This window comes from Streptomyces sp. NPDC050988 (assembly GCF_044456225.1).
Taxonomy (GTDB): domain Bacteria; phylum Actinomycetota; class Actinomycetes; order Streptomycetales; family Streptomycetaceae; genus Streptomyces.
Genome location: NZ_JBITFQ010000017.1, coordinates 104520 through 161222 on the forward strand (window position 1 = coordinate 104520; position 56703 = coordinate 161222).

55 protein-coding genes and 1 riboswitch (1 of these 56 cut by a window edge) are annotated in these 56703 nt (G+C 70.2%); of the genes, 42 read left to right on the forward strand and 13 right to left on the reverse strand.

What is annotated here, in order from left to right:
- Both ACIBEI_RS30550 and ACIBEI_RS30555 read left to right on the forward strand, forming a co-directional pair.
- Nucleotides 1–1983: AAA family ATPase (locus ACIBEI_RS30550; protein ID WP_398893436.1), on the forward strand; the 1983-nt coding region annotated here is incomplete at its 5' end.
- Nucleotides 1984–2306: 323 nt separating this feature from the next.
- Nucleotides 2307–3725, forward strand: a complete 1419-nt coding sequence (locus tag ACIBEI_RS30555) for a sugar porter family MFS transporter (protein ID WP_398893437.1) — start codon at nucleotides 2307–2309, stop codon at nucleotides 3723–3725.
- A 138-nt stretch (nucleotides 3726–3863) separates the two neighbouring features.
- Here ACIBEI_RS30555 and ACIBEI_RS30560 read toward each other — a convergent pair whose 3' ends face one another.
- Nucleotides 3864–4838, reverse strand: coding sequence for an LLM class flavin-dependent oxidoreductase (locus ACIBEI_RS30560; protein ID WP_398893438.1), 975 nt, complete (start codon nucleotides 4836–4838; stop codon nucleotides 3864–3866).
- A 339-nt stretch (nucleotides 4839–5177) separates the two neighbouring features.
- Between ACIBEI_RS30560 and ftsY the strand changes: the two genes are divergently transcribed.
- Entirely contained in the window at nucleotides 5178–6389 is a 1212-nt protein-coding gene (ftsY, locus tag ACIBEI_RS30565; protein WP_398893439.1) for a signal recognition particle-docking protein FtsY, read from the forward strand.
- Between the two features lie 226 nt (nucleotides 6390–6615).
- Here the strand turns inward: ftsY and ACIBEI_RS30570 are convergent, their stop codons facing one another.
- Complete coding sequence (locus ACIBEI_RS30570) at nucleotides 6616–7269, reverse strand: bifunctional DNA primase/polymerase (RefSeq protein ID WP_398893440.1); 654 nt, start codon at nucleotides 7267–7269, stop codon at nucleotides 6616–6618.
- A gap of 437 nt (nucleotides 7270–7706) precedes the next feature.
- Here ACIBEI_RS30570 and ACIBEI_RS30575 point away from each other — a divergent pair, with 437 nt between their 5' ends.
- The 6 genes from ACIBEI_RS30575 to ftsH all read left to right on the forward strand — a co-directional run bounded on the left by ACIBEI_RS30575 (nucleotide 7707) and on the right by ftsH (nucleotide 17522).
- Entirely contained in the window at nucleotides 7707–9182 is a 1476-nt protein-coding gene (locus ACIBEI_RS30575) for a hypothetical protein (RefSeq protein ID WP_398893441.1), read from the forward strand.
- 312 nt (nucleotides 9183–9494) lie between these two features.
- Entirely contained in the window at nucleotides 9495–10835 is a 1341-nt protein-coding gene (locus tag ACIBEI_RS30580) for an ammonium transporter (protein ID WP_398893442.1), read from the forward strand.
- On the forward strand, nucleotides 10832–11170 hold the full coding sequence (locus ACIBEI_RS30585) for a P-II family nitrogen regulator (protein WP_055510557.1): 339 nt from the start codon (nucleotides 10832–10834) through the stop codon (nucleotides 11168–11170). The genes ACIBEI_RS30580 and ACIBEI_RS30585 overlap by 4 nt, the downstream gene beginning before the upstream one ends.
- A 25-nt stretch (nucleotides 11171–11195) precedes the next feature.
- Nucleotides 11196–13655 carry a [protein-PII] uridylyltransferase gene (locus ACIBEI_RS30590; RefSeq protein ID WP_398893443.1) on the forward strand — a complete coding sequence of 820 codons (2460 nt, stop codon included), beginning with the start codon at nucleotides 11196–11198 and terminating at the stop codon, nucleotides 13653–13655.
- A 185-nt stretch (nucleotides 13656–13840) separates the two neighbouring features.
- Nucleotides 13841–15394, forward strand: a complete 1554-nt coding sequence (gene ffh / locus ACIBEI_RS30595; RefSeq protein WP_269649593.1) for a signal recognition particle protein — start codon at nucleotides 13841–13843, stop codon at nucleotides 15392–15394.
- 184 nt (nucleotides 15395–15578) lie between these two features.
- A complete protein-coding gene (gene ftsH / locus ACIBEI_RS30600; RefSeq protein WP_398893444.1) occupies nucleotides 15579–17522 on the forward strand; it encodes an ATP-dependent zinc metalloprotease FtsH in 1944 nt (647 codons plus the stop codon).
- 357 nt (nucleotides 17523–17879) lie between these two features.
- On the opposite strand, the gene ACIBEI_RS30605 is transcribed toward ftsH, so the two are convergent.
- Nucleotides 17880–18749, reverse strand: a complete 870-nt coding sequence (locus tag ACIBEI_RS30605; RefSeq protein WP_398893445.1) for an SAM-dependent methyltransferase — start codon at nucleotides 18747–18749, stop codon at nucleotides 17880–17882.
- A 202-nt stretch (nucleotides 18750–18951) separates the two neighbouring features.
- Here ACIBEI_RS30605 and proS point away from each other — a divergent pair, with 202 nt between their 5' ends.
- The 19 genes from proS (at nucleotide 18952) to ACIBEI_RS30700 (ending at nucleotide 34705) form a co-directional block, all read left to right on the forward strand.
- A complete protein-coding gene (gene proS / locus ACIBEI_RS30610; RefSeq protein ID WP_398893446.1) occupies nucleotides 18952–20367 on the forward strand; it encodes a proline--tRNA ligase in 1416 nt (471 codons plus the stop codon).
- 260 nt (nucleotides 20368–20627) lie between these two features.
- Nucleotides 20628–21224, forward strand: coding sequence for a hypothetical protein (locus ACIBEI_RS30615; RefSeq protein WP_269649597.1), 597 nt, complete (start codon nucleotides 20628–20630; stop codon nucleotides 21222–21224).
- Between the two features lie 320 nt (nucleotides 21225–21544).
- Complete coding sequence (rpsP, locus tag ACIBEI_RS30620; protein WP_398893447.1) at nucleotides 21545–21964, forward strand: 30S ribosomal protein S16; 420 nt, start codon at nucleotides 21545–21547, stop codon at nucleotides 21962–21964.
- A gap of 2 nt (nucleotides 21965–21966) precedes the next feature.
- The gene (locus tag ACIBEI_RS30625) at nucleotides 21967–22206 is read left to right on the forward strand and encodes an RNA-binding protein (protein WP_003973401.1); all 240 of its coding nucleotides are present in this window, start codon (nucleotides 21967–21969) and stop codon (nucleotides 22204–22206) included.
- A gap of 106 nt (nucleotides 22207–22312) precedes the next feature.
- Entirely contained in the window at nucleotides 22313–22921 is a 609-nt protein-coding gene (rimM, locus tag ACIBEI_RS30630; RefSeq protein WP_398893448.1) for a ribosome maturation factor RimM, read from the forward strand.
- Entirely contained in the window at nucleotides 22921–23742 is an 822-nt protein-coding gene (gene trmD / locus ACIBEI_RS30635; RefSeq protein ID WP_398893494.1) for a tRNA (guanosine(37)-N1)-methyltransferase TrmD, read from the forward strand. The genes rimM and trmD overlap by 1 nt, the downstream gene beginning before the upstream one ends.
- A gap of 135 nt (nucleotides 23743–23877) precedes the next feature.
- Nucleotides 23878–24228 (forward strand): 50S ribosomal protein L19, encoded by a 351-nt coding sequence (gene rplS, locus ACIBEI_RS30640; RefSeq protein ID WP_200395634.1) that lies wholly within the window; start codon nucleotides 23878–23880, stop codon nucleotides 24226–24228.
- Between the two features lie 47 nt (nucleotides 24229–24275).
- Complete coding sequence (lepB, locus tag ACIBEI_RS30645) at nucleotides 24276–25034, forward strand: signal peptidase I (protein ID WP_398893449.1); 759 nt, start codon at nucleotides 24276–24278, stop codon at nucleotides 25032–25034.
- Complete coding sequence (gene lepB, locus ACIBEI_RS30650; protein ID WP_398893450.1) at nucleotides 25027–26112, forward strand: signal peptidase I; 1086 nt, start codon at nucleotides 25027–25029, stop codon at nucleotides 26110–26112. Before lepB (ACIBEI_RS30645) ends, lepB (ACIBEI_RS30650) begins: the two co-directional genes overlap by 8 nt.
- On the forward strand, nucleotides 25997–26962 hold the full coding sequence (gene lepB / locus ACIBEI_RS30655) for a signal peptidase I (RefSeq protein ID WP_398893451.1): 966 nt from the start codon (nucleotides 25997–25999) through the stop codon (nucleotides 26960–26962). The genes lepB (ACIBEI_RS30650) and lepB (ACIBEI_RS30655) overlap by 116 nt, the downstream gene beginning before the upstream one ends.
- 80 nt (nucleotides 26963–27042) lie before the next feature.
- Nucleotides 27043–27789, forward strand: coding sequence for a signal peptidase I (gene lepB, locus ACIBEI_RS30660; RefSeq protein WP_398893452.1), 747 nt, complete (start codon nucleotides 27043–27045; stop codon nucleotides 27787–27789).
- Between the two features lie 226 nt (nucleotides 27790–28015).
- Nucleotides 28016–28501 (forward strand): NUDIX hydrolase, encoded by a 486-nt coding sequence (locus ACIBEI_RS30665; protein ID WP_398893495.1) that lies wholly within the window; start codon nucleotides 28016–28018, stop codon nucleotides 28499–28501.
- A gap of 55 nt (nucleotides 28502–28556) precedes the next feature.
- A complete protein-coding gene (locus tag ACIBEI_RS30670) occupies nucleotides 28557–28865 on the forward strand; it encodes a DUF2469 domain-containing protein (protein WP_055510545.1) in 309 nt (102 codons plus the stop codon).
- Between the two features lie 141 nt (nucleotides 28866–29006).
- Nucleotides 29007–29378 carry a YraN family protein gene (locus ACIBEI_RS30675; RefSeq protein ID WP_398893453.1) on the forward strand — a complete coding sequence of 124 codons (372 nt, stop codon included), beginning with the start codon at nucleotides 29007–29009 and terminating at the stop codon, nucleotides 29376–29378.
- Nucleotides 29378–31003 carry a YifB family Mg chelatase-like AAA ATPase gene (locus ACIBEI_RS30680; RefSeq protein WP_398893454.1) on the forward strand — a complete coding sequence of 542 codons (1626 nt, stop codon included), beginning with the start codon at nucleotides 29378–29380 and terminating at the stop codon, nucleotides 31001–31003. The genes ACIBEI_RS30675 and ACIBEI_RS30680 overlap by 1 nt, the downstream gene beginning before the upstream one ends.
- A gap of 149 nt (nucleotides 31004–31152) precedes the next feature.
- Nucleotides 31153–32265 carry a DNA-processing protein DprA gene (dprA, locus tag ACIBEI_RS30685; protein ID WP_398893496.1) on the forward strand — a complete coding sequence of 371 codons (1113 nt, stop codon included), beginning with the start codon at nucleotides 31153–31155 and terminating at the stop codon, nucleotides 32263–32265.
- A gap of 272 nt (nucleotides 32266–32537) precedes the next feature.
- Entirely contained in the window at nucleotides 32538–33374 is an 837-nt protein-coding gene (gene whiG, locus ACIBEI_RS30690; protein WP_269649606.1) for an RNA polymerase sigma factor WhiG, read from the forward strand.
- A gap of 140 nt (nucleotides 33375–33514) precedes the next feature.
- Nucleotides 33515–34072: a TetR/AcrR family transcriptional regulator gene (locus ACIBEI_RS30695; RefSeq protein WP_190232323.1), complete on the forward strand. Its 558-nt coding sequence runs from the start codon at nucleotides 33515–33517 to the stop codon at nucleotides 34070–34072.
- Between the two features lie 174 nt (nucleotides 34073–34246).
- On the forward strand, nucleotides 34247–34705 hold the full coding sequence (locus ACIBEI_RS30700) for a PPOX class F420-dependent oxidoreductase (RefSeq protein ID WP_398893455.1): 459 nt from the start codon (nucleotides 34247–34249) through the stop codon (nucleotides 34703–34705).
- Nucleotides 34706–34707: 2 nt separating this feature from the next.
- Here the strand turns inward: ACIBEI_RS30700 and ACIBEI_RS30705 are convergent, their stop codons facing one another.
- On the reverse strand, nucleotides 34708–35400 hold the full coding sequence (locus ACIBEI_RS30705; RefSeq protein ID WP_398893456.1) for a murein hydrolase activator EnvC family protein: 693 nt from the start codon (nucleotides 35398–35400) through the stop codon (nucleotides 34708–34710).
- 281 nt (nucleotides 35401–35681) lie between these two features.
- Between ACIBEI_RS30705 and rpsB the strand changes: the two genes are divergently transcribed.
- The 5 genes from rpsB (at nucleotide 35682) to ACIBEI_RS30730 (ending at nucleotide 40418) form a co-directional block, all read left to right on the forward strand.
- Complete coding sequence (rpsB, locus tag ACIBEI_RS30710) at nucleotides 35682–36635, forward strand: 30S ribosomal protein S2 (protein WP_189843556.1); 954 nt, start codon at nucleotides 35682–35684, stop codon at nucleotides 36633–36635.
- Nucleotides 36636–36786: 151 nt separating this feature from the next.
- Nucleotides 36787–37623 carry a translation elongation factor Ts gene (gene tsf, locus ACIBEI_RS30715; protein WP_398893457.1) on the forward strand — a complete coding sequence of 279 codons (837 nt, stop codon included), beginning with the start codon at nucleotides 36787–36789 and terminating at the stop codon, nucleotides 37621–37623.
- Nucleotides 37624–37821: 198 nt separating this feature from the next.
- Nucleotides 37822–38592 (forward strand): UMP kinase, encoded by a 771-nt coding sequence (pyrH, locus tag ACIBEI_RS30720; RefSeq protein WP_055614582.1) that lies wholly within the window; start codon nucleotides 37822–37824, stop codon nucleotides 38590–38592.
- Nucleotides 38593–38712: 120 nt separating this feature from the next.
- Complete coding sequence (gene frr / locus ACIBEI_RS30725) at nucleotides 38713–39270, forward strand: ribosome recycling factor (RefSeq protein ID WP_055614581.1); 558 nt, start codon at nucleotides 38713–38715, stop codon at nucleotides 39268–39270.
- The gene (locus tag ACIBEI_RS30730) at nucleotides 39270–40418 is read left to right on the forward strand and encodes a phosphatidate cytidylyltransferase (protein ID WP_398893458.1); all 1149 of its coding nucleotides are present in this window, start codon (nucleotides 39270–39272) and stop codon (nucleotides 40416–40418) included. The genes frr and ACIBEI_RS30730 overlap by 1 nt, the downstream gene beginning before the upstream one ends.
- Before the next feature lie 142 nt (nucleotides 40419–40560).
- On the opposite strand, the gene ACIBEI_RS30735 is transcribed toward ACIBEI_RS30730, so the two are convergent.
- Complete coding sequence (locus ACIBEI_RS30735) at nucleotides 40561–40803, reverse strand: hypothetical protein (RefSeq protein ID WP_398893459.1); 243 nt, start codon at nucleotides 40801–40803, stop codon at nucleotides 40561–40563.
- Nucleotides 40800–40961 (reverse strand): hypothetical protein, encoded by a 162-nt coding sequence (locus ACIBEI_RS30740; protein ID WP_398893460.1) that lies wholly within the window; start codon nucleotides 40959–40961, stop codon nucleotides 40800–40802. Before ACIBEI_RS30740 ends, ACIBEI_RS30735 begins: the two co-directional genes overlap by 4 nt.
- A gap of 155 nt (nucleotides 40962–41116) precedes the next feature.
- Between ACIBEI_RS30740 and ACIBEI_RS30745 the strand changes: the two genes are divergently transcribed.
- The 8 genes from ACIBEI_RS30745 to ACIBEI_RS30780 all read left to right on the forward strand — a co-directional run bounded on the left by ACIBEI_RS30745 (nucleotide 41117) and on the right by ACIBEI_RS30780 (nucleotide 48535).
- On the forward strand, nucleotides 41117–41953 hold the full coding sequence (locus tag ACIBEI_RS30745) for a hypothetical protein (protein ID WP_398893461.1): 837 nt from the start codon (nucleotides 41117–41119) through the stop codon (nucleotides 41951–41953).
- Between the two features lie 125 nt (nucleotides 41954–42078).
- Nucleotides 42079–42417: a hypothetical protein gene (locus ACIBEI_RS30750; RefSeq protein ID WP_398893462.1), complete on the forward strand. Its 339-nt coding sequence runs from the start codon at nucleotides 42079–42081 to the stop codon at nucleotides 42415–42417.
- A gap of 14 nt (nucleotides 42418–42431) precedes the next feature.
- Entirely contained in the window at nucleotides 42432–42587 is a 156-nt protein-coding gene (locus ACIBEI_RS30755; protein WP_398893463.1) for a hypothetical protein, read from the forward strand.
- Nucleotides 42580–43686, forward strand: coding sequence for a 23S rRNA (adenine(2503)-C(2))-methyltransferase RlmN (rlmN, locus tag ACIBEI_RS30760; protein WP_398893464.1), 1107 nt, complete (start codon nucleotides 42580–42582; stop codon nucleotides 43684–43686). Before ACIBEI_RS30755 ends, rlmN begins: the two co-directional genes overlap by 8 nt.
- 24 nt (nucleotides 43687–43710) lie before the next feature.
- Nucleotides 43711–43816, forward strand: a riboswitch (TPP riboswitch).
- Between the two features lie 79 nt (nucleotides 43817–43895).
- A complete protein-coding gene (locus tag ACIBEI_RS30765) occupies nucleotides 43896–44984 on the forward strand; it encodes a thiamine ABC transporter substrate binding subunit (RefSeq protein ID WP_398893465.1) in 1089 nt (362 codons plus the stop codon).
- A complete protein-coding gene (locus ACIBEI_RS30770; RefSeq protein ID WP_398893466.1) occupies nucleotides 44960–46687 on the forward strand; it encodes an ABC transporter permease in 1728 nt (575 codons plus the stop codon). The genes ACIBEI_RS30765 and ACIBEI_RS30770 overlap by 25 nt, the downstream gene beginning before the upstream one ends.
- Nucleotides 46688–46689: 2 nt before the next feature.
- The gene (locus tag ACIBEI_RS30775) at nucleotides 46690–47733 is read left to right on the forward strand and encodes an ABC transporter ATP-binding protein (RefSeq protein WP_398893467.1); all 1044 of its coding nucleotides are present in this window, start codon (nucleotides 46690–46692) and stop codon (nucleotides 47731–47733) included.
- Nucleotides 47734–47743: 10 nt separating this feature from the next.
- Entirely contained in the window at nucleotides 47744–48535 is a 792-nt protein-coding gene (locus ACIBEI_RS30780) for a maleylpyruvate isomerase family mycothiol-dependent enzyme (protein WP_398893468.1), read from the forward strand.
- 307 nt (nucleotides 48536–48842) lie between these two features.
- On the opposite strand, the gene ACIBEI_RS30785 is transcribed toward ACIBEI_RS30780, so the two are convergent.
- The 7 genes from ACIBEI_RS30785 to ACIBEI_RS30815 all read right to left on the reverse strand — a co-directional run bounded on the left by ACIBEI_RS30785 (nucleotide 48843) and on the right by ACIBEI_RS30815 (nucleotide 56007).
- Entirely contained in the window at nucleotides 48843–49493 is a 651-nt protein-coding gene (locus ACIBEI_RS30785) for an LAETG motif-containing sortase-dependent surface protein (protein ID WP_398893469.1), read from the reverse strand.
- Between the two features lie 165 nt (nucleotides 49494–49658).
- Entirely contained in the window at nucleotides 49659–50792 is a 1134-nt protein-coding gene (locus ACIBEI_RS30790; protein ID WP_398893470.1) for an LOG family protein, read from the reverse strand.
- A gap of 24 nt (nucleotides 50793–50816) precedes the next feature.
- Entirely contained in the window at nucleotides 50817–51224 is a 408-nt protein-coding gene (locus tag ACIBEI_RS30795) for a VOC family protein (protein WP_190232314.1), read from the reverse strand.
- A 120-nt stretch (nucleotides 51225–51344) separates the two neighbouring features.
- Complete coding sequence (locus ACIBEI_RS30800; protein ID WP_398893471.1) at nucleotides 51345–53123, reverse strand: hypothetical protein; 1779 nt, start codon at nucleotides 53121–53123, stop codon at nucleotides 51345–51347.
- Entirely contained in the window at nucleotides 53105–53845 is a 741-nt protein-coding gene (locus ACIBEI_RS30805) for an ABC transporter ATP-binding protein (RefSeq protein ID WP_398893472.1), read from the reverse strand. The genes ACIBEI_RS30800 and ACIBEI_RS30805 overlap by 19 nt, the downstream gene beginning before the upstream one ends.
- A 258-nt stretch (nucleotides 53846–54103) precedes the next feature.
- Nucleotides 54104–55501 carry an aspartate aminotransferase family protein gene (locus ACIBEI_RS30810; protein ID WP_398893473.1) on the reverse strand — a complete coding sequence of 466 codons (1398 nt, stop codon included), beginning with the start codon at nucleotides 55499–55501 and terminating at the stop codon, nucleotides 54104–54106.
- The gene (locus ACIBEI_RS30815) at nucleotides 55486–56007 is read right to left on the reverse strand and encodes an Lrp/AsnC family transcriptional regulator (protein ID WP_398893474.1); all 522 of its coding nucleotides are present in this window, start codon (nucleotides 56005–56007) and stop codon (nucleotides 55486–55488) included. The genes ACIBEI_RS30810 and ACIBEI_RS30815 overlap by 16 nt, the downstream gene beginning before the upstream one ends.
- 163 nt (nucleotides 56008–56170) lie before the next feature.
- Between ACIBEI_RS30815 and ACIBEI_RS30820 the strand changes: the two genes are divergently transcribed.
- On the forward strand, nucleotides 56171–56703 hold the start of the coding sequence (locus tag ACIBEI_RS30820; RefSeq protein WP_398893475.1) for a gamma-aminobutyraldehyde dehydrogenase. It continues 916 nt past the right edge of the window; only the first 533 of its 1449 coding nucleotides appear in the window; it begins with the start codon at nucleotides 56171–56173; its stop codon lies beyond the right edge, outside the window.

The following is a 56703-nucleotide window of genomic DNA, read 5'->3' on the forward strand; positions in this document are numbered from 1 at the left end:
CGGCAGTCCGGCGCGGACCGGCAGTCCGGCGCGGACCGGCAGTCCGGCGCGGACCGGCAGTCCGGCGCGGACCGGCAGTCCGGCGCGGACCGGCAGCTCGGCGCGGGCGGGCAGTCCGGCGCGGGCGTCGGTGAGACGTCCTCCGGGGGAGATCCGGAGCGAGGCGGTCCGGAGCGCGGTGCTCCGACGTTCGCCGCCGATCTCGTCCGTGGGCCCTCCGATCTCATGCCTGCCGTACGGCTGCTGCTGCGGGGCGTCGTCGTGGTCGGGACGCTGGAGGACGCGGAGGACCTCGTCTACTCCCGGCCCGAGCTGACCGCGGTGACCGCAGAGGGGGACCTGCTCGGGGCGCACTTCGCCCAGGGCGGTTCCGCCGGGGCGCCGAGCCTGCTCGAAGTACAGGCCTCTGTCGACGAGGCGGCGGCCGAGCTGGAAGAACTGGGCGTGCTGTGCGAGGAGTTGACCGAGGAGCAGCACCGGGCCGCTGAGCTGCGCAGGGAACGGACCGCTCTCGTCGAGGAGTTGGGCGAGCGCCGGCGGGCCGGTGAGCGGGAGAAGTCCCAGGTCGCCCAGCAGCTCGGGCGGTTGGCCGGGCAGGCGCGGGGCGCCGCCGGTGAGGCCGAGCGGAGCACCGCTGCGGCCGCACGTGCGCAGGAAGCCCTCGAACGGGCCGTCCAGGAGGCGGAGGAGCTGGCCGAACGGCTCGCCGTCGCCGAGGAGATGCCGTTCGAGGAGGAGCCCGACACCTCCGTACGGGACCGGCTCGCGGCCGACGGGGCCAACGCCCGGCAGACCGAGATGGAGGCCCGGCTCCAGACGCGTACGCATGAGGAGCGGGTCAAGGGGCTTGCCGGGCGGGCCGATTCGCTCGACCGGGCCGCGCGGGCCGAACGCGAGGCACGCGCGCGTGCCGAGCAGCGCAAGGCACGGCTGCGGCACGAGGCCGCTGTCGCCGGGGCCGTCGCCTCCGGCGCGCGGCAGCTGCTCGCGCACGTCGAGGTCTCGCTCGCCCGGGCGGACGAGGAGCGCACGGCCGCGGAGCGGGCCAAGGCGCGGCGCGAGCAGGATCTCGTCGTCGCCCGCAACGAGGGCCGCGACCTCAAGGCCGAGCTGGACAAGCTCACGGACTCGGTGCACCGCGGCGAGGTCCTCGGGGCCGAGAAGCGGATGCGGATCGAGCAGCTGGAGGCCAAGGCGCTGGAGGAGCTGGGGGTCGAACCGGCCGGACTGATCGCGGACTTCGGGCCGGACCAGCTCGTACCGCCCTCCCTGCCCGCCGAGGGCGAGGAGCTGCCGGAGGATCCGGAGCATCCGCGCAACCAGCCCCGCCGCTTCCACCGTGCCGAGCAGGAGAAGCGCCTCAAGTCCGCCGAGCGGGCCTACCAGCAGCTGGGCAAGGTCAACCCGCTGGCCCTGGAGGAGTTCTCCGCGCTGGAGGAGCGCCACAAGTTCCTCAGCGAGCAGCTGGAGGACCTGAAGAAGACGCGCGCCGACCTTCTCCAGGTGGTCAAGGAGGTCGACGAGCGGGTCGAGCAGGTCTTCACCCAGGCGTTCTGGGACACGGCGCGGGAGTTCGAAGGGGTCTTCAGCCGGCTGTTCCCGGGTGGGGAGGGGCGGCTGATCCTCACCGATCCCGACAACATGCTCACGACGGGTGTCGATGTGGAGGCGCGGCCGCCCGGGAAGAAGGTCAAGCGGCTGTCGCTGCTGTCCGGTGGCGAGCGGTCGCTGACCGCCGTGGCCATGCTCGTGTCGATCTTCAAGGCGCGGCCCAGTCCGTTCTATGTGATGGACGAGGTCGAGGCGGCGCTGGACGACACGAATCTCCAGCGGCTGATCCGGATCATGCAGGAGCTGCAGGAGGCTTCGCAGTTGATCGTGATCACGCATCAGAAGCGGACGATGGAAGTTGCTGACGCGCTTTATGGCGTGTCCATGCAGGGGGATGGTGTGTCGAAGGTCATCAGCCAGAGGCTGCGCTGACCTTCGGGCGGGCCGTCGTATCGCTGCGGGTTCGTCGTGGCTGGTCGCGCAGTTCCCCGCGCCCCTGACGGGGCGCGCCCATGACCAGGCGCCTTTAACGACCCGTTGCCATTTCTTCAAGAGTTGAACACATAGGTGTCTCTTGCTGCCTGAAGAAGTCACAGCTACCCCCTCTTGACTTCGGGACTTGAAGGCATAGGGTCGACGGCGTTGCTTTTACCTTCAGGTGGTGGGTGGCGTAAACGTGTGCGCCACTGGAAACACCGTCCTGAAGGGCTCGCCCCCACCCCCGGCAGTGAGGCCGGTGGCCCGAGGAGTTACACGTGACCAGCTCAGCGCAGCCGCTCAAGTCAGGAGCCCGTGAGGCTCATCCCGAACATCTCGGGCACGTCATCTTCATCGCGGCGGCGGCCGCGATGGGCGGTTTCCTCTTCGGTTACGACAGCGCCGTGATCAACGGCGCCGTCGAGGCCATCCGGCACCGGTACGACATCGGTTCCGCGGCCCTGGCCCAGGTCATCGCGATCGCGCTGATCGGCTGTGCGATCGGTGCCGCCACCGCGGGCCGGATCGCCGACCGCATCGGCCGTATCCGCTGCATGCAGATCTCGGCCGTGCTGTTCACCGTCAGCGCCGTCGGCTCCGCGCTGCCCTTCGCCCTGTACGACCTGGCCTTCTGGCGGGTCGTCGGTGGCTTCGCCATCGGTATGGCCTCGGTCATCGGCCCGGCCTATATCGCCGAGGTCGCCCCCGCCGCGTACCGCGGACGGCTCGGCTCCTTCCAGCAGGCCGCGATCGTCATCGGCATCGCCATCTCGCAGCTGGTCAACTGGGGCATCCTGAACGCCGCGGGCGGCGACCAGCGCGGCGAGATCATGGGCCTGGAGGCCTGGCAGGTCATGCTCGGCGTCATGGTCATTCCGGCCGTGCTGTACGGGCTGCTCTCCTTCGCGATCCCCGAGTCGCCGCGCTTCCTGATCTCTGTCGGCAAGGACGAGCGCGCCCGTGACGTGCTGCGCGAGGTCGAGGGAGGCGACGTCGACCTGGACGCCCGGGTCGTCGAGATCGAGCACGCCATGAAGAGCGAGCACAAGTCGGTCTTCAAGGACCTGCTCGGCGGGACCTTCTTCTTCAAGCCGATCGTCTGGATCGGCATCGGCCTCTCGGTCTTCCAGCAGTTCGTCGGCATCAACGTCGCGTTCTACTACTCCTCGACGCTGTGGCAGTCGGTCGGCGTCGACCCGTCCGAGTCGTTCTTCTACTCGTTCACGACGTCGATCATCAACATCGTCGGCACCGTGATCGCCATGATCTTCGTCGACCGGATCGGCCGTAAGCCGCTCGCGCTCATCGGCTCCGTGGGCATGGTCATCGGACTCGGACTGGAGGCCTGGGCCTTCTCCTTCGACCTCGTCGACGGCAAGCTGCCGGCCACCCAGGGCTGGGTCGCCCTGATCGCCGCCCATGTGTTCGTGCTCTTCTTCGCCCTCTCCTGGGGTGTCGTCGTCTGGGTCTTCCTCGGCGAGATGTTCCCGAACAAGATCCGCGCCGCCGCCCTCGGTGTCGCCGCCTCCGCGCAGTGGATCGCCAACTGGGCCATCACCGCGAGCTTCCCGTCGCTGGCCGACTGGAACCTCTCCCTGACCTACGTGATCTACACGGTCTTCGCCGCGCTCTCCATCCCGTTCGTGCTGAAGTTCGTGACGGAGACGAAGGGCAAGACCCTGGAGGAGATGGGCTAGCCCGTCCGGCCGCCGCGGCTCACGCCAGCCGGGCGGCCCCCCGAATTCGGGGGGAAGGGCCAAGTCCCCGCTGCCCCTCTCCCCGTTACCCGTAGGACGTACCGCCTCGGCCCGGCCCTCGAAGATCCCTCCCAGGATCTAGAGGCTCTTGAGCCGGGGCAGTACGTTCTCGCAGAACAGGTGCATGCTGCGCCAGCCCTCGTCGAGCGGCATCCCGCCGGACAGCGGATGCAGTACGTAGCTGTCGAGGCCCTGCGCCAGACACTCGTCCGGCGTAACGATCCGGTAGACGCCCTCGGCGCGCAGCTCGTCGACCGTCGTGGCCGCCGACCGCACCGCCGAGCGGATGTCGGACGACTGCCAGGAGGCGTACGTCCTGGCCTCGTGCAGGAAGTGCTCGCCGTGCTCGGCCCATACACGGTCCGGGTCCTCGGCGAGGTGCAGGAGCGGGGTGACCGCCGAGGGCATCATGGTCCAGCCCTGCGTGCCGTACTCGACCAGCCGCTCCTTGTAGTAGGCCTCCAGCTCCGGCAGATGCGCGCTCGGGAAGAACGGCAGGCCGAGCCGGGCCGCGCGCCGGGCCGCCGCCTTGGAGGAGCCGCCGACCAGCAGCAGAGGGTGCGGATCCGAGAAGGGGCGCGGCGTGACTCGTACCGTACGGCCCTGGTATTCGAACTCCTCGCCGGTCCACGCCTTCAGCAGCGTCTCCAGGAGCTCGTCCTGGAGGCGGCCGCGCCGCTTCCACTCCACGTCGAAGGTCGCGTACTCCTCGGGCCGGTAGCCGATCCCGGCGACCGTGATCAGCCGGCCGCCGCTCAGCAGGTCCAGTACGGCGATGTCCTCGGCCAGCCGCAGTGGGTCGTGCAGCGGGCCGATGATCGCCGAGACGGTGACCGCGATGCGCCGTGTCGCGCCGAAGACCGCGCCCGCGAAGGTGAAGGGCGAGGGCAGCCAGTTGTTGTCGACGCCGTGGTGCTCCTCGGTCTGCACGGTGGTCATCCCGCGGTCGTCCGCGTAGGTCGCCATCTCCAGCGCGGCCTTGTAGCGGGCGCTGAGCGAGGCGGGTGTCGCGCCGGGCTCAACGAGGTTGAAACGTACGACCGTTGCGGGCATGGGAAAGTCCCCCTTCGCCGAGCCGGGTGGGGTGCCGGTGATGTCGGTGCAGGGGGACCGTAGCTGACGGATCGTCAGACGGCCAGAGCGGTGGGCGTCTTGGTCGGCTTCGGCTGGGACCCCGACTCGGGCGCGGTCGCCGCAGGCTTTGGTGGCAGCGCGCGATGTCGGCGGCGACGCCGAGGTGGGAAGAGGTCGCGGGTGCGGGCAGGCTCCGCGCCGTGGAAGGCGAACAGTGATCGAACCTTAGTTCGGATCTCTCCTTTGTGGGGCTTATGTCCTTCGGAGGAAAACACAAGCAGTAGCCGTCAGGGGCCCATGGCCGATACTGGGTGCGTTATGGAAATCGTCATCCTTGCTGTAGTCATCGCCGTGGTCGTGATCGGCGCGCTCGGCGGGCTCGTCATCGGCAGCCGCAAGCGGAAGAAGCTGCCCCCGTCGCCCCCCGCCGCCCCCGACATCACCGCTCCGCCGGCCGAGCCGCATATCGGCGACGAGGCCGAGACGCCGCGCGACGAACCGCGCCGCACCATAGAGGAGGTGGATCTTCCGGACGCCTCGGCGGCCGCACCGGTCGCCGTCGACGAGCCCGTGCCGGTGGTCGAAGCGCCCCCGGTGGAGGTCCCGGAGCCGACCGCGGGTCGCCTGGTGCGCCTGCGCGCCCGCCTCTCCCGCTCGCAGAACGCGCTCGGCAAGGGGTTGCTCACGCTCCTCTCGCGCGAGCATCTCGACGAGGAGACCTGGGAGGAGATCGAGGACACGCTGCTCACCGCCGATGTCGGCGTGCAGCCCACCCAGGAGCTGGTCGAGCGGCTGCGCGAGCGCGTGCGGGTGCTCGGCACGCGAACCCCCGACGAGCTGCGGACCCTGCTGCGGGAGGAGCTGCTCACCCTCCTCGTGCCCGACTTCGACCGCACGGTGAACACCGAGTCCGGTCTGGACACCCCGGGCATCGTGATGGTCGTCGGGGTCAACGGCACCGGCAAGACCACCACCACAGGCAAGCTCGCGCGCGTGCTCGTCGCCGACGGCAAGCACGTGGTGCTCGGCGCGGCCGACACCTTCCGTGCCGCCGCCGCCGACCAGCTGCAGACCTGGGGCGAGCGCGTCGGCGCCCGTACCGTACGCGGCCCCGAGGGCGGCGACCCCGCGTCCATCGCCTTCGACGCCGTGAAGGAGGGCATCCAGGAGGGCGCGGACGTCGTACTCATCGACACCGCGGGCCGGCTGCACACCAAGACCGGTCTCATGGACGAGCTGGGCAAGGTCAAGCGCGTCGTCGAGAAGCACGCCCCGCTGGACGAGGTGCTGCTCGTCCTGGACGCCACCACCGGCCAGAACGGCCTGGTCCAGGCCCGGGTCTTCGCCGAGGTCGTCGACATCACCGGCATCGTCCTGACCAAGCTCGACGGCACGGCCAAGGGCGGCATCGTCATCGCCGTCCAGCGCGAACTGGGCGTCCCCGTCAAGCTCGTCGGCCTCGGCGAGGGCGCGGACGACCTGGCCCCGTTCGAGCCGGAGGCGTTCGTGGATGCCCTTATCGGAGAGTGACGTCCCGTACGAGAGGTACGTACGCGAGGAAGGGCCCCACCGCATGGTGCAGATGCGATGGGGCCCTGCTTTCCTTTGCGCCTAAACCGGCGCCGCTCTCGCGGACGTGGTTGCTCGCCGTCGTGGTTCCTCAATTGATGGCCGCGCTGTCAGGGTGGCGAAAGAAGGGCCTCGCCACATGGTGCAGATGCGGTGAGGCCCTTCGCTTCAGCGCCGCCAGCCGGGGCTACGCGCGCGACCGGTGTGCCACGTACGCCAACGTCCCCAGCAACAGCCGTGCCGCGGGTGGCTTCGTGGCCGAGTCGAGGGCGGGGGAGCGGAGCCAGTGGACCGGGCCGAGGCCGGCGCGGTCGGAGGGCGGGGCCGTGATGTATGTGCCGGGGCCCAGGCCGTGCAGGTCGAGCGCGGCGTCGTCCCAGCCCATGCGGTAGAGCAGCTCGGGCAGTTCGGCCGCGGCGCCGGGGGCGACGAAGAAGTGGGCGCGGCCGTCCGGGGTGGCGGCCACGGGGCCCACCGGGAGCCCCATGCGTTCGAGCCGGACCAGGGCGCGGCGGCCGGCCGGCTCGGCGACCTCGATGATGTCGAAGGCACGGCCCACGGGAAGCATCACCGCGGCGCCGGGGAACTCGCCCCAGGCCTGCGTCACTTCGTCGAGCGTGGCACCGGCCGGGACGACCGGGGCGAAGTCCAGGGGATGCGCGCCGGGCGCCGGGCAGTTGGCCCGGCCGCACGAGCAGGTCCCGGCGGCGGTGCGGGCGCCGGGCGCCACGTCCCAGCCCCACAGCCCGGTGAACTCGGCCACGGCCGTGCACTCCGAGGAGCGGCCGCGGCGACGAGAGCCGGACCGGATGTCGCGGATGCCGCCGATCGTGAAGCCCATGCCCCCTCCAACGGGTCCAGCGCGCAGGTGGTTACGTGACGGAACGGAACCGTAACTCTGCGTTCCCAACGCTGTGCGGTTCATGCGGCGCCCGGTGGTGTCACGGGTGGTGCGTCCGGCTTCGCGCGCCCCGATGTGCATCGCTCCGCCCACTCCCGGCCGTCATGTGTCAAGTGAATCGCGTACAGGCCGCCGGGAGTTCATTCGAAGGGGTGGCGAATGGTGGCGTTTCCGGGATCGCCATGGCTGGAGGGGTGATCGTAGGATTACCGTGAGTGCACGGTCCTGGGGACGCATGCACTCGTGGGTATGCCGGAGGCAACTCGGCTTCTCGTTCGATGGGTGAGAACCACCGGACGGACGACCATATGTACCGGCATTCTGGTAGGGCTTGGCGCACACAGCGCACAAGTGGGTTCAGGGATGGGGGCGTTCCAGTGGGCGGCAACGGCGGAGGCGGGACGAACGCTGAGAAGCGCCCAAATGAGCTGCTGGGCTCGTGGTTCGTGCGCAGCGGTTGGTCCAAGGGTGAGCTGGCACGTCAAGTGAACCGCAGAGCACGCCAGTTGGGAGCCAATCACATCTCGACGGACACCTCGCGCGTCCGCCGCTGGCTGGACGGGGAGAATCCCCGCGAGCCCATCCCGCGCATCCTCTCCGAGCTGTTCTCCGAGCGCTTCGGCTGTGTCGTCGCCGTCGAGGACCTGGGCCTGCGCGCCGCGCACCAGTCACCGTCCGTGTCCGGCGTCGACCTGCCCTGGACCGGTCCGCAGACCGTCGCCCTGATCGGTGAGTTCTCGCGCAGCGACCTGATGCTGGCGCGGCGCGGATTCCTCGGCACGTCACTGGCGCTCTCCGCGGGCCCCTCGCTGATCGAGCCCATGCAGCGCTGGCTGGTGCCCAGCCCCGTCACCCCCCGTGAGCAGCCCGAGTCCGCCGCCGCCTCGCGCCGCCCCGGCCGGCTCTCCCAGCCCGAGCTGGACCTCCTCGAATCCACCACGGTCATGTTCCGCCAGTGGGACGCCCAGTGCGGCGGAGGCCTGCGCCGCAAGGCGGTCGTCGGCCAGCTGCACGAGGTGACCGACCTCCTCCAGGAGCCGCAGCCCGAGGCCACCACCAGGCGCCTGTTCAAGGTCGCCGCCGAGCTGGCCGAGCTGGCGGGCTGGATGAGCTACGACGTCGGGCTCCAGCCGACCGCCCAGAAGTACTTCGTCCTCGCCCTGCACGCCGCCAAGGAAGCCGCCGACAAGCCCCTCGGCTCGTACGTCCTCTCCAGCATGAGCCGCCAGATGATCCACCTCGGCCGGCCCGACGACGCTCTGGAACTGATCCACCTCGCGCAGTACGGAAGCCGCGACTGCGCGAGCCCTCGCACCCAGTCCATGCTGTATGCGATGGAGGCCCGGGCCTACGCCAACATGGGGCAGCCCGGAAAGTGCAAGCGAGCCGTCCGGATGGCCGAGGACACCTTCGGTGACGCGCTCGAGTTCGACGAGCCCGAGCCCGACTGGATCCGCTTCTTCTCCGAGGCCGAGCTGCACGGCGAGAACTCCCACTCCTTCCGTGACCTGGCCTATGTCGCGGGCCGCAGCCCCACGTACGCCTCGCTGGCCGAGCCCGTCATGCAGAAGGCCGTCGACCTCTTCGAGAAGGACGCAGAGCACCAGCGTTCGTACGCACTCAACCTCGTCGGGATGGGCACGGTGCACCTGCTCCGGAGGGAGCCCGAGCAGAGCACGGTGCTGGTGCGCGAAGCCCTCAAGGTCGCCAAGAAGGTGCGCTCCGAGAGGGTCAACACTCGTATCCGAAAAACCGTCGACACGGCTGTACGCGATTTCGGGGATCTCGCCGCCGTGGTGGACCTGACCGAGCAACTCGCCATCGATCTGCCCGAGACCGCCGAGGCGGTCTGACCCCAGTACCCCGGCCGCGGCCGCCGTCCTTAACAGCCCGACTCGGCTCCCCCATGCCAGGTCATCGGACGGCCGACCGCGGCCGGTTCCATACCTTCGATGAAGGTTGCGCCACGATAACGATCGTGCGGACCGACATCAGCCAGTTCATCGAGGCGTAACACACAGGACCTCTTCGTCACTGCGGCGAAACATCGAGGGGTGCCGGTCGAAACCGCGCTGCGCCAATCTCTGGCGCATAACCGGCCCACCCCTCATAACCGCTCATGGCTTCGCCCGCACGGGGCCGTACCAAACGACGAGGAGACGCCGATGGCACCAGCCATCACGCTTGCCGCAGACGCTCCCACGCTGTCTGCCGCCAACACCGGGTTCATGCTCATCTGTTCCGCCCTGGTGCTGATCATGACTCCCGGACTCGCCTTCTTCTACGGAGGCATGGTCCGGGTCAAGAGCACCCTGAACATGTTGATGATGAGCTTCATCAGCATGGGGATCGTCACCATCCTGTGGGTGCTCTACGGCTTCTCGCTCGCCTTCGGCACCGACTCGGGCAGCATCATCGGCTGGTCCTCGGACTACGTGGGCCTCAGTGGGATCGGCATCACGCAGCTCTGGGACGGCTACACCATCCCGATCTACGTCTTCGCCGTCTTCCAGCTGATGTTCGCGATCATCACGCCCGCCCTGATCAGCGGCGCCGTCGCGGACCGTGTGAAGTTCACGGGCTGGGCGCTCTTCGTCGCCCTGTGGGCCACGGTCGTCTACTTCCCGGTCGCGCACTGGGTCTGGGGCGCCGGTGGCTGGGCCTTCGAGCTCGGCGTCATCGACTTCGCCGGTGGTACGGCGGTCCACATCAACGCGGGTGCCGCGGCACTCGGTGTGATCCTCGTGATCGGCAAGCGCGTCGGGTTCAAGAAGGACCCGATGCGCCCGCACAGCCTGCCGCTGGTGATGCTCGGCGCCGGTCTGCTGTGGTTCGGCTGGTTCGGATTCAACGCCGGCTCCTGGCTCGGCAACGACGACGGCGTCGGCGCGCTGATGTTCATCAACACGCAGATCGCCACCGCCGCCGCCATGCTGGCCTGGCTCGCCTACGAGAAGGTCCGCCACGGCGCGTTCACCACGCTCGGTGCCGCCTCCGGCGCGGTCGCCGGTCTGGTCGCCATCACCCCGTCGGGTGGTGCGGTCTCCCCGCTCGGCGCGATCGCCGTCGGCGCCATCGCCGGAATCCTCTGCGCCATGGCCGTCGGCCTCAAGTACAAGTTCGGCTACGACGACTCGCTGGACGTCGTCGGCGTCCACCTCGTCGGCGGTGTCGTCGGCTCCCTGCTGATCGGCTTCTTCGCCACCGGCGGCGGCCAGTCCGACGTCGCGGGCCTCTTCTACGGCGGCGGCCTCGACCAGTTCTGGAAGCAGTGCGCCGGTGTCTTCGCGGTCCTCGCCTACTCCCTCGTGGCCTCCGCGGTGCTCGCCTTCCTGATCGACAAGACGATCGGGATGCGCGTCTCCGAGGACGACGAGATCGCGGGCATCGACCAGGCCGAGCACGCCGAGACCGCATACGACTTCAGCGGTGCCGGCGGCGGCGCCGCCCGGACCGCCGTACCGGCCCCGCCCGCCGGCACCGCGAGCAAGAAGGTGGACGCATGAAGCTCATCACCGCCGTCGTGAAGCCCCACCGGCTCGACGAGATCAAGGAGGCCCTCCAGGCCTTCGGCGTTCACGGTCTGACGGTCACCGAGGCGAGCGGCTACGGTCGTCAGCGGGGTCACACCGAGGTCTACCGCGGTGCCGAGTACACCGTCGACCTCGTCCCCAAGATCCGTATCGAGGTGCTGGTCGAGGACGACGACGCCGAGCAGCTGCTCGACGTCATCGTGAAGGCGGCCCGTACCGGCAAGATCGGCGACGGCAAGGTCTGGTCCGTCCCGGTCGAGACGGCGGTCCGGGTCCGGACCGGCGAGCGCGGACCCGACGCGCTGTAGGCAGAACAAGAACAGGAGCCACTGGGTGACGAGTACGGACGTGCGTACGGAAGCAGAGGACTCGGGACCCAGCGGCTATGCGGCGGCCCGGCTGCGCCTCCTCCAGGAGGGGGCGCGGTCCGGGCCGCCGCGCCGTTCGGCCCTCGCCGAACTGACCGACGACTGGCTGTCCGGTCTGTTCGACGCGGGCGCCGACAAGCTGCGCGGCGTCTCGCTCGTCGCCGTCGGCGGTTACGGCCGCGGCGAACTCTCCCCGCGCAGCGACCTCGACCTGCTGCTCCTGCACGACGGCAGCGCCGACCCCGGCGCGGTGGCCTCCCTCGCCGACCGCATCTGGTATCCGGTCTGGGACCTCGGCCTCGACCTCGACCACTCCGTCCGTACGCCCGCCGAGGCACGCAAGGTCGCGGGCGAGGACCTCAAGGTCCAGCTCGGACTGCTGGACGCCCGGCACCTCGCCGGCGACCTCGGCCTCACCGCCGGGCTGCGCACGGCCGTCCTCGCCGACTGGCGAAACCAGGCGCCGAAACGTCTCCCCGAACTCCAGGAACTGTGCGCCGAGCGCGCCGAGCGCCAGGGCGAGCTGCAGTTCCTCCTCGAACCCGACCTCAAGGAGGCGCGAGGCGGCCTGCGCGACGCCACCGCGCTGCGCGCCGTCGCCGCCTCCTGGCTCGCCGACGCCCCGCGCGAGGGCCTCTCCGACGCCCGCAGGCGCCTCCTCGACGTCCGTGACGCCCTGCACCTCGCCACCGGCCGCGCCACCGACCGCCTCTCCCTCCAGGAGCAGGACCAGGTCGCCGCCGAACTCGGACTGCTCGACGCCGACACGCTCCTGCGCCAGGTGTACGAGGCCGCCCGCGTCGTCTCGTACGCCAGTGATGTCACCTGGCGCGAGGTGGGGCGCGTGCTGCGGTCGCGCGCCGTGCGGCCGCGGCTGCGCGCCATGCTGGGCGGCGGCAAGCCGACCGCCGAGCGCTCCCCGCTGGCCGAGGGTGTCGTCGAGCAGGACGGCGAGGTCGTCCTCGCCCGCGCCGCCCGCCCCGACCGCGACCCCGTACTGCCACTGCGCGCCGCCGCCGCGGCCGCCCAGGCGGGCCTGCCCCTCTCCCTGCACGCCGTGCGCCGCATGGCCGCCGGGGTCCGCCCGCTGTCCACGCCCTGGCCCGCCGAGGCCCGTGAGCAGCTCGTCACGCTGCTCGGCTCGGGTCCCTCGACCATCGAGGTCTGGGAGGCCCTGGAGGCGGAGGGCCTGATCACCCGGCTGCTGCCCGACTGGGAGCGGGTCCGCTGCCGCCCGCAGCGCAACGCCGTCCACATCTGGACCGTCGACCGCCACCTGATCGAGACGGCCGTCCGCGCCGCGGAGTTCACCCGCCGCGTCCACCGCCCCGACCTGCTGCTGGTCTCCGCCCTGCTGCACGACATCGGCAAGGGCTGGCCCGGCGACCACTCCGTGGCCGGCGAGATCATCGCGCGGGACGTGGCCGCCCGGATCGGCTTCGACCGCTCGGACGTGGCCGTGCTCGCCACCCTCGTACGCCATCACCTGCTGCTCGTCGAGACGGCGACCCGGCGCGACCTGGAGGACCCGGCGACCGTTCGCTCGGTCGCCGAGGCGGTCGGCTCGCAGGGCACGCTGGAACTGCTGCACGCGCTGACCGAGGCGGACGCGCTGGCCACCGGGCCCGCCGCCTGGTCCTCGTGGCGCGCCTCCCTCGTCGCCGACCTGGTCAAGCGGGTCTCCGCCGTGCTCGCCGGGGACACCCCCGAGGAGCCGGAGGCCGCCGCGCCCACCGCCGAGCAGGAGCGGCTCGCCATCGAGGCGTTCCGCACCGGCGGACCGGTGCTCGCGCTGCGCGCCCAGACCGAGCCGCCGACCGAACCGTCCGCCGAGGAGCCGTCCGGCGACCCGGAGCCCCTCGGTGTGGAACTGCTCATCGCGGTGCCGGACCAGGAAGGCGTCCTGCCGGCTGTCGCGGGCGTCCTCGCCATGCACCGGCTCACCGTGCGGACGGCGGAGCTGCGGGCGCTGGACCTGCCCGACGGCGTCTCCGGCTCCGTCCTGCTCCTCGACTGGCGGGTCGCCGCCGAGTACGGCTCCCTGCCGCAGGCTGCCCGCCTGCGCGCCGATCTCGTACGTGCCCTCGACGGCTCCCTCGACATCGCGGGGCGCCTCGCCGAGCGCGACGCCGCGTATCCGCGTCGGCGGGGCATCGTGGCGCCGCCGGCCCGGGTGTCCGTGGCCGCAGCGGCGTCCCGGCTCGCCACGGTCATCGAGGTGCGTGCGCATGACGCGCCTGGGCTGCTGCACCGGATCGGGCGGGCGCTGGAGGATGCGCAGGTGCGGGTCCGCAGCGCGCACGTGTCCACGCTGGGGGCGAACGCGGTGGACGCGTTCTATGTGACCGGGGCCGACGGGGCGCCGTTGCCGGGGGAGCAGGCGGCTTCGGTTGCCCGGGCGTTGGAGGACACGTTGCGGGAGTGAGTGTTCCGTTGGCGGGTTGTTCGACGGCTGCGGGCCGGCCGTGGCTGGTCGCGCAGTTCCCCGCGCCCCTATCGGGGCCCCGAGGGCGGAAGCCTGTGACGGGGTGGAGACCCTTCCTGGCGCGGACAGATACCCTGGAGGGCGGACCTGCCCCCCTGCCCCCTACTTGAGGATTCGCGACCGCCGTGTTCGACACTCTCTCCGATCGCCTCGCAGCGACATTCAAGAACCTTCGCGGCAAGGGGCGCCTGTCCGAGGCGGACATCGACGCCACCGCGCGCGAGATCCGTATCGCCCTGCTGGAAGCGGATGTCGCGCTGCCGGTCGTGCGGGCCTTCATCAAGCAGGTCAAGGAGAGGGCCCTCGGGGCCGAGGTGTCGCAGGCACTGAATCCCGCCCAGCAGGTCATCAAGATCGTCAACGAGGAGCTCGTCGGCATCCTCGGCGGCGAGACCCGTCGGCTGCGCTTCGCCAAGCAGCCGCCGACCGTGATCATGCTCGCGGGTCTGCAGGGTGCCGGTAAGACCACGCTCGCCGGAAAGCTCGGCAAGTGGCTGCAGGGCCAGGGGCACGCCCCGCTGCTGGTCGCGTGCGACCTCCAGCGCCCGAACGCGGTGACCCAGCTGAGCGTCGTCGCTGAGCGCGCGGGGGTCGGCGTCTACGCCCCCCAGCCGGGCAACGGCGTCGGTGACCCGGTCCAGGTCGCCAAGGACTCCATCGAGTACGCGAAGCAGAAGCAGCACGACGTCGTCATCGTCGACACCGCCGGCCGCCTCGGTATCGACCAGGAGCTGATGCAGCAGGCGGCCGACATCCGCGACGCGGTCTCGCCGGACGAGATCCTCTTCGTTGTCGACGCGATGGTCGGTCAGGACGCGGTCAACACCGCCGAGGCCTTCCGTGACGGCGTCGGCTTCGACGGCGTGGTCCTCTCGAAGCTCGACGGCGACGCCCGTGGTGGTGCCGCCCTCTCCATCGCGCACGTCACCGGCCGCCAGGTCATGTTCGCCTCGAACGGCGAGAAGCTGGACGACTTCGACGCGTTCCACCCGGACCGCATGGCGTCCCGCATCCTCGGCATGGGCGACATGCTCACGCTGATCGAGAAGGCCGAGCAGACCTTCTCGCAGCAAGAGGCCGAGCAGATGGCCGAGAAGCTGGCCTCCAAGAAGGGCCAGGACTTCACGCTCGACGACTTCCTGGCCCAGATGGAGCAGGTCAGGAAGATGGGCTCCATCTCCAAGCTGCTCGGCATGCTCCCCGGCATGGGCCAGATCAAGGACCAGATCAACAACCTCGACGAGCGCGACGTCGACCGCACGGCAGCCATCATCAAGTCGATGACCCCGGGCGAGCGCCAGGAGCCGACGATCATCAACGGCTCGCGCCGTGCCCGTATCGCCAAGGGTTCCGGTGTCGAGGTCAGCGCGGTCAAGGGCCTGGTCGAGCGGTTCTTCGAGGCCCGCAAGATGATGTCCCGCATGGCCCAGGGCGGCGGCATGCCGGGAATGCCCGGGATGCCGGGCATGGGTGGCGGCCCCGGCCGGGCGAAGAAGCAGCCCAAGAAGGCCAAGGGCAAGCAGCGCTCCGGCAACCCGATGAAGCGCAAGCAGCAGGAGGAGGAGGCCGCCGCGCGCCGCGAGGCCGCGGGCCAGGCCGGCGGCGCCTTCGGTCTCCCGGGCGGCCAGCAGCCGCAGGACTTCGAGCTCCCGGACGAGTTCAAGAAGTTCATGGGCTGACGACTTTTCGGTACGAGGCTGGGGGCGCCCTTCTTTGGGAGGGCGCCCCCAGCCTCGTTGGGTGCCGGGTGCCGGGTGCCGGGTGCCGGGTGCCGGGTGCCGGGCATCAGGCCTCCGGCCTCGGTGGTCGCTGCCGGCCCGCTGCGCGCATGCTGGGGCGGCCTTCGTGTCGTAACGTCCGGATATGAGCAGCAACCCTGTGCCGCCGCGCAAGGCCCCCGACCGGCCGTGGCGCTCCGAGGGCACTCCGGAGGAGGAGTCGCCGAAGCCGTCGCCCGGTGGTGGGAGGCGGATGCGCGGCGGCTGGTGGAGCCTGGCCCTCACCGCCCTGTTCGTTTTCCTCGTCGCCTACGTCGGGCTGTCCTTCTTCAACGAGGGCGACGAACCGACGATCTCGTACACGGAGTTCAGCAAGCAGATCGACGACGGCAACGTCACCAAGATCTACTCCAAGGGCGACGCCATCCAGGGCCAGCTCAAGAAGGCTCAGGACAACCCCGGGGGCGACGGGAAGTACACCAAGTTCAAGACCCAGCGCCCGGTCTTCGCCGACGACCAGCTCTGGGAACAGCTGGACAAGCACGACGTCACCGTGACGGCCGAGCCGGTGGTCCAGCAGCGCAGCCTCCTGTCGAACCTGCTGATCTCGCTGGCACCGATGCTGCTGCTGGTCGTCCTGTGGATCTTCATCGCCCGGCGGATGAGGACGGGCCTCGGCGGCGCCGGCGGCATGCTCGGCCGCAAGGCGCCGCCCAAGCCGGTCGAACTGCAGCCCGGCGCCGAGCGCACGACGTTCGCGGACGTGGCCGGTATCGACGAGGTCGAGGGCGAGCTCAACGACGTGGTCGACTTCCTGAAGAACCCGGACGCCTATCGCAGGATGGGCGCGAAGATGCCGCGCGGGGTGTTGCTCGCGGGCGCGCCCGGGACGGGCAAGACGCTGCTCGCGCGGGCCGTCGCGGGGGAGGCGGGCGTGCCGTTCTTCTCGGCCTCCGCCTCGGAGTTCATCGAGATGATCGTGGGCGTCGGCGCCTCGCGCGTACGGGAGTTGTTCGCGGAGGCCCGCAAGGTGGCTCCTTCGATCATCTTCATCGACGAGATCGACACCATCGGGCGGGCGCGGGGCGCCGGTTCCGGCATGGGCGGCCATGACGAGCGCGAGCAGACCCTGAACCAGATCCTCACCGAGATGGACGGCTTCTCCGGCTCCGAGGGCGTGATCGTCATCGCGGCGACCAACCGGGCCGACGTCCTGGACCCCGCGCTGACCCGGCCCGGCCGCTTCGACCGGGTCGTCAACGTCTCGCCTCCCGACCGGGCCGGCCGCGAGGCGATCCTGGAGATCCACACCCGGGAGATCCCGCTGGCGCCGGACGTCGACCTCGGCCAGATCGCCCGTACGACGCCGGGCATGACCGGTGCGGAGCTGGCCAACCTCGCGAACGAGGGGGCGCTGCTGGCCGTGAAGCGCAAGCAGTCCCAGGTCACCCGGAGCGACCTCTCCGAGGCACTGGAGAAGGTGCAGTTGGGTGCGGAGCGGCCGCTGGTGATGCCCGAGGAGGAGCGGCGGCGCACCGCCTACCACGAGAGCGGGCACGCCCTCCTCGGCATGCTGCAGCCGGGCGCCGATCCGGTCCGCAAGGTCACCATCGTGCCGCGCGGGCGGGCGCTGGGGGTCACGCTCTCCACCCCTGACGCCGATCGGTACGCGTACACGGAGGAGTATCTGCGTGGGCGGATCATCGGGGCGCTGGGTGGCATGGCGGCGGAGCATGTCGTCTTCGACGTGGTCACCACCGGTGCCGAGAACGACCTGGAGCAGGTCACCAATATCGCCCGGGGCATGGTCGCGCGCTGGGGCATGAGCCAACGGGTCGGCCGCCTCTCGGCGTTGCCGGGCGATGCCCAGCAGGCGTACGGGCTCTCCGCCGCGCCCGAGACCCTCGACACGATCGAGCACGAGATGCGGCGGATCGTGGACGAGTGCTACGAGGAGGCGTGCGGCAAGCTTCGCGCCCACCGCCCCCAACTGGACGCCCTCGCGACGGCGCTCCTGGAGAACGAGACGCTGGAGGAGACGGACGCGTACCGGATCGCGGGCATCACCCGCCTGACGAAGGACGACTGAGCCCCACTTCCCTCGCCCCCGCCGCCCTTACCCATTCCCGTCACTTACTCGAGGGCTCCGCCCCCGAACCCCCGGTTGTCGAGTGTCGGGTGCGGGTCGCCTGTGGCTGGTCGCGCAGTTCCCCGCGCCCCTGGAAAGCGGGGCTGCGCCCCTGCTTCCAGCCTGTCCGGCGATTGAGGACGAGGCCGCCAGGCCGATTTCCCCACCCACTCACGGTCAGCCCACCCACCCCGCCAGCTCCACCCCACCCAGCCTGTCCGGCGTTTGAGGACGAGCGCGGAGCGCGATGCGGGGGTCCGGGGGCGGAGCCCCCTGGGATGGGACGGGTAGGGGCGGCGGGGGCGAGGGACGTTCGGGTCAGGGTGTGCGGGCGATCAGGTAGCGGAAGATGTTCGGCATCCACACCGTGCCGTCACGACGCCTGTGCGGATGCAGGGCCTCGCGGAGCTCCTTGTCGACCTGAGCCTGATCCGTGGCGGCGACGGCGGCATCGAACAGCCCCGTGGACAGCAGCCCCCGCACCGCGTTGTCCACATCGGCGTACCCGAAGGGACAGGCAACCCGCCCCGACCCGTCGGGCCGAAGCCCGGCACGCTGAGCGACCTCCTCCAGATCGTCCCGAAGGGCGGGCCGCCAACTCCCGGCCCCCCGAAGCGGATCCGCCAGCTTGGTGGCGACCCGCAGCACCGAGGCGGTCGCGCACCGCTCCGGCGGCCCCCACCCCGCGATCACCACAGGAACCCCCCGCCCCACAAGCGGACGCGCCCCCGCCAGCAACTCACCCAGCCCTTCGGAGTCCCCGCCCACACACCCGATCGGCTCGAAGGCTGTCACCAGGTTGTACGCGGACGGCCCCGGGCCACCCGCGTCGGACGCGAGGTCCGCCGGGTCACCGTCCACCAGCCGAGTCCCGGCACGCGCACGCGTGCCCCACGCCGCGGGCAGTAACCGCTCCCGCGCGAGAGCCAGCCGCTCGGGCGCACCGGCATCGACACCGGTGACCCCGGCACCTCGGGAGGCCGCCATGAGCAGTGCGAGCCCGGATCCGCAGCCGAGCCCCAACAACCGGGTGGCAGAGCCCACTTCGAGCCGCTGGTACACGGCCTCGTAGAGCGGGACGAGCATCCGCTCCTGAATCTCGGCCCAGTCACGCGCGCGTGCCCACGGATCCACCCGGGGCACAGTGCCCGCGTGAGGTAGGTGATGCCGCACGAGCGTAGGTGTCATCGAAAGCGCCCCAATCCGCCGAGAGTTGCTTCTTCGTGCCCCGTTTCTCCGCCCCCGTGCAGTGCGCGCGCACTCCGCCCCCGTATGCCAGGAAACTCCGCGCTCGTCGTGGCGTCCAGGGGTTACGGACCCCGGTTTGTGTGCCACCGGCGCGCGCCGTAAAAATTCACATACCGGCAACATGTGCCCGTACCATCGCGCCATGGCAAAGGCACCTGTTCTCACGCCTCGCGCGGACGATTTCCCGCGCTGGTACCAGGACCTGATCAGCAAGGCCGAGCTGGCCGACAACGGTCCGGTGCGCGGCACGATGGTCATCCGGCCGTACGGCTACGGGCTGTGGGAGCGGATGCAGCAGGAGATGGACGCCCGGATCAAGGAGGCGGGTGCCCAGAACGCGTACTTCCCGCTCTTCATCCCGCAGTCGTACCTGACCAAAGAGGCCGAGCACGTCGAGGGCTTCGCGCCCGAGCTCGCCGTCGTCACCCACGCCGGCGGCAAGGAGCTGGAGGAGCCGGTCGTCGTCCGCCCCACCTCCGAGACGATCGTCAACGACTACTTCTCCAAGTGGGTCCAGAGCTACCGCGACCTCCCGCTGCTGATCAACCAGTGGGCGAACGTGGTCCGTTGGGAGATGCGCCCGCGCGTGTTCCTCCGTACGACGGAATTCCTGTGGCAGGAGGGACACACGGCCCACGCCACGTACGAGGAAGCCCGGGACCACGCCGCGCACATCCACGAGAAGGTGTACGCCGACTTCATGGTGAACGTCCTGGGCATCGACGTGGTGCTGGGGCGGAAGACGCCGAGTGAGCGGTTCGCGGGAGCCGTCAACACCCTCACGCTCGAAGCGATGATGGGCGACGGCAAGGCCCTGCAGATGGGCACCAGCCATGAGTTGGGCCAGAACTTCGCCAAGGCCTTCAACACCCGGTACCTGTCCAGGGACGGCCGGCAGGAGCTGGTCTGGCAGACCTCCTGGGGGTCCTCGACCCGCATGGTGGGTGGCCTGATCATGTCGCACGGCGATGACAGTGGGTTGCGGGTGCCGCCGCGCCTCGCCCCCGTACAGGCCGTGGTCCTCGCCATCAAGGGCGACAATGCGGTTCTGGCCAAGGTCCACGAGATCGGCGACCGGCTGAAGGCGGCGGGCGTGCGCGTCCGGGTCGACGACCGCACGGACACCCCGTTCGGCCGCCGCGCCGTCGACTGGGAACTCAAGGGCGTGCCCGTACGTATCGAGGTCGGCCCCCGTGACCTGGAGAACGGCACCGCGATGCTGGCCCGCCGCATCCACGGCGGAAAGGAGCCGGTGGCGATCGACTCCCTCGTACGGCTGCTGCCCTCCGTTCTCGAGGAGGACCAGGCCCTGTTGCTGGCGCAGTCGCGCGAGCGGCGGGTGTCCCGGACGTCCGAGGTGTCGACGATCGGGGAGGCGATCGAGGCCGCCGTCGCCGGCGGCTGGGCGCGCATCCCCTGGGCCACCCTGGGCGAAGAGGGCGAGGCCGAACTCGCGGCGCACGCGGTGACCGTACGCTGTCTGGTCGCGGAAGACGGGTCGGTGCCCGGGAGTGACGACGCACCCGGTAACGTCGCCGTCGTGGCCCGCGCCTACTGAGCCCCGGCATTCCGCTGCGAGAAGGACCGAAACGCCTCTTGCGCATCTGATGACCGCAGGTGCCCCGGCGCGCGGACGCCGTCTACAGGCCGGGGCGTACGAGTCACTACGTACCGGCTAGGTGTGAACTGTGAGGCTTCTCCGCAGATCAGCGCACCCGCCCTCGTCAGGACGCATCAGCGGCAACTGACGGGTACGTGCAAATTATTTGGGATGCCCCGGAATAGGAACACAGAGGCACCCCGGCTCGTTGTCATTACGTGAGCACGACACCACCTGTTCTCGCCGCAGAGCTGGCAGGGGCGTGGGCCGACATTCAGCGGCACCACACCGAGCTGCCCGATCTTGCCGCGCCAGAGTCCCTGATCGGAGAGTCGTCGTCCGCCTGCGGGCACGAGCTCTCCTTCGAGCGACTGCTTCACGAAGCAGTCCACGGCATCGCCGCCGCCCGAGGTGTCCGAGACACCTCGCGCGCCGGCCGGTACCACAACCGCAGATTCCTCGCGATCGCCGAGGAGCTGGGCCTGGACCACCCCGAGGAGCCGCATCCCAGCAGTGGCTTCTCGCTGGTCACGCTCAACCCCGAGGCGAAGCGGCGCTACCGCCCGACGATCGAGCGGCTGCAGCGCGCCCTCAAGGCGCACACGGTCGCGACCGCCGCGGACACGGCCCGCAGCTTCCGGGGCCCGGCCGCCCGGCACGGCTCCTCCGGAGGAGGCGTGCGCGTGAAGGCCGTGTGCGACTGCGGGCGCAACGTCCGCGTCGTCCCGTCGGTCCTCGCCCAGGCGCCGATCGTGTGCGGAGGGTGCGGGAAGCCGTTCCGTATCCCGGAGGTGGTCGGCGCCGCAGCGGGGTGAGCGGACAGTCGTCGTAGCGGCGGGCCGTCGTGCCGCCGGGGTGTGCGGGAGAGCGCAGTGGCATCTCGTGGGTGCCGGATTGCGCAGCGGCCCACCTCGACGGCGACACCCGCGTGGGGCCCGATCGTGCCGCGGGCCGGTCATGCGCTGCCCGGGTCGAGGCCCCGGTCAGGGTGTGGCAGAATGGCCAGCTGTACTCGACAGCCGCACAGGACCCCTCTCTCCTCCGGCTGACGCGTCCATCGGGCACTCGGGTACCGCAACCCCACGCGGCAATTTCGTCGTGCCCAACCACGTCAAGACCAGGAGACACCACTCCAGTGGCAGTCAAGATCAAGCTGAAGCGTCTGGGCAAGATCCGTTCGCCTCACTACCGCATCGTCGTCGCCGACTCCCGTACCCGCCGTGATGGCCGGGCCATCGAGGAGATCGGTCTGTACCACCCGGTGCAGAACCCCTCGCGCATCGAGGTCGACTCCGAGCGTGCGCAGTACTGGCTGGGTGTCGGCGCGCAGCCGACCGAGCCCGTTCTCGCCATTCTCAAGCTGACCGGCGACTGGCAGAAGTACAAGGGCGAGCCCGCCCCGGCGCCGCTGCTCGTGGCCGAGCCGAAGGCCGCGCGCCCGTCGTTCGACGCCCTGGGCGGCGAAGACGAGGGCAAGGGTGAGGCCATCACCCAGAAGAAGAAGGCTGAGAAGAAGGACGAGGCTTCCGCCGAGTCCGCGTCGACCGAGGCCTGAGCATGCTCGAGGAGGCTCTCGAGCACCTCGTGAAGGGCATCGTCGACAACCCGGACGATGTGCAGGTCGCCTCGCGCAACCTGCGTCGCGGACGCGTTCTCGAGGTCCGGGTGCACCCCGACGACCTCGGTAAGGTGATCGGCCGCAACGGCCGCACCGCACGCGCCCTGCGCACCGTCGTGGGCGCCATCGGCGGCCGCGGCGTCCGTGTCGACCTCGTCGACGTGGACCACGTCCGCTGACGTAATACGCAGCACCGGCTCGGGCCGGGGAGGGCCATTGGGCCGTCCCCGGCCCGTAGTCGTCTCACGCGGCCATGCCGTAGCCACACGACAGGAGATCAGGCAAGTGCAGCTGGTAGTCGCGCGGGTGGGCCGCGCCCATGGCATCAAGGGCGAGGTCACCGTCGAGGTACGTACCGACGAGCCGGAGCTGAGGCTCGCGCCCGGTGCCGTCCTGGCCACGGACCCCGCCTCGGCCGGTCCGCTGACCATCGAGACGGGGCGGGTGCACAGCGGCCGCCTCCTGCTGCGCTTCGAGGGCGTACGCGACCGCAACGGCGCCGAGGCGCTGCGCAACACCCTGCTGATCGCCGAGGTCGACCCGGACCACAAGCCCGAGGACCCGGATGAGTACTACGACCACCAGCTCATGGACCTGGACGTCGTCCTTGAGGACGGTACCGAGGTCGGACGGATCACCGAGATCTCGCACCTCCCCTCGCAGGACCTCTTCGTGGTCGAGCGGGCCGACGGGACCGAGGTGCTGATCCCGTTCGTCGAGGAGATCGTCGTCGAGATCGACCTGGAGAAGCAGCGGGCGGTCATCGACCCGCCGCCGGGACTGATCGACGACCGGGCGGAGATCGCCTCCTCCAGGGATGACGAGAACTCCTCCGGGGATGACGAGAACACCTCCAGGGACGCCGAAAACGCCTCCGCGGGAGACGAGGCGTGATGCGGCTCGACGTCCTCACGATCTTCCCCGAGTACCTGGAACCCCTGAACGTCTCGCTCGTCGGCAAGGCACGCGCGCGTGGACAGCTGAATGTGCACGTGCATGATCTGCGGGAGTGGACGTACGACCGGCACAACACGGTCGACGACACCCCGTACGGCGGCGGCCCCGGCATGGTCATGAAGACCGACCCCTGGGGCGACGCGCTGGACTCCGTCCTCTCGGACGGCTACGAGACGGGCTCCCACGGGCCCGTCCTGGTGGTCCCGACACCCAGCGGGCGTCCGTTCGATCAGGAGCTGGCCGTCGAGCTCTCCGAGCGCCCCTGGCTGGTCTTCACCCCCGCCCGCTACGAGGGCATCGACCGGCGTGTCATCGACGAGTACGCGACCCGTATGCCCGTCTACGAGGTGTCCATCGGCGACTACGTGCTGGCCGGCGGCGAGGCGGCCGTCCTGGTCGTCACGGAGGCCGTGGCCCGGCTGCTGCCCGGTGTCCTCGGCAACGCCGAGTCGCACCGGGACGACTCCTTCGCGCCCGGAGCCATGGCCAACCTCCTGGAGGGGCCCGTCTACACGAAGCCGCCCCAGTGGCGCGGCCGCGGGATCCCGGACGTGCTGCTCAGCGGCCACCACGGGAAGATCGCCCGCTGGCGGCGGGACGAGGCACTGAAGCGCACGACCGCCAACAGGCCGGACCTCATCGAGCGTTGCGACCCCGCGGCCTTCGACAAGAAGGACCGCGAAATGCTCTCGATCCTCGGCTGGCAGCCCGGTCCCGACGGCCGATTTTGGCGCAGGCCAGAGGCCGTGGAAGAATAGGCGGCTGCTGTACGTCGTCCGGCGTGCGCCCCTGCCACAGGGGGACACGACGCCCGCCCCGACCCGCACGGCCTCCCTTATGGAACACCGACTTCCGTTGATGACCTGTGGCATCGGCGAAGAAAGCAGACGATCATGTCTCACCTGCTCGACTCAGTCGACGCAGCGTCGCTGCGCAGCGACGTCCCGGCCTTCCGCCCGGGTGACACCGTCAACGTCCACGTCCGCGTCATCGAGGGCAACCGCTCCCGTGTGCAGCAGTTCAAGGGCGTAGTCATCCGTCGCCAGGGCGCCGGTGTCCGCGAGACCTTCACGGTCCGCAAGGTCTCGTTCTCCGTCGGCGTCGAGCGCACCTTCCCGGTGCACACCCCGATCGTCGAGAAGATCGAGCTCGTCACCCGCGGTGACGTGCGTCGCGCGAAGCTCTACTACCTCCGTGACCTGCGCGGCAAGGCCGCGAAGATCAAGGAGAAGCGCGACAACTGAGCACTCGCGCCGGGCTCCGTATGAGGGCCGGATAGCATCTGGCCCCGATGGACGCCGAAGCACAGCACACGGAGCGCGACCGCTCCTCCCACCCCGCCGGATCCGAGGAGATCTCGGACACAGGGGCGACGGAGGAACGGTCGCGTTTCGCGTTGGTGGACCGGGCCGCGGACCGGCTGCCCGGTGGCCGGATCACCCTGACCGTGCTGTTCTGTCTGTTTTTTCTGCTGCTGCTCAGCCGCTTCGTAATCCAGCCGTTCGAGATTCCCAGTGGCTCGATGGAGCCCGGATTGAGGATCGGGGACCGCGTTCTCGTAAATAAGTTGGCGTACCGTTTCGGTGCTGAGCCGAGGCGCGGTGACGTCGTCGTGTTCGACGGCACCGGTTACTTCGGCGACGCCGACTACATCAAACGTGTCGTCGGCGTGGGGGGAGACCATGTGGTCTGCTGCGACAGGCAGGGGAGGATCGAGGTGAACGGCCGGTCGGTCGACGAGTCGACGTTTCTGTTCCCGGGCGACAAGCCGTCAGAGGTGTCCTTCGACGTCGCGGTGCCCGACGGCACCCTGTTCGTCCTCGGTGACCACCGCGGTGACTCCAGCGACTCCCGCGACCACCTGGGCTCCCCGGGCGGCGGCATGATCCCGGTCGACGACGTGATCGGCAGAGCCGACTGGATCGCCTGGCCCCTCGGCCACTGGACCGGCCTGGAGCGCGTCGACGGCTACGCGCGCGTGCCCGCCGCCACAGGGGCCGGCGCCCCGGCGTCGAGCGGGCCGAGCACCGCGGACGGTGTCCATGGGTAACCGCGGCAAGCCCCGCAGCGCCCACAGCGCCGCCGAGGACCTCCTGCCCACCGGTACCCGGCGTACCGGCGGCCCCGTCATGCCCGGCCGGGCCGAGCGACGCAAGCTCGCCCGCAGGGTGAAGCGGCGCAGACAGCGCTCGGCGATCAAGGAGATACCCCTTCTGATAGGGGTCGCCCTGCTCATAGCGCTCGTACTGAAGACGTTCCTCGTTCAGGCCTTCGTGATCCCGTCGGGCTCCATGGAGCAGACGATCCGGATCGGCGACCGCGTCCTGGTCGACAAGCTCACGCCGTGGTTCGGCTCGAAGCCCGAGCGCGGCGACGTCGTCGTGTTCAAGGACCCCGGCGGCTGGCTGGAGGACGAACAGCCGGTGGCGAAGGCGGACGACCCCATCGTCGTCAAGCAGGTCAAGGAGGTGCTGACCTTCATCGGCCTGCTGCCCTCCGACAACGAACGGGACCTGATCAAGCGGGTCGTCGCGGTCGGCGGCGACACCGTCAAGTGCTGTGACACCCAGGGCCGCGTGACCGTCAACGGCATGCCGCTCAACGAGCCCTACATCAACCCCGGCGACAAACCCTCCTCGCTCAACTTCGAGGTCAAGGTGCCCGAGGGGCGCCTGTGGGTCATGGGCGACCACCGCTCCAACTCCGCCGACTCCCGCTATCACCGCACCGAGAAGTACAACGGCACCATCTCCGAGGACGTCGTGGGCCGCGCCATGGTCATCGCCTGGCCCATCGGTCACTGGACCCAGCTCAACGAGCCGGAAACGTACGCCTCCGTGCCCGACGCGCCCGGTGGGGCGGGCGTTGTGCTCGGCGCGTCGCATAGGGTGGCCACCGCGGATCGATACGGATTGATCCCGCTCCCGACCCCTGCGGAACTCCCGCTCGTTATGGGAGTGGTGGGCCTGCGTCGCATTCGTCGCAGGCGGCGGCACGGAGTGAGGAGTGGATGTGGGGGATTTGGCGGTCGGCGCACGGTCCGGACACGAGGGCCCCGAGGAGCGACCGGAACGACCCGAAGAGTCGGTCCCCCCGGCAACAGAGGACGACGTGACCGCCGGCGGTGACAACGGTGGTGACTCCGGTGGTGATGGAGGCAGAGAGGCGCGGGACGGCGACGGCGCCGCTCCGCAGCCGAAGAAACCGCGGTCCTTCTGGAAGGAACTCCCGCTGCTCATCGGCATCGCGCTGGTTCTCGCGCTGCTGATCAAGACCTTCCTGGTGCAGGCGTTCTCGATCCCCTCGGACTCGATGCAGAACACCCTCCAGCAGGGTGACCGCGTCCTGGTCGACAAGCTGACCCCGTGGTTCGGCTCGAAGCCCGAGCGCGGCGAGGTCGTCGTCTTCCACGACCCCGCCAAGTGGCTGGCCGGCGAGCCGACCCCGAACCCGAACGCGATCCAGAAGGGCCTCAGTTGGATCGGCCTGATGCCGTCCGCCGAGGAGAAGGACCTCATCAAGCGCGTCATCGGGGTCGCCGGCGACACGGTCGAGTGCAAGGGCACCGGCCCGCTGAAGGTCAACGGCAAGGCGCTCAACGAGACTTCCTACGTGTACCCGGGGAACACGCCGTGCACCGTGGACGATCTCGGCGGCCAGTTCAAGGTGAAGGTGCCCGAAGGCAAAATCTGGGTCATGGGTGACCACCGGCAGAACTCGCTGGACTCCCGCTACCACCAGCAGGACAAGTACAAGGGCTTCGTGCCCGTGGACAACGTCGTGGGCCGCGCCATCGTCGTAGCCTGGCCGCCCACCCGCTGGTCGACGCTGCCGGTGCCGGACACTTTCGACCAGAACCTCAGTGCCGCCGCTCCGGGCGCGCTCGGGCTCGCGGGCGCGGTGCCGCTGGTGCTGTGGCGCAGGCGCCGTCTCACCGTCGGGAACACCAGGGTTTCTGGGCCGGGTACCGCCGGGTAGGGTGCCGTCCCAGATCGCCGATCTTCCGCGGCCCGCACCTGGGCCGCGGGGTCGATTCTCCGAGTTGGGGGAGCACTGGGATGAGCGGGACAAGTCGTACGGACGAGGGCCACGGACGGCTCGGCAGCAAGCTGTCGGGATTCGCCATGGCCCTCGGCTGTGTGCTCTTCCTCGGCGGTTTCGCCTGGGGTGCGATCGTCTACCAGCCCTACACCGTGCCGACGGACTCGATGTCGCCGACCATCACGGCCGGCGACCGGGTGCTCGCCGAGCGGATCGACGGCTCCGACGTCGAACGCGGTGACGTCGTCGTCTTCAAGCAGGCCAGCTGGGGCAACATGCCCATGGTCAAGCGTGTCGTCGCGGTGGGCGGGGACACCGTCGCCTGCTGCACGCAGAACAAGCTGACCGTCAACGGCAAGAAGATCGACGAACCGTATCTCCCCAAGGGCAGCGCGGCCGAGGCCACCACGATCCCGGCCATCAAGGTCCCCGAGGGCAGGCTCTTCCTGCTCGGCGACGAACGCAGCGGCTCCCTCGACTCCACCGCCCACCTCACGGAGGCCGGCAGCGGCACGGTGCCGCGCGGCGCGGTGGACGCCCGCGTCGACGCCGTGGCCTGGCCCATGAACGGCATGCTGGCCAGGCCCACCAACTTCGAGACCCTCGGCGCCATCTCCGAGCCGGGGCCGCTGCGCCTGGTCCTCACGGCGATCGTGGTCGGCGCGGTACTCGTCCTCGGCGGCGGGGCGTACGGTCCCATCGCCAAGCGGGCGGAGCGCCGGCGCAACCGCACGGGGACGAGGGAGCAGGCCCTTGCAGGCTGAGACGCCGCAGGGAGCGGGCGAGCGGCCGGCCTCGGCCGCGGATTCCGAAAGCGGGGGCGAGCCGTCGGCCGCCGAGTCCGGAAGCCGGGGCGAACAGCCGGTTCCCGGGACCGGAAGCACAGGCGGGCCGTCCGCTGCCGAGTCCGTAGACAGGGGCGAGCCGTCGGCCGTCGAGTCCGGAAGCGCGGGACAGCGGCCGGTCCCCGGGCCCGATGAACTCGGGGAGCTGCGGAAGGTCGCCCGGGTGGTGCTGCTCGACCCGCAGGACCGCATCCTGCTGCTCCACGGCCACGAACCCGAGGACCCGTCCGACGACTGGTGGTTCACACCGGGCGGCGGCGTGGAGGGCGACGAGACGCGGGAAGAGGCGGCCCGCAGGGAACTCGTGGAGGAGACCGGCATCACCGAGGTCGAGCTGGGCCCGGTGCTGTGGCGGCGGACCTGTTCGTTCCCGTTCGCGGGGCGCCGCTGGGACCAGGAGGAGTGGTACTACCTGGCCCGGACGGCGGATACGCGAGAAGTGGTGCCCGAGGCCACGGGTCTGACCGAGCTGGAACGGCGCAGTGTCGCCGGAGCGCGCTGGTGGACGTGCCAGGAACTTAACCAGGCACATGAGACGGTGTATCCGACCAGACTCGCCGAGCTGCTGCGCAGGCTGCTCGACGAAGGGCCCCCGGCCGGTCCCGAGACCCTCGACACGGAAATCGTCTAGGGGCTCGCGGGGCTGGCGCACAATAGGGGGACGCACGGCTGAAGGGGAACATGCCATGAGCGCCGAGGACCTCGAGAAGTACGAGACCGAGATGGAGCTGAAGCTCTACCGGGAGTACCGCGATGTCGTCGGTCTGTTCAAATACGTGATCGAGACCGAACGGCGCTTCTACCTCACCAACGACTACGAGATGCAGGTGCACTCGGTCCAGGGCGAGGTGTTTTTCGAGGTGTCCATGGCGGACGCCTGGGTGTGGGACATGTACCGGCCCGCTCGGTTCGTGAAGCAGGTACGCGTCCTCACGTTCAAGGACGTGAACATCGAGGAGCTGAACAAGAGCGATCTCGAACTGCCGAGCAGTTGAGGGATCACGGTCGCCGAGCGGCCGGAGGTGGGTACGGCCACTCGTGTGGGTGACTGAGTTGTCCACAACCGAGTGGTCGTCCACCAAGATCCACTAGTTGGTGGCGGCGGGCTCAGTGTGGGTGCCGGAGGTGGTGCCCACATGAAGACGTCCAAGGCACGCAACGCACTGGGAAAGTACGGCGAGGATCTGGCCGCACGGCGGCTGACCGAGTCGGGCATGACGGTCCTGCAGCGCAACTGGCGCTCGGGCAGGACCGGCGAGATCGACATCGTGGCCCGGGACGGCGACGCACTGGTCGTCTGCGAGGTCAAGACCCGTCGTACGGGAACCTTCGAGCACCCGATGGCCGCCGTCACCCCCGTCAAGGCGCAGCGGCTGCGCGGCCTCGCCGAGCGCTGGCTGCAGGAACACGGAGGAGCCCCACCCGGCGGCGTCCGCATCGACGTCGTCGGCGTCCTGCTGCCCGACCGCGGCGCCGCCGTCGTGGAGCACGTGCGGGGGGTGGCCTGATGGGATTCGCGCGTACGTGCTCGGTGGCCCTCGTCGGTGTGGAGGGCGTCGTGGTCGAGGTCCAGGCGGACCTGGAGCCCGGGGTCGCGGCGTTCACCCTGGTCGGCCTGCCCGACAAGAGCCTGACGGAGAGCAAGGACCGGGTGCGGGCGGCCGTGGTCAACTCCGGCGGCGAGTGGCCGCAGAAGAAGCTCACGGTGGGCCTCAGCCCGGCCTCGGTGCCCAAGAGCGGCAGCGGATTCGACCTCGCGATCGCCTGTGCGGCGCTGGGGGCCTCCGAGCGCATCGACCCACGGGTGCTCTCCGACATCGTCATGATCGGCGAGCTGGGCCTGGACGGGCGGGTCCGGCCCGTCCGGGGTGTGCTGCCGGCCGTGCTTGCCGCCGCGGACGCGGGATACGAGCAGGTGGTGGTCCCGGAGTGCGCTGCCGCCGAGGCCTCGCTGGTGCCCGGGGTGTCCGTGCTCGGCGTCCGCAGCCTCCGGCAGCTGATCGCCGTCCTCACGGACGAACCGGTGCCCGACGAGGAGCCCGACGAGCAGGGCCGCCCGGATCCGCTGCTCGCGGGCCTGCGCATGCCGGGGACGGGCGCGGCCACGGGCATGCACAGCATGGGCGCCATGCAGCACGACCACGGACACGACCTCGCCGACGTCGTCGGCCAGCACTCGGCACGGACCGCGGTGGAGGTCGCCGCGGCCGGCGGACACCACCTGTTCCTCGAAGGCCCACCGGGGGCGGGCAAGACGATGCTCGCCGAGCGACTCCCGGCCATCCTGCCGAGGCTCACCCGCGGCGAGTCCCTGGAGGTCACGGCCGTCCACTCGGTCGCGGGCCTGCTGCCACCGGGCAAACCCCTGGTAGACGTCGCGCCCTACTGCGCACCGCACCACTCGGCGACCATGCAGGCGCTCGTCGGAGGCGGTCAGGGAATCGCACGGCCGGGCGCGGTGTCGCTCTCCCACCGGGGAGTGCTCTTCCTCGACGAGACTCCCGAGTTCAGCAGCCACGCTCTCGACGCCCTGCGCCAGCCCTTGGAATCGGGGCATGTCGTGATCGCGCGCAGCGCCGGAGTCGTGCGCTTCCCGGCCCGCTTTCTCATGGTGCTCGCGGCGAACCCATGCCCCTGTGGCCGCTTCTCGCAGCGGGACAGCCTGTGCGAGTGCCCGTCCTCCGCGATCCGCCGCTACCAGGCACGGCTCTCCGGACCGCTGCTCGACCGGGTCGATCTGCGGGTCGAGGTGGACCGCGTCACCCGTTCCGAGCTCACGGAGCGGGGCGCGCGGGGCGAATCCACCGAGACGGTCGCCGACCGGGTGCGGGAAGCCAGGGAGCGGGCCGCGGCGCGGCTGACGGACACTCCCTGGCGGACCAACAGCGAGGTACCGGGGCGTGAGCTGCGCAGCCGTTGGTACGCCTCCCCGGGAGCCATGGACGACGCCGAGCGCAGTCTGGAGCGCGGTGTGCTCACCGCGCGTGGTCTCGACCGTGTCCTGCGCGTCGCCTGGACCGTCGCGGACCTGGTGGGACACGACCGGCCCGACGCGACGGACGTCACCCTCGCCCTGCAACTGCGCACCGGGGTCCCTCGGGGGGTGCCCATGGCGATCGGGGCGTTGACGTGAGCGGGGGCACCAGGGGCATCAGGGGCACTGAGGGCAGCGGGGGCAGCGGGAGTGGAGGGGATGGCAGGGACAGTAGAGATCACAGGGGCGGTGGGGTCGGCGGGGACGGCAGGGATGGTGGGGACGACGAGCGGCTCCACCGGGTCTTCCTGGCGCGCGTCGTCGAACCGGGGGACGAGGTCTGCGGACGGTGGCTGCGCGAGATCGGGGCCGCGGAGGTGGTCCGGCGGCTCACCGGAGGCGGGCAGCAACTGCCGGGTGTCACGGACAAGCGATGGGCGGGGCTGAGGGCCCGGGCCGAGTGGGCGGACCCGCAGCGGGACCTCGCCGTGGCACGGGACACCGGGACGCGGTTCGTATGCCCGGGGGACGCCGAATGGCCCGCACAGCTGGACGACCTCGGGGACGCGCGGCCCACCGGTCTGTGGGTGCGAGGGCGGCCCAGCCTGCGGATATGGGCGCTGCGCTCGGTCGCGGTGGTGGGCGCGCGGGCCTGCACCGAGTACGGCGCGCACATGGCCTCCGTGCTCGGCGCCGGGCTCGCCGAGCGGGGGTGGGTCGTGGTGTCCGGGGGTGCCTACGGGGTGGACGGCGCGACACACCGCGGTGCGCTTGGCGCGGGCGGGGCCACCGTCGCCGTACTCGCCTGCGGGGTCGACCGGCCCTACCCGCGCGGGCACACACAGCTGATCACCCGTATCGCCGAACAGGGACTGGTGGTGGGTGAGTTGCCGCCCGGCGACCATCCGACACCGAGCAGGTTCATCCTGCGCAACAGGGTCATCGCGGCGTTGACCCGCGGCACGGTGGTCGTCGAGGCGGCGTACCGGAGCGGCGCACTTGTCACCGCCCGGTCCGCTCAGCGGTTGGGCCGGTACGCGATAGGGGTACCGGGCCCGGCCACCAGCGCGCTCTCGGCGGGGGTGCACGAACTGCTGCGCGGGGACGCGGCGCTGGTCACGGACGCCGCGGAAGTGGCGGAGCTGGTCGGCGACATGGGCGAGCTGGCGCCGGACCGGCGTGGGCCGGTGCTGCCGCGCGACCTCCTCGACCCCGCCGCCGCCCGTGTGCTGGCCGCCCTGCCGGCCCACGGGACCGCATCGCCGCAGGACACCGCCAGGGGCGCCGGCACGACGGCCGACGACGCGGTCGCGAGACTGTACGAACTCCGCTCACTTGGGTTCGTCGAACGACACGGCGACGGCTGGAAGTTGACACGCCAGGCCACTATCTCCGTCGACACGGATCGGGGGCGATGCTGACCGAGAGTGTTCGGCCGTCCGGGCGACCACCCGAAACCCTTGGCAGTTCCCGTAGTTGGCGCTCCACGGTGATTACGCACGGCGACGGTCGTGCCCCTGAGGGGCGCCCAGCGGAACGTATCTGCGCACGGTGGATCCCTCGGCCTTCGCACACTGCGACGCCCCAGTCACGCTACGCTCACGAGGATTCCGACTCAGACAGGCAACTCGACATCAGACCGACAGCTCACTCAGGCACCCCCAGTTCACGGCAGAACGGCACAAGGCGACGAATGCCCCAGCACACCTCCGGGTCTGACCGGGCGGCTGTTCCCCCCGCTGCCCGCGGCGGCGTGCGGCCGCCCGCCCCCTCGACGCTCGACGAGTTGTGGAGGTCGTACAAGACCACGGGCGACGAGCGACTGCGCGAGCAGCTGATCCTGCACTACTCGCCGCTGGTGAAGTACGTCGCCGGCCGGGTGAGTGTGGGGCTGCCGCCCAACGTGGAGCAGGCGGACTTCGTCTCGTCGGGTGTGTTCGGGCTGATCGACGCCATCGAGAAGTTCGACATCGAGCGGGAGATCAAGTTCGAGACGTACGCGATCACACGGATCCGGGGCGCGATGATCGACGAGCTGAGGGCACTGGACTGGATCCCGCGGTCCGTGCGGCAGAAGGCGCGCAACGTCGAGCGGGCCTACGCGACGCTGGAGGCACGGCTGCGGCGTACGCCGTCGGAGTGCGAGGTGGCCGGCGAGATGGGCATCCCGGTCGACGAACTGCATGCGGTGTTCAGCCAGTTGTCGCTGGCGAACGTGGTGGCCCTGGAGGAGCTGCTGCATGTCGGCGGCGAGGGCGGCGACCGGCTGAGCCTGATGGACACCCTTGAGGACACTGCGGCCGACAACCCCGTGGAGGTCGCCGAGGACCGGGAACTGCGGCGCTTCCTGGCACGTGCCATCAACACGCTGCCCGAGCGCGAGAAGACCGTCGTGACGCTCTACTACTACGAGGGGCTCACGCTCGCCGAGATCGGCAATGTCCTCGGTGTGACGGAGAGCCGGGTCAGTCAGATCCACACCAAATCCGTCCTCCAGCTGCGCGCCAAGCTGGCGAGTTTCGGTCGCTGACCTCGTTTCCTCGGCAACGCCTCTGAAGTGGGACTTCTTTCGGCCGGGGAGCCAAGGATCAGGCCCTGACGGGCGAGAGTCTCCCCTCTTGGGCGGGGCATCCGTAAAGTGGGAGCGTGCCAAGGATTCGAGCGGCCTCCGTGGCCGAGCACCGGTCGATGCAGCGAGCCGCCCTGCTGGACGCGGCACGGTCACTGCTGTCCGAGGGCGGGACGGAGGCGCTGACGTTCCCGGCACTCGCCGAGCGGACGGGTCTGGCGCGGTCCTCCGTGTACGAGTACTTCCGGTCGCGTGCGGCCGTCGTCGAAGAGCTCTGCGAGGTCGACTTCCCGGTATGGGCGGCCGAGGTCGAGGCGGCTATGGCGCTGGCCGGGACACCCGAGGGCAAGGTCGAGGCGTACGTCCGCCAGCAGCTCGGCCTCGTCGGCGACCGGCGTCACCGGGCCGTCGTGGCGATCTCCGCGAGCGAGCTGGACGCGGGCGCGCGCGAGAAGATCCGCGCGGCTCACGGGGGACTCGTCGCGATGATCGTGGAGGCGCTGCGGGACATCGGGCACGAGCAGCCCCGGATGGCCGCGATGCTCCTCCAGGGAATCGTGGACGCGGCCGTGCGCAGGATCGAGATCGGTGCGGCCGAGGATCCCGTTGTGATCACCGATGCCGCGGTGGCGATGGCCCTGCGGGGCGTCCAGGGCTGAGCCCATCCGGCGTCGGACGGACGGTGTCTCTCGGTGTTTGCTGGTCGAGGTACCTCTCGGGTGTGTCGGTCGGTGTCGATTCGGTGGGATGCCGTTCGTATGGGAGCGGAGGAGCCCTTCCCTCTGGTGTGGGAGGGCGGCGCCCTCTTTCGAAACGTAGGCCCGGAGGCTGTCATGTCGTTCACCGATGAAGAGATCGCCTACATGCGGTCACAGCCGCTCGCCCGTGTCGCGACGCTGTCTCCCGACGGCCGGCAGCCCGATGTGGTCCCGCTCGCCTTCGAGTACGACGGCACGCACTTCTGGGTCGGCGGCAGCGGCTCGTCCGTCGCCGGGACGCGTAAGTTCCGCAACATCCGGGCCGGCCGCCACGAGGTGGCTCTCGTCATCGACGATCTCGTGTCCCTCGATCCGTTCATCGCGCGAGGCGTCCGGGTCTACGGCACCGCCGAAGAACCCGTCGAGCGTGTGGGGATGGTCGGCCCGGGGCTCTATACGCGCATCACGCCGACCGTCTCCTGGAGCTGGAACATGGCGGGCCGTCCGGTGGGCGCGGAGTGGTACCCGTCGCGGCGGTCGGTCCATGAGGTGCCGCCGAGTGGCCGGCCGGACCCGAGCCAGGGCCAGGACTAGGGCTAGGGCCAGGACACGGTCCGTACCTCGGACTCGGGCACTCCGATGACCGGCAGCAGCCGTGACGGACCCCGGCCGAGCAGCCACGGCGGGAGCAGGGACAGGGGGTCCAGGTAGGTGTCGGCCCGGCGCAGTCCCCAGTGCAGGCAGGGCGCCGGACAGTGCGACCCCGTCGGTTCCAGTACGCCGATCACCTCGCCCGCCGACACCTCCGCGCCCTTCTTCACCGTCGCCCGCACCGGCTCGTAGGTCGTGCGCAGGGGTGGGTCGCCCGTGCCGTTCAGTTCCACCGAGACGACTCCGCGGCCCGCGACCCGGCCCGCGAAGGAGACACGGCCGGGAGCCACGGCGCGGACCGGGGCGCCGGCGGCCGCGGTGAGGTCGACCCCGCGGTGGCCCCGGCCGTAGGTGGTGGCCGGGGGTTCCCAGCCGCGTATCACCGATGGACGCAGGCCCACCGGCCAGGCGCGGCCGACCGCGGGCACCGGTGTGTCGGCGGGTGGGGACGGGACGGCGGGCGGAGACGGTGGCGAACTGCCGCCGGGACCGCTGACGGGACCGCCGCCAGGGCCACCGCCGGGATCGCCGTCGAGGGCGGTCGCCGAGGGGAGGGCAGCACCCGCGGCGAGCACGGCGGCCACCATCAGGGCCGGCAGCAGCGTCAGCCACGTACGCATCGATCGGTCTTCTCGCATGCGAGAACGGTCCCGTGCGCGACGGAAAAAAGTGGATCATGGCCAGGATCTGTGGAGTACCGGCCGGTTGTGGACAGCGGCGTCACCCGGCACCTCGCGGGTCCCGTACACTTCTTGTGGCGATCCGGGTCACCGGGTCGACTTCGCACGCCCCGACACCAGGCCCTCAAACAGCCGGTGTCAGCGCCTCTCGGTCCCTAGCGGCAAGGCGCATCGCGGGCGTCAGGCGCGAGTGCCGTCCGGCACGCGCGGCACAACCGAGAAACTCAAGGAGAACGGCCATGGCCGTCGTCACGATGCGGGAGCTGCTGGAAAGCGGCGTCCACTTCGGTCACCAGACCCGTCGTTGGAACCCGAAGATGAAGCGATTCATCTTCACGGAGCGCAACGGCATCTACATCATCGACCTGCTCCAGTCGCTGTCGTACATCGACCGCGCCTACGAGTTCGTCAAGGAGACCGTCGCCCACGGCGGCACGGTCATGTTCGTCGGTACGAAGAAGCAGGCGCAGGAGGCCATCGCCGAGCAGGCCACCCGCGTCGGCATGCCCTACGTCAACCAGCGCTGGCTGGGCGGCATGCTCACCAACTTCTCCACCGTCTACAAGCGTCTGCAGCGCCTCAAGGAGCTTGAGCAGATCGACTTCGAGGACGTCGCCGCGTCCGGTCTCACCAAGAAGGAGCTTCTCGTGCTCTCGCGCGAGAAGGCCAAGCTGGAGAAGACCCTCGGTGGTATCCGCGAGATGTCCAAGGTTCCCAGCGCCGTCTGGATCGTGGACACCAAGAAGGAGCACATCGCGGTCGGCGAGGCCCGGAAGCTCAACATCCCGGTCGTCGCCATCCTCGACACGAACTGCGACCCCGACGAGGTCGACTACAAGATCCCGGGCAACGACGACGCGATCCGCTCCGTCACCCTGCTCACCCGCGTGATCGCCGACGCGGTCGCCGAGGGCCTCATCTCCCGTTCCGGTGCCGGCAAGGCCGCCGAGGGTGACAAGGCCGCGGGCGAGCCGCTCGCCGCCTGGGAGCGCGACCTGCTTGAGGGTGGCGAGAAGAAGGCCGACGAGACCACCGCCGAGGCTCCCGCCGAGGCGCCTGCTGCTGAGGCCCCCGCCGCCGAGGAGGCCCCCGCGGCCGCCGAGGCCGAGGCTCCGGCCGCTGCCGAGGCTCCCGTCGCCGAGGTCCCCGCCGCTGCCGAGGCCGAGAAGCCGGCCGAGGCCGAGCAGGCCTGACGAACCAGCGTCACGGTTGAGTGACGGCGGGCGGTGCCGAAGGCGCCGCCCGCCGTTCACCCCCAGCCCGTAGATCTTCGGTGGACGCCCGCCCGATCAGCGGCGGACGCCGACTTCGAGACTTCGAACTCCGAGAAGAGATTCACAGATCATGGCGAACTACACCGCCGCTGACGTCAAGAAGCTCCGCGAGCTCACCGGCGCCGGCATGATGGACTGCAAGAAGGCGCTCGACGAGGCCGACGGCAACGTCGACAAGGCCGTCGAGGCGCTGCGCATCAAGGGCCAGAAGGGCGTCGCCAAGCGCGAGGGCCGCTCCGCCGAGAACGGCGCCGTGGTCTCCATCATCGCCGAGGACAACACCTCCGGCGTCCTGGTCGAGCTGAAGTGCGAGACGGACTTCGTCGCCAAGGGCGAGAGGTTCCAGGCCGTCGCCAACACGATCGCCGAGCACGTCACCAAGACCTCCCCGGCCGACATCGAGGCGCTGCTCGCGTCCGAGATCGAGGCCGGCAAGACGGTCCAGGCGTACGTCGACGAGGCCAACGCCAACCTGGGCGAGAAGATCGTCCTGGACCGCTTCGCGCAGTTCTCCGGCGCGTACGTGGGCGCGTACATGCACCGCACCATGCCCGACCTGCCCCCGCAGATCGGTGTCCTGGTCGAGCTGGACAAGGCCGACGCCGACCTCGCCAAGGGCATCGCGCAGCACATCGCCGCCTTCGCGCCGAAGTACCTCTCCCGTGAGGACGTTCCGGCCGACGTCGTCGAGTCCGAGCGTCGCGTCGCCGAGGAGACCACCCGCGCCGAGGGCAAGCCCGAGGCCGCCCTCCCGAAGATCGTCGAGGGTCGCGTCAACGGCTTCTTCAAGGAAGCCACCCTTCTCGGTCAGCCGTACGCGCTCGACCAGAAGAAGTCCGTCCAGAAGATCCTGGACGAGGCCGGTGTCACCCTGAAGCGTTTCGTACGCATCAAGGTCGGCATCTGAGTCCGTACCGCGATCGACGCGCGACCCCGATAGGGTCGACAGCAGTCGTCCGTCTTGGTTGCGTATGCCGCCACGCGCATGCGTGACGGTCGACAGCAGATCTGACGAGGAGGCCATTGCCGCGCATGGGTTGCTACCGACACCCCACCGGCAATGGCCTCCTTTGTATGTGGGACACGTAGAAGAGGCGAGATCTCCATGACCACCACCAAGGCCGACAAGGACGAAAAGAGCGACACCGGCAAGGGCGCCGGCCGCTTCCTGCTGAAGCTTTCCGGCGAGGCTTTCGCCGGTGGCGGGGCACTCGGCGTCGACCCCGACGTGGTGCACAAAATGGCCCGGGAGATCGCCGCGGTGGTTCGCGGCGGTGCCCAGATCGCCGTCGTCATCGGCGGCGGCAACTTCTTCCGCGGCGCCGAACTCCAGCAGCGCGGCATGGACCGGGCCCGCTCCGACTACATGGGCATGCTCGGCACCGTCATGAACTGCCTGGCCCTCCAGGACTTCCTGGAGAAGGAGGGCATCGACTCGCGCGTGCAGACCGCCATCACCATGGGGCAGGTCGCCGAGCCGTACATCCCGCTGCGGGCCGTGCGGCACCTGGAGAAGGGCCGTGTGGTCATCTTCGGCGCGGGCATGGGCATGCCGTACTTCTCCACCGACACCACCGCCGCCCAGCGCGCCCTGGAGATCGACGCCGAGGCCCTGCTGATGGGCAAGAACGGTGTGGACGGGGTCTACGACTCCGACCCGAAGACCAACCCCGAAGCGGTCAAGTTCGACTCGCTCAGCTACGGCGAGGTCATCACCCGCGACCTCAAGGTCGCCGACATGACCGCGATCACCCTGTGCCGCGACAACAAGCTCCCGATCCTCGTCTTCGAGCTTCTGGCCGAGGGCAATATCGCGCGGGCCGTCAAGGGTGAGAAGATCGGCACGCTCGTGGGTGACCAGGGCAGTCGGGCCTGACCGGGGGATGGACAATGTCCTGCCGGTCGGGAACCGTGCAGGAATAAGACGCGACGCAGCCGGCCGCCTACCCGCCAAGGAACCGCAGCCGGGCCTACTCAAGACACGCAGGAGCAAGTGGTGATCGAAGAGACCCTCCTCGAGGCCGAGGAGAAGATGGAGAAGGCCGTCGTGGTCGCCAAGGAGGACTTCGCCGCGATCCGCACCGGCCGTGCGCACCCGGCGATGTTCAACAAGATCGTGGCGGACTACTACGGCGCGCTGACGCCGATCAACCAACTGGCCTCGTTCTCGGTGCCCGAGCCGCGCATGGCCGTGGTGACCCCGTTCGACAAGAGCGCGCTGCGCAACATCGAGCAGGCGATCCGTGACTCCGACCTCGGCGTCAACCCGAGCAATGACGGCAATATCATCCGGGTGGTGTTCCCCGAGCTGACGGAGGAGCGCCGCAAGGACTACATCAAGGTCGCCCGCACCAAGGCCGAGGACTCCAAGATCTCGATCCGCTCCGTGCGCCGCAAGGCCAAGGACGGCATCGACAAGATGATCAAGGACGGCGAGGTCGGCGAGGACGAGGGCCGCCGTGCGGAGAAGGAGCTCGACGACACCACCGCGAAGTACGTCGCTCAGGTGGACGAGCTGCTCAAGCACAAGGAAGCTGAGCTGCTCGAGGTCTGATGAACGACTCTTCCTGGGGGGCGCCGCCAGAAGCCGGGTACTGGGGGCCGTCCGACCAGGGGCCTGTCCAGGGGGCTGCCCCGGCGGGTCCCGCCTACGATGCGCACAACGCGCAGCAGACTCGCCCCATGCCCATCGTGCCCGACGTACCCGCGCATGGCGGAAACCAGGATGACGACCGGGGGGCTGCTCGGACGGGCGGCCCCCTGTTCCGCGACGAGACGCCTCGGACGCCGCCGCACCAGGATCCGTCCTCTCAGGTGCCGTCCCACCGGTCGCAGAATCCGCAGGAGCCCATGTCCAGCGCCGCACAGCCCGCACCCGCGCCGCCGAAGAAGAGCGCGGGCCGCGACCTGGGCGCTGCCATAGGGGTCGGGGTCGCGCTCGGTGCGGTGATCGTCGCGTCGCTGTTCGTCGTCAAGGCCGCCTTCGTCGGAGTGATAGCGGTCGCCGTCGTGGTCGGCCTGTGGGAACTCACGTCGCGGCTCGCGGAGCAGAAGGGCATCAAGGCGCCGCTCGTGCCGCTGGCGATCGGCGGTGCCGCGATGGTCGTCGCCGGATACGTCCGGGGTGCCGAGGGTGCCTGGGTGGCGATGGCGCTCACCGCGCTCGCGGTCCTGGTCTGGCGGATGACGGAACCGCCCGAGGGGTACCTCAAGGACGTCACCGCGGGAGTCTTCGCCGCCTTCTACATCCCGTTCCTCGCCACGTTCGTGGCGATGATGCTCACCGCGGACGACGGTGCACGGCGGGTGCTGACGTTCCTGCTGCTGGCCGTGGTCAGCGACACGGGCGCGTACGCCGTCGGCTGGCGCTTCGGCAAGCACAAGCTCGCCCCGCGCATCAGCCCCGGCAAGACCCGCGAGGGCCTGCTGGGCGCGCTCGTCTTCGCCATGGTGGGGGGCGCGCTGTGCATGGAGTTCCTCATCGACGACGGCACCTGGTGGCAGGGCCTGATCGTCGGCCTCGCGGTCGCGGCCAGCGCCACGCTCGGTGACCTCGGCGAGTCGATGATCAAGCGTGACCTGGGCATCAAGGACATGGGCACCTTGCTGCCGGGGCACGGCGGCATCATGGACCGCCTGGACTCGCTGCTTCCTACGGCTCCTGTGGTGTGGCTGCTGCTCGTGTTGTTCGTCGGTAGCTGATCGTCGGTAGCTGTTCGTCGGGAGCCGACACCGAGGCTCAGGGTCTGCGGTCTGCGGTTTTGCGGTACGAGGGGCTCGTCGTCCAACCGGACGGCGAGCCCCTGACGCGTGTCCGGGCCGATGTCAGTCCGTGCCGTAGCTATCAGTCTGTGCCGTAGTCGTGCGGTCGGCCGTCCTGCCAGTCCACCCAGTGCGGATCGTCCAGCAGCTCCCACGCGTCCGGCAGGCCCGCGCGGCGCAGGAACTCGATCAGGTCGGCGTCGCTGTGCGCGAGGCCGGCGACCCGGGCGCGAATGGACACCCGGCGGCCGCCGGTGCCCGCAGCGCGATGCACGACGATGGGCGCGGTGCCCTCTCCTTCGGGCGGCGACTGTTCGCGGTTCACAGTGCACCGCGGGCGGTGTCTGTATCGGTGTCGGGCGTGGGGGTGGGTGTGGGCGTGGCGGAGGTGGAGGCGCTGGTGTCGTCGGTGCGGCGCAGCCGCCGGACCAGCCGATCGCGGTCGCTGCGCCGATGATCCGGGCGAGACACATATTCGTACACGAGTTCGATTGTAGGTCCAGGTGTGACCGTTGGGACAGGGCCCGGCTTCCCGCGGCTTCGGACTTGAACCCGCCGGCAGCCCACGGCCACCCGCCTGTCCCAGGCCGTGACCTGCGGGATGGGTAGGTTTGTCGCACCGCTTAAGGAGATGTGCGATGCCGGACCGCCGTAGAGCTCTGTACGTAACCGATCTGGCTTACCCGGCCCGGGGGCGGCGCTACTGCGACGAGGACATCTTCCTGACCTCCCGACTGCGCGACGACTTCGATGTCGCCCTGTGCCACCCGCTGGAGGCCGCCGCGTTGATGGACGCCTTCGATGTTGTCGTGGTCCGCAACAGCGGGCCGGTGCTGCATTACCGGGAGGAGTACGACGCGTTCCGGGCGCGGGCCACGGCCGACGGCGCCCGGGTCTACAACCCGTTGACCGGCCGCGGAGACATGTCCGGCAAGCAGTACCTGCTGGATCTGACCGCTGCCGGACACCCGGTCATCCCCACGGTCGACCGGTCCGAGGACCTGCACCTGCTGCCCGAGGCCGACCAGTACGCGGTCAAGCCGAAGGTGGGCGCTGACTCCATCGGCCTGGCCTTCGTGCCCCGCGAGCAGCTCGACGGCCTCGCCTACGGCGACATCCTGGTCCAGCCGCGCATCGACTTCCGCTACGAAGTGTCCTTCTACTACGTCGACGACGCCTTCCAGTACGCCCTTCACGCCCCCGATCCCGAGCAGCGCTGGGTCCTCGATCCCTACGAGCCCACCGACACCGACCTGGCCTTCGCCCGGAGCTTCATCGACTGGAACACCCTCGACCACGGCATCCAGCGCGTGGACGCCTGCCGCACCTGGGAGGGCGCGCTGCTCCTCGTCGAGCTGGAGGACCTCAACCCATATCTGTCCCTGGAACTGGTCTCCGACCGGACCCGTGACGCGTTCGTGGCGAATATGACGGAGTCCGTCCACCGGTTCCTGGACGCTCGGCCGCGCAGCTGAGCTCGCGCCTGAGACGGCGTACCGTCGTACGGCCGTACCTGACCATTGACCCCCGCGAGGCGACGTGATCGCCTCTCACAGGTAAGCCGTGAACGGGCTGAACCGGGGGACAAGTGAGTCTTGAGATGAGTCAGGATTATGCGGCTCTCATCGCGGGCGTCGACGGCGCGATCTTGATCGCTGCATCGGTCCAACTCCATTCGTACCGAGCCAAGGGCAACGGACAAATGACGCGCGCCGCCCGGGTGTTGTGGCTGGCGCCTTTCCCGGTGATGGTCATTTCCATCGCTCGGGTCCTCTGGTGGTCTGCCAACGGCGGGCAGGACAAGGACCCCGACCTTGCGTTGATGCTGTTCCTGGGGACTCTCATCCTGCTGGCCATGGTCATGCTTGACGCGATCCTGTCGAGGTACGTATACGAGGAAGCGGAGCAGGTCGCTTCCGACGACTCACTCGACGCGTAGAAGTGCCTCAGCGCGTGAATACCGTGCTCGCGCGCGGACTCACACCTGCCGCCCTTCTCGACTTCCGGGACCAGGCCCGCGGCAGCGGTACGGCCGCTGACGACCACCGCGCACGGCTCGTGGCCCCGGTCACACGAATCGATCTGCGACACTGGTACAGCCATGCCTAAGCCCGGAGAACTCACTTTCGTTGCCCCCCGCGGAGCCAAGAAGCCGCCGCGGCACCTTGCTGATCTCACGCCTGCCGAGCGTAAGGAGGCGGTTGCCGCGGTCGGTGAGAAGCCGTTTCGTGCCAAGCAGCTGTCGCAGCACTACTTCGCGCGGTACGCGCACGACCCGGAGCAGTGGACCGACATCCCCGCGGGATCGCGCGCCAAGCTGCAGGAGGCGCTGCTGCCCGAGCTGATGACGGTCGTGCGGCATCTCTCCACCGATGGGGACACCACCCGCAAGACCCTCTGGCGGCTCTTCGACGGCACGCTCGTCGAGTCCGTGCTGATGCGGTACCCGGACCGGGTCACCATGTGCATCAGCTCTCAGGCGGGCTGCGGGATGAACTGTCCGTTCTGTGCGACCGGGCAGGCCGGTCTCGACCGGAATCTGTCCAGCGCCGAGATCGTGCACCAGATCGTGGACGGGATGCGGGCGCTGCGGGACGGGGAGATTCCCGGTGGGCCGGCCCGGCTCAGCAACATCGTCTTCATGGGCATGGGCGAGCCGCTGGCCAACTACAAGCGGGTCGTCCAGTCGATCCGGGCCCTCACCGACCCGGAGCCGGACGGGCTCGGGCTGTCGCAGCGGGGGATCACCGTCTCCACGGTCGGTCTCGTCCCCGCCATCAACCGGTTCGCCGACGAGGGCTTCAAGTGCCGCCTCGCCATCTCCCTGCACGCACCGGACGACGAGCTGCGTGACACGCTCGTGCCCGTGAACACGCGGTGGAAGGTACGGGAAGTGCTGGACGCCGGATGGGAGTACGCGGCGAAGTCGGGGCGCCGGCTCTCCATCGAGTACGCGCTCATCCGTGACATCAACGACCAGGCGTGGCGTGGTGACCGGCTCGGGCGGCTGCTCAAGGGCAAGCCCGTGCACGTGAACCTGATTCCGCTGAACCCGACACCCGGCTCCAAGTGGACGGCCTCGCGGCCCGAGGACGAGAAGGCGTTCGTCGAGGCGATCGCCGCCCATGGTGTGCCCGTCACCGTCCGGGACACCCGTGGCCAGGAGATCGACGGGGCCTGCGGGCAGCTCGCGGCGACCGAGCGGTAGTCTGGCGGACGTACGTACATCTTCATATTCCGACAGGGGAGCGCCACAGCGCTGAGAGTGCGGGACAGCCCGCAGACCCTCTGAACCTTGCCCAGGTCATTCTGGGTAGGAAGTTCGGTCACTACTCAAGCTGTTGCGCCCTGCCCGGGATCCGACCGAGGTCCCGGGCAGGGCCGCGTCTCTTCCTGGTCACCCCCAGGAGGAATTCAGTGAGCACCACCACCAGGAAGTTCACGGCCGTGGTCGCGGTCACCGGGCTCGGCTTCGCCGCGCTCGCCGCGTGCGGTTCGTCCGACTCCGGCGACGAGGGCTCCGGGTCCAAGACCGTCACCCTCGTCAGCCATGACTCCTTCGCCTACACCAAGGCAGTACTGAAGGAGTTCGAGAAGGCGTCCGGTTACAAGGTCAAGGTCCTCAAGGACGGCGACGCCGGTACGGCCGTCAACAAGGCCATCCTCACCAAGGACAACCCGCAGGGCGACGTCTTCTTCGGCGTCGACAACACCCTGCTGTCGCGGGCGCTCGACAACGGGCTGTTCCAGTCGTACGAGGCCAAGGGCGCCGATGGCATCAAGGCCGAGTACCGGGTCGACCAGGACAAGCACCGCGTCACGCCCATCGACTCCGGTGACATCTGCGTCAACTACGACAAGGCCTACTTCAGCAAGCACAAGCTGGCCCCGCCGACGTCCTTCGACGATCTGATCAAGCCCGAGTACAAGGATCTTCTCGTCACCGAGAACGCGTCCACGTCCTCGCCCGGCCTCGGGTTCCTGCTCGGCACCGCCGCCAAGTACGGGGACGCGGGCTGGGAGGGCTACTGGAAGAAGCTCAAGGCCAACGGAGTGAAGGTCGTCGACGGCTGGGAGCAGGCCTACAACGTGGAGTTCTCCGGGTCCGCCGGCGGCAAGGAGGCCAAGGGCGACCGGCCGCTCGTCGTCTCGTACGCCTCGTCGCCGCCCGCCGAGGTCATCTACGCCGACCCGAAGCCGAAGACCGCGCCGACCGGGGTCGCGGACGGCACCTGCTTCCGCCAGGTCGAGTACGCGGGCCTGCTGAGCAACGCGAAGAACACCAAGGGTGGCAAGGCGCTCATCGACTTCCTGGTCGGCAAGGCCTTCCAGGAGGACATGCCGCTGAACATGTTCGTGTACCCGGTCGTCGAGGGTGCGAAGGTGCCCGCCGAGTTCACGAAGTTCGGGCCGGCCGCCAAGAGCCCCGAGACCCTCGACCCCGCCAAGATCGCCGACAACCGTGACGAGTGGGTCAAGTCATGGACCTCGCTCGTACTGAAGTAGAGCCCCGCGCGGAGGCGGAGCCGCCCGCGAGCCGGCGTCCGCGCCTCCGTCCGCGCCCTCGCACGCGCCCGCGTACGGGGAGCGCGGCCCGGCTCGGTCTCATGGCCGTGCCCGTCGCGTTCTTCGGGCTCTTCTTCGCCTACCCGGTCGCGGCGATCACGGCACGCGGGCTCAAGATCGACGGGGTCTGGCGGTTCGGGCGGATCGGCGATGTGCTCGCACAGTCCGACATCCGGCACGTCCTGTGGTTCACGACCTGGCAGGCGCTCGCCTCGACCGCGCTCACGCTGCTGATCGCACTCCCCGGCGCGTACGTGTTCGCGCGCTTCGATTTCAGGGGCAAGCAGGTCCTGCGGGCCGTCGTCACCGTGCCGTTCGTGCTGCCGACCGTGGTTGTCGGCACGGCGTTCCTGGCGCTGCTCGGCCGCGGCGGACTCCTGGACGAGTTGTGGGGCGTACGGCTCGACACGACCGTGTGGGCGATCCTGCTCGCGCACGTCTTCTTCAACTACGCGGTCGTCGTCCGCACGGTCGGCGGCCTCTGGTCGCAGCTCGATCCGCGTCAGGAGGAGGCCGCGCGGGTGCTCGGCGCCTCACGGTTCGCCGCCTGGCGCCGGGTGACGCTTCCGGCGCTCGGGCCGGCGGTCGCCGCCGCCGCGCTGATGGTCTTCCTCTTCACCTTCACCTCGTTCGGTGTGGTGCAGATCCTCGGCGGTCCGACCTTCTCGACGCTCGAAGTCGAGATCTACCGGCAGACCTCGGAGATCTTCGACCTCTCGACGGCCGCCGTCCTCACCCTCGTCCAGTTCGTGGCGGTCGGCGCGATCCTCGCCGTCCACGCGTGGACGGTACGGCGGCGGGAGACCGCCCTGCGCCTGGTCGACGCGTCCGCGACGGCACGACGGCCGCGCGGCGCCGGGCAGTGGGCACTGCTCACCGGCGTCCTCGCCACCATCGCCGTCCTGCTGGTGCTGCCACTGGCCGTGCTGGTCGAGCGGTCCCTCGACGCCCCCGGATTCGGCTACTACAAGGCGCTGACCAGCGACGAAGGCGGCATTTTCCTCGTGCCGCCGATCGAGGCCGTCGGCAACTCGCTGCAGTACGCTCTCGCCGCCACCGCCATCGCCCTGCTGATCGGCGGACTCGCGGCCGCCGCCCTCACCCGCCGGGACGCCGGCCGTCTCGTACGGGGCTTCGACGCCCTGCTGATGCTGCCGCTCGGCGTCTCCGCCGTGACCGTCGGGTTCGGCTTCCTCATCGCGCTCGACGAGCCTCCGCTGGACCTCCGGAGCACCTGGATCCTCGTGCCGCTCGCGCAGGCGCTGGTGGGTGTCCCCTTCGTCGTACGGACCATGCTGCCCGTGCTGCGGGCGGTGGACGGACGGCTGCGCGAGGCGGCGGCGGTGCTCGGGGCCTCGCCGTGGCGGGTGTGGCGCGAGGTCGATCTGCCCATGGTGCGGCGGGCGCTGCTGATCGCGGCCGGGTTCGCCTTCGCCGTGTCGCTGGGCGAGTTCGGCGCGACCGTCTTCATCGCGCGGCCCGACAACCCGACACTGCCGGTCGCCGTGGCACGGCTGCTCGGGCGGGCCGGGGAGCTCAACTACGGGCAGGCCATGGCACTTTCGACGATCTTGATGGTGGTGTGCGCGGTGGCGCTGCTCGTTCTCGAACGCCTTCGCACCGACCGGACCGGGGAGTTCTGACCATGCGCGACGCAAAGCTCGAACTCGTTGGCGCGACCGTACGGTTCGGTGGGCGGGCCGTGCTCGACTCCGTCGGGCTCGATGTCGCCGAGCACGAGATCGTGTGCGTGCTCGGGCCCAGCGGCAGCGGCAAGTCGACGCTGCTGCGGGCGGTCGCGGGGCTCCAACCCCTGGACGAGGGACGGGTGTTCCTGGACGGCCACGACCTCCACGGCGTGCCCGCGCACAAGCGCGGTGTCGGCCTGATGTTCCAGGACCACCAGCTGTTCCCGCAGCGCGACGTGGGCGGCAACGTTGCCTTCGGGCTGCGGATGCACGGTGAGTCGATGGACCAACAGGCAGTACGCGTCCGGGAGTTGCTGGATCTGGTGGGGTTGCCCGGCGCCCGTGGGCGGGCCGTCGCCTCCCTCTCGGGTGGCGAACAGCAGCGCGTCGCGCTCGCCCGGGCCCTCGCACCCAGCCCCCGGCTGCTCATGCTCGACGAACCCCTCGGCCAGCTGGACCGCTCGCTGCGTGAGCGGCTGGTGGTCGAACTCCGGGAGCTGTTCGGCGAGTTGGGCACGACCGTGCTCGCGGTCACCCACGACCAGGGGGAGGCGTTCGCGCTCGCCGACCGGGTCGTCGTGATGCGGGACGGCCGGATCGCCCAGTCCGGTACGCCACTTGAGGTCTGGCAGCGCCCGGCCGACGCCTTCGTGGCGCGCTTCCTCGGCTTCGAGAACGTGACCGGGGCGACCGTCAGCGGGGAGGCCGCGGACACGCCCTGGGGTAAGCTGCCGGTGTCCTCGGACGCCCGGCAGGGCGAGGTCGATCTGCTCGTCAGGCCAGCTGGCGTACGCCTCGTACCGGCGGCCGAGGGGCTGCGCTGCACGGTGGCCGCGCGGACGTTCCGGGGCACCCATGTGGCCGTACGCCTGCAGCCCGAGGACGCGCCGTGGCTGGAGGCGGCGTGTGCGCTGCGGGACGCGCCGGAGACGGGGGACGAGGTCGGGGTGGCGTTCGACGCGGCGGAAATTGTCGTACTCGGGGGACCCCGCCGGCCCTAGGGTGCGGCTCATGACGCTACTCGGGCACGACCGCTACTGCGGCGAAATCGTCGGGCAGACCGCGCTGTTGAGGTCGCACCTGGCCGGAGCCGACCTCGGCGCGACCGTGCCGACCTGTCCTGACTGGACGTTGCGGCAGCTCGCCGTGCATGTGGGTGAGGCGCATCGCTGGGCCGAGCACATCGTGCGGACGCGGGCGACGAAGAGCGTGCCGATCGAGGACGTGGCCGACGTCGGAGGGCCGGAGGGCGACGACCCCGCCGCGCTGGACGCCTGGCTCGCGGAGGGCGCCGAGCGGGCCGCCGAGACCTTTCGCGCCGCCGGGGTCGACACCGCCGCCTGGTCCTGGGCCTGGGAGCACACGGCCGGGTTCTGGGCGCGGCGCATGACCCACGAGACGGTGGTTCATCGGGCCGACGCGGCGATCGCCGCGGGTGTGACGTACGAGGTGGCGCCGGAGTTCGCCGCCGACGCGATCGACGAGTGGCTGCAGATCGTGCGGTTCGCGCAGGAGAAGTACCCCAACGATGCCGCGCGGGAGCTGCGCGGGGTGGGGCGCAGCATTCATCTCCATGCCACCGATGCGGAGGCTGAGCTGGCTGCCGAGTGGCTCATCGAGTTCGAGGACGAGGGGATCGGGTGGCGGCGGGGGCACGAGAAGGCGAGCGTGGTTTTGCGGGGGCCGCTTACCGAGGTGATGCTTGCCTTTTATCGCCGGATGGCGCCGGATGGTGGGGGGTTGGAGGTTTTGGGGGAGCGGGAGTTGCTGGACTTCTGGTTGGAGCGGGCCACGTTCGGCTAGCGCCGGGGGTGGTGAGTCTGCGGGTCGGTGGGGGCTTGTCGCGCAGTTCCTCGCGCCCCTAAAAGATTGCGCAGTTCCCCGCGCCCCTGAAGGGCGGTGGTTGAGGTCGGTTCGTCAGGTGCGGGCCGGTCTCGGTTGCTCGCGCCGTTCCCCGCGCCCCTGGAAGCCGGTGGTTGAGGCCGGTTTGTCAGGTGCGGGCCGGTCTGGGTTGCTCGCGCCGTTCCCCGCGCCCCTGAAGGGCGGTGGCCCGCCCCCCTCGGTAAGGGGGGCGGGCCACGCCTGGTGGGACTGGGTTGGCCGGTGGTGCTCAGTGGCCGTTCGATGTGCCGCGGCGGCGGAGGGCGAACATGACGCCGGCGCCGGCTGCCACGAGCGCGGCCGCTATGCCGGCGATCGCGCCGGTGTTGGAGCTGGAGCCGGTCTCGGCGAGGTTCGAGTCGCCGCCCGCGGGGGACGGGGTGCTGCCGCCGGCCGAGGCGGGCGGGGTGCTCTCCGACTCCGAGGGCGCCGGGGACTCGGGCTTCGCGGTGACCGGCGAGGAGGGCTCCTCGGACGGGGACGGCGTGGCCGAAGGCGTCGACGGCTCCTCGGACTTGCAGGCCTCGGACGGCGTGACGAGGTTCGGCTTGATGTCCTCGTCGACCTGCTTGCCGGCCTTGACGTGGATCCGGTACTCCGCGTTCGGCTTCCAGTCCTCCGAGAAGTCGATGGTCACGCCCTCGCGGGAGCCCTTGACCTCCTGGGTGCCGACGAGCTTCTCGTCCGCGCCGTTGGACTCGAGGAAGACCGTGATGGTGGCCGGGACGCCGGTGGGGTCCTTGTCGGTGACGCTGATGACACCCTTGGCGCCGTCGCACTTGGCGACGGCCGAGAACTCACTGATGTTGCAGGCGAGCGCGTTGCCGGCGAGGCCGAGCGTGAGCGCGGCCGAGGCGGAGGCAACTCCGAGAATGCGCACGGAACGTGCGGTACGGCGAGATATGGACACGATTGCCCTTCACGGGATGCACAAACGAGGGGGGTTGGGGATTGGCTGCGAAGAAACAGCAATCCCAGACGCCTCACAGGTTTATTGGGCCGCGTCTCGGGTTGTCAATCCGTCTGTCCGTCTTGACCCTCGGCTTTAGCTTTCATTTACATGAGCCAACCGGATGAGCGCCTCCGGTGCCTCCTCGATCCGGTCCACCAGCGCGATCCGGGACTCCATCGAGCGGTCGCGGGCGAGGGCCTGGAGCAGCGGCCAGGTGGGCAGTCGCTCGGTCCAGTGCGCGCGGTTCACCAGCACCATCGGGGTGGGTTCGCCGCGGGACTCGTAGTAGTTGGGGGTCGCGTTGTCGAAGATCTCCTGGACCGTGCCGGCGGCGCCGGGCAGGAACACCACACCCGCGTTCGAACGAGCCAGCAGGCCGTCCTCGCGCGTGGCGTTGGCGAAGTACTTGGCGATGTGCGAGGCGAAGGCGTTCGGCGGCTCGTGCCCGTAGAACCAAGTGGGAATGCCGACAGAGGTGTTGCCCTTCGGCCAGCGCGTACGCACCTCGAAGGCGGCGCGCGCCCAGTCGGTCACCGACGGCACGAACGACGGTGACTTCGCGAGGAGTTCGCACGCCTCGTGCAGCATCGTGTCGTCGTAGGGGGCCGCGTACGCGCCGAGGTTCGCCGCCTCCATCGCGCCGGGGCCGCCGCCCGTCGCCACCGTGAACCCGGCGCGCGCGAGCGCACGGCCGAGCCGGACCGCGCCGGTGTAGGCCTCGGTGCCGCGCCCGAGCGCGTGGCCGCCCATCACGCCCACCACCCGCGTGCCGCGCAGGAGTTCGTCGAGGGCGTCGGAGATCGCGTCGTCGTGGACGGAGCGCAGCATCGACGCGTAGATGTCACCGTCGGTCTTCGTCCGCTGGAACCAGGCGTACGCGAGGGCATCCGGCGTCTCCTCGTACCCCTTGTCGAGCGAGGCGAACAGCTCGTCGGGACGGTAGAGATGACCGCGGTACGGGTCGAAGGGCAGGCCGGGGAGCGGCGGGAAGACCAGCGCGCCGTCGGCACGGACCTTCGCCGCGGCGTTCTCCCGCATCGGGCAGCCGAGGAACACGGCTCCGGTGGCGTCGCTCGCCAGCAACTCCCTTGTGCGGTCCGTCAGATCGACGCACTGGACACGGAAGCCGGCGAGGGTGCCGCGGGACGAGACGACTGCGTCGAACTCCTCCAGCGTCTCGATCTCACGGTCGTTGTGGTGGGCCGCATGGGCGGGGCTCGTCTGCACCCGCCCATGCTAAGCACGGCCGGTTCAGCCCTGGACGGCCGCCGGGTCCATCCACATGATCTCCCAGGTGTGGCCGTCCGGGTCGTCGAAGGCGCGGCCGTACATCTGGCCGTAGTCCTGGGTCTCGCCGCTCGCCGAACCGCCCGACGCGATCGCCTTGTCGACGAGCTCGTCCACCTTCTCGCGGCTTTCGGCGCTCAGACAGATCAGCACCTCGCTGGTCTTCGTCGAGTCCGCGATCTCCTTCTTCGTGAAGTCCGCGTAGCGCTGCTTGTTCAGCAGCATCGCGACGATCGTGTCGCTGATCACGACGGACGCGCAGTTCTCGTCCGAGAACTGCGGGTTGATCGTGTAGCCGAGCTCCGTGAAGAACTTCTTGGAGGCGTCGACGTCGTTCACAGCCAGGTTCACGAAGATCATCTGCTGGTACATGTCCGGTCTCTCCCGTCGCGTGATGTGCTGTTCGGAGGGGTAGACCGGGGGGCCGTCGAAAAGTCATCGGCGTCCCGCGAACTTTTTTTGGGCGACCTGCAGATCGAGAGGCGCGAGCCGTCAGCGGGTCAGGGGCAGTGCGGCCAGCTCCGCGACCGCCCAGGTCAGCGGGCCGAAGACGGCGAGCAGGGCGCCCGTGCGGAGGGCGGCGGCGCTGCGCAGCGCCGTGGCGGGCGCTCCGTGCCGCAGCAGGGCGGCCGTGGTGTCGGCGCGCGCGTTCCTCGCCTCCACCGCGGCGGTCAGGAGCGTCGCGACGGCGCATCCCGCGACGAGCAGCGCGCCCAGGGTGGTGAGCGGCCCCACGTCGGGGCGCGCGCGGCCGTAGAGCACGGCCATGGCGTACGCCCCCGACGCCACCGCGCACACCACGCCGAGCGGACGTCCGATGCGGGCCGCCTCCTCCATGAGCACGCGTCCGGCGAGCAGCCGCAGGGCGCCCGGCCGCACCGCCTGGAGCAGCCTGCCGCAGAGGTGAGTGATCGCGGGCCCGGCCAGCGCGAGCCCGAACGCGGTGAGCGCCCAGCCGACCAGCACACCGAGGGGCCCGACGTGGAAGCCGCCCGGCAGCTCGGGTCCCGCGAGGGCCGGGGACGTACGGCCGGCGTACGTCTCCACCGCGAGCCCGGCCGCGAGGACCGCGGCGCCCCAGGGGAGGCCGGAGGGGGTGGGAAGAGGGGCCGGGGGATGTTCGGGGCTCAGGGGGTCCAGGGGGTGGCGGGTGTGGCCGGGACGGCCGGAGAGCCCGGCGCTGTTGTGACTTCCGGGGCCATCAGGACTGCTGGGATGGCCGGGACTGCCGGGACTGCCGGGATGCTGTGAGGCGGCGTGGCGGTCGGCTGCGCCGTGACCGTCGTGGCCGTTGTGCGCCGGTGCGTCGGCTGTGGCGTGGGTGGCGGAGAGCTGCTCGCCGCCGGGGCGCCCCTCGACCCTCGCGCGGGCACGCGCGCCGGAGCGGCGGGGCACGTCGAGCGCCGCGGCACTGGTGGACGCCTCCGGGCTGCCGTGTCCGGCGGACCCTGCGTGTGCGGTGCGTCCGGCGTGACCGTCGGGAGTGCCCTGCGCGGACCGGCCGGTGGCGCCCTGCCCGGAACCGCCCCGGGCCGCTGAAGCCTCCCGGCCCTCGGAACCGCCTCGGCCCCCGGAGCCGCCCGGGCCCGCCGAACCGTCCTGGCCCTCCGAGCGAGGGCCCGCCTTCGCCTCCGGACGTGTCTCCGTACGCGTCCCGAAGCGCCCGTACGCGCCGAAGCCGACGCGCTCGACGGAGCGGCCGTATCCGCCGAAGCCGCTCAACCGGCCCGGCCGTCCGCCCGTCGTGAGGCTGGGCCTCGGGCCCCGCGGCCGGAGTACCGCCGCGCTGGCCGCCGAGGCGATGATCGGTACGAGGGCCAGCAGGGTGAGCGCGGCCGGGAGGGGCAGCGGCTCGTCCGCGGCGAGGAGGTCGGCGGCGTCGCCGTCGAAGGGGAGGCCGGTCAGGTCGCCGCGGAGGTGGAGGAAGAAGAGCAGGGCGACCATCGAGCCGAGCGTGCAGGACACGGCGGTGGAGATCGCCGCGAGGACCGTCAGACGGGCGGGGCCGAGGCCGAGCGCCGACAGCCCCTGCCGGGGACGGGTGGCCGGGTCGGTCCGGGCGACCGCCACCGCGAACTGCACGGTCGCGGCGAGCGGCGCCACACACCAGGCCAGCCGAAGCACGGCCGCACCGGACGCGTCCGGGTGCCCCATCGCGTACCCCAGGGTGCACAGCAGCAGGAAGCCCGTGCCCGCCGACGCCGCCGCGACCAGGAGTCTGCGGAGCTGGACGGCGGGGCGGGCCCCGCGCGCTAGACGGAGAGCGAGCACGCGGCCCGGCCTTCCACGCTGTCGGACACCGGCGGCAGATGGACGGTGTTCACCCGCCGCCCGTCGAGCAGCGACACCGTGCGGTCGGCGAGGGCCGCGGTGTCCGCGTCGTGCGTGGCCAGTACGACGGTGATCCCGTGCGACCGGGCCGCCGTCGTGAGCGTGCGCAGCACCTGGGCCCGGTCGGCGCGGTGCAGCGGGGCGGTGGGCTCGTCGGCGAAGAGCACGGTCGGCGCGGGGGCCAGGGCGCGGGCGATGGCCACGCGCTGTCGCTCGGCGTGCAGCAGCGCGTACGGGCGTTTGCGGGCGCAGCCGCCGATGTCGAGGCGGTCCAGCCACTCCAGGGCGGCGGTCTTGGCGCGGCGGCGCGAGACACCGCGCAGCATCAGGGGCAGGGCCGCGTTCTCCCAGGCGTTCAGCTCCGGGACCAGGACCGGCGTCGGGTCGATCCAGGCGAACCGGTCGCGGCGCAGCCGCTCGCGCGTCCCCGGACCCATGGTGTGCACGGGCGTGCTGTTGAACCAGACCTCGCCCTGCTGCGCCCGCAACTGCCCGGACAGGCACTGGAGCAGGGTCGTCTTGCCGCTGCCACGCGGGCCGCCGACGGCGAGGATCTCGCCCTCGCGAACCCCGAGCGAGACGCCGGTGAGCGCGGGCGAGCCGTTGTGCTTGACGTGCAGGGCGCGTGCCCACAGCACGTCGTTGTCCGGCGGAGCCACCATGGCGTACACCTCGGTTCAGATCAGAAATGCCGTGCGAAGTCCCCCTTCCGGGGGAACGAAGGCAGGGCCGATCGGTCACTGGGCACGCTAGGTAGTCGGGGCCGGGAGGCCGGACAGCACGCGGCCCCGGAGCGCCCATTCTCACTCGAACGGGCGGCACCGGGGCCGGTGTTGATCACAGATTCAGCTCATCGGAGCCGAAGCCGGAGCCCAGGCTTGAGCCGTGTCACGGTCAGAGCCCCTGGAGGCTCGGCGGGATCAGAGCTTCGCCCACGCCTCCGTCAGTACCTGGCGGACGATCCCCTCGATCTCGTCGAAGGTCGACTGGTCGGAGATCAGCGGAGGCGAGAGCTGGATGACCGGGTCACCGCGGTCGTCGGCGCGGCAGTAGAGGCCGTACTCGAAGAGCTTCTTGGAGACGAAGCCGTAGAGCACGCGCTCCGACTCCTCGTCCGTGAAGGTCTCCTTGGTGGCCTTGTCCTTCACCAGCTCGATGCCGTAGAAGAAGCCGTTGCCGCGGACGTCGCCGACGATCGGCAGGTCGTGCAGCTTCTGGAGGGTGGAGAGGAACGCCCCCTCGTTGTCCAGCACGTGCTGCGTGAGGTTCTCCCGCTCGAACAGGTCGAGGTTGGCGAGACCCACGGCCGCCGACACCGGGTGGCCGCCGAAGGTGTAGCCGTGCAGGAAGGTGTTGTCGCCCTTGTAGAACGGCTCCGCGAGGCGGTCCGAGATGATGCACGCGCCGATCGGGGAGTAGCCCGAGGTCATGCCCTTGGCGCAGGTGATCATGTCCGGTACGTAGTCGAACTTGTCGCAGGCGAACATCGTGCCCAGGCGGCCGAAGGCGCAGATGACCTCGTCCGACACGAGCAGCACGTCGTACTGGTCGCAGATCTCGCGCACCCGCTGGAAGTAGCCGGGCGGCGGCGGGAAGCAGCCGCCGGCGTTCTGCACGGGCTCCAGGAAGACCGCGGCGACCGTCTCCGGGCCCTCGAAGAGGATCTGCTCCTCGATCTGGTCGGCGGCCCAGCGGCCGAAGGCCTCGGGCGAGACGCCGGACCCCTGGCCGAGGAAGGCGGGCGCGCGGTAGATGTTGGTGTTCGGGACCTTGTGGGCGCCCGGGACCAGCGGCTCGAACGGGGCCTTCAGGGCCGGCAGGCCCGTGATGGACAGGGCGCCCTGCGGGGTGCCGTGGTAGGCGACCGCGCGCGAGATGACCTTGTACTTGGTCGGCTTGCCCTGCAGCTTGAAGTACTGCTTGGCGAGCTTCCAGGCGGTCTCGACGGCCTCGCCGCCACCCGTGGTGAAGAAGACCTTGTTCAGGTCGCCGGGCGCGTAGTTCGCGAGGCGCTCCGCGAGCTCGACGGCCTTCGGGTGGGCGTAGGACCAGATCGGGAAGAAGGCCAGCTCCTGCGCCTGCTTCGCCGCCGTCTCGGCCAGCTCCCGGCGGCCGTGGCCCGCCTGGACCACGAACAGCCCCGCGAGACCGTCGAGGTAGCGCTTGCCCTTGTCGTCGTAGATGTAGGTGCCCTCGCCACGGACGATCGTGGGGACGGGAGCGTTCTCGTACGAGGACATCCGGGTGAAGTGCATCCACAGGTGGTCGTACGCGGTTCGGCTGAGGTCCTTGGTGGTCACGGCTATCGGGTTCCCCACATGTAGGTCTGCTTCTTGAGCTTGAGGTAGACGAAGCTCTCGGTGGAGCGCACGCCGGGCAGGGCCCGTATGCGTTTGTTGATGACGTCCAGCAGGTGGTCGTCGTCCTCGCAGACGATCTCGGCGAGGATGTCGAACGAGCCCGCGGTCATCACCACGTACTCGACTTCCGACATGGCGGTCAGCGCGTCCGCCACCGGCTCCAGGTCGCCGTCGACGTTGATGCCCACCATCGCCTGCCTGCGGAAGCCCACGGTGAGCGGGTCCGTGACGGCGACGATCTGCATCACGCCCTGGTCGAGCAGCTTCTGGACGCGCTGGCGCACGGCCGCCTCGGAGAGGCCGACGGCCTTGCCGATCGCTGCGTACGGCCTGCGGCCGTCTTCCTGGAGCTGCTCGATGATGGCGAGGGAGACGCTGTCCAGCGGGGGAGTGGTGTTCCCCGACCGGGTGTCTCGGGAGCCCTTCGGCTCTGCGCTGCGACTGGACACGTGCTCACTGTGCATGAGGCATCAGCAGTTCCGCAAGAGTCGATTGATGAAATTCGTTGTCTGCGCGGTCCACATGTGCGGATTTCGCAGTTCTGGGGCGATCGGGGGTGTTGAAAACGTGGGACGCGGGACTAGGGTGGATGTCTCAGTGATTGGACATCTGACTGGAGGGCCGGCAGTGAGCACCGAGCTGCGTCGTCTGCGCAATTACATCGACGGGGAATTCCGCGATGCCGCCGATGGACGGACCACCGACGTGGTCAACCCCGCGACGGGCGAGGCCTACGCCACCGCGCCGCTGTCCGGACAGGCCGACGTCGACGCCGCGATGGCCGCGGCCGCGGCGGCCTTCCCGGCCTGGCGCGACCAGACCCCGGCCGAGCGCCAGAAGGCCCTGCTCAAGATCGCGGACGCCTTCGAGGAGCGGGCCGAGGAGCTGATCGCGGCCGAGGTCGAGAACACCGGCAAGCCCATCGGCCTCACCCGGTCCGAGGAAATCCCGCCCATGGTCGACCAGATCCGCTTCTTCGCGGGCGCGGCGCGCATGCTGGAGGGCCGCGCGGCCGGTGAGTACATGGAGGGCCTGACCTCGATCGTCCGCCGCGAGCCGGTCGGCGTCTGCGCGCAGGTCGCGCCCTGGAACTACCCGATGATGATGGCCGTGTGGAAGTTCGCCCCCGCGCTCGCGGCTGGCAACACGGTCGTCCTCAA

Bases quoted from the DNA above. Each gene is read 5' to 3' on its own strand.
- ACIBEI_RS30560 (WP_398893438.1), bottom strand. From the start codon at position 4,838: ATGCCCGCAACGGTCGTACGTTTCAACCTCGTTGAGCCCGGCGCGACA.
- ftsY (WP_398893439.1), top strand. From the start codon at position 5,178: ATGGAAATCGTCATCCTTGCTGTAGTCATCGCCGTGGTCGTGATCGGC.
- ACIBEI_RS30570 (WP_398893440.1), bottom strand. From the start codon at position 7,269: ATGGGCTTCACGATCGGCGGCATCCGCGACATCCGGTCCGGCTCTCGT.
- ACIBEI_RS30580 (WP_398893442.1), top strand. From the start codon at position 9,495: ATGGCACCAGCCATCACGCTTGCCGCAGACGCTCCCACGCTGTCTGCC.
- ACIBEI_RS30585 (WP_055510557.1), top strand. From the start codon at position 10,832: ATGAAGCTCATCACCGCCGTCGTGAAGCCCCACCGGCTCGACGAGATC.
- ftsH (WP_398893444.1), top strand. From the start codon at position 15,579: ATGAGCAGCAACCCTGTGCCGCCGCGCAAGGCCCCCGACCGGCCGTGG.
- ACIBEI_RS30605 (WP_398893445.1), bottom strand. From the start codon at position 18,749: ATGACACCTACGCTCGTGCGGCATCACCTACCTCACGCGGGCACTGTG.
- proS (WP_398893446.1), top strand. From the start codon at position 18,952: ATGGCAAAGGCACCTGTTCTCACGCCTCGCGCGGACGATTTCCCGCGC.
- ACIBEI_RS30625 (WP_003973401.1), top strand. From the start codon at position 21,967: ATGCTCGAGGAGGCTCTCGAGCACCTCGTGAAGGGCATCGTCGACAAC.
- trmD (WP_398893494.1), top strand. From the start codon at position 22,921: ATGCGGCTCGACGTCCTCACGATCTTCCCCGAGTACCTGGAACCCCTG.
- rplS (WP_200395634.1), top strand. From the start codon at position 23,878: ATGTCTCACCTGCTCGACTCAGTCGACGCAGCGTCGCTGCGCAGCGAC.
- lepB (WP_398893449.1), top strand. From the start codon at position 24,276: ATGGACGCCGAAGCACAGCACACGGAGCGCGACCGCTCCTCCCACCCC.
- lepB (WP_398893450.1), top strand. From the start codon at position 25,027: ATGGGTAACCGCGGCAAGCCCCGCAGCGCCCACAGCGCCGCCGAGGAC.
- lepB (WP_398893452.1), top strand. From the start codon at position 27,043: ATGAGCGGGACAAGTCGTACGGACGAGGGCCACGGACGGCTCGGCAGC.
- ACIBEI_RS30670 (WP_055510545.1), top strand. From the start codon at position 28,557: ATGAGCGCCGAGGACCTCGAGAAGTACGAGACCGAGATGGAGCTGAAG.
- ACIBEI_RS30675 (WP_398893453.1), top strand. From the start codon at position 29,007: ATGAAGACGTCCAAGGCACGCAACGCACTGGGAAAGTACGGCGAGGAT.
- ACIBEI_RS30680 (WP_398893454.1), top strand. From the start codon at position 29,378: ATGGGATTCGCGCGTACGTGCTCGGTGGCCCTCGTCGGTGTGGAGGGC.
- whiG (WP_269649606.1), top strand. From the start codon at position 32,538: ATGCCCCAGCACACCTCCGGGTCTGACCGGGCGGCTGTTCCCCCCGCT.
- ACIBEI_RS30700 (WP_398893455.1), top strand. From the start codon at position 34,247: ATGTCGTTCACCGATGAAGAGATCGCCTACATGCGGTCACAGCCGCTC.
- ACIBEI_RS30705 (WP_398893456.1), bottom strand. From the start codon at position 35,400: ATGCGAGAAGACCGATCGATGCGTACGTGGCTGACGCTGCTGCCGGCC.
- rpsB (WP_189843556.1), top strand. From the start codon at position 35,682: ATGGCCGTCGTCACGATGCGGGAGCTGCTGGAAAGCGGCGTCCACTTC.
- tsf (WP_398893457.1), top strand. From the start codon at position 36,787: ATGGCGAACTACACCGCCGCTGACGTCAAGAAGCTCCGCGAGCTCACC.
- pyrH (WP_055614582.1), top strand. From the start codon at position 37,822: ATGACCACCACCAAGGCCGACAAGGACGAAAAGAGCGACACCGGCAAG.
- ACIBEI_RS30730 (WP_398893458.1), top strand. From the start codon at position 39,270: ATGAACGACTCTTCCTGGGGGGCGCCGCCAGAAGCCGGGTACTGGGGG.
- ACIBEI_RS30745 (WP_398893461.1), top strand. From the start codon at position 41,117: ATGCCGGACCGCCGTAGAGCTCTGTACGTAACCGATCTGGCTTACCCG.
- ACIBEI_RS30750 (WP_398893462.1), top strand. From the start codon at position 42,079: ATGAGTCAGGATTATGCGGCTCTCATCGCGGGCGTCGACGGCGCGATC.
- rlmN (WP_398893464.1), top strand. From the start codon at position 42,580: ATGCCTAAGCCCGGAGAACTCACTTTCGTTGCCCCCCGCGGAGCCAAG.
- ACIBEI_RS30770 (WP_398893466.1), top strand. From the start codon at position 44,960: ATGGACCTCGCTCGTACTGAAGTAGAGCCCCGCGCGGAGGCGGAGCCG.
- ACIBEI_RS30775 (WP_398893467.1), top strand. From the start codon at position 46,690: ATGCGCGACGCAAAGCTCGAACTCGTTGGCGCGACCGTACGGTTCGGT.
- ACIBEI_RS30780 (WP_398893468.1), top strand. From the start codon at position 47,744: ATGACGCTACTCGGGCACGACCGCTACTGCGGCGAAATCGTCGGGCAG.
- ACIBEI_RS30795 (WP_190232314.1), bottom strand. From the start codon at position 51,224: ATGTACCAGCAGATGATCTTCGTGAACCTGGCTGTGAACGACGTCGAC.
- ACIBEI_RS30805 (WP_398893472.1), bottom strand. From the start codon at position 53,845: ATGGTGGCTCCGCCGGACAACGACGTGCTGTGGGCACGCGCCCTGCAC.
- ACIBEI_RS30815 (WP_398893474.1), bottom strand. From the start codon at position 56,007: ATGCACAGTGAGCACGTGTCCAGTCGCAGCGCAGAGCCGAAGGGCTCC.